At 60.4% G+C, this 56135-nt stretch carries 52 protein-coding genes and 2 pseudogenes (1 of these 54 cut by a window edge); 20 read left to right on the top strand and 34 right to left on the bottom strand.

Annotation, left to right across the window (positions count from 1 at the left end; translation table 11 throughout):
* Positions 1-55: 55 nt before the first annotated feature.
* The 9 genes and pseudogenes from ACX3P0_RS14820 (at position 56) to ACX3P0_RS14780 (ending at position 9816) form a co-directional block, all read left to right on the top strand.
* The gene (locus tag ACX3P0_RS14820; protein ID WP_459082247.1) at positions 56-1102 is read left to right on the top strand and encodes an ABC transporter substrate-binding protein; all 1047 of its coding nucleotides are present in this window, start codon (positions 56-58) and stop codon (positions 1100-1102) included.
* A 104-nt stretch (positions 1103-1206) separates the two neighbouring features.
* Entirely contained in the window at positions 1207-2031 is an 825-nt protein-coding gene (locus ACX3P0_RS14815; protein WP_459082246.1) for an ATP-binding cassette domain-containing protein, read from the top strand.
* The gene (locus ACX3P0_RS14810) at positions 2028-3269 is read left to right on the top strand and encodes a sugar ABC transporter permease (protein ID WP_459089592.1); all 1242 of its coding nucleotides are present in this window, start codon (positions 2028-2030) and stop codon (positions 3267-3269) included. The genes ACX3P0_RS14815 and ACX3P0_RS14810 overlap by 4 nt, the downstream gene beginning before the upstream one ends.
* Positions 3270-3291: 22 nt before the next feature.
* Complete coding sequence (locus tag ACX3P0_RS14805) at positions 3292-4020, top strand: SDR family oxidoreductase (RefSeq protein WP_459089590.1); 729 nt, start codon at positions 3292-3294, stop codon at positions 4018-4020.
* Between the two features lie 19 nt (positions 4021-4039).
* A complete protein-coding gene (locus ACX3P0_RS14800) occupies positions 4040-5647 on the top strand; it encodes an FGGY-family carbohydrate kinase (protein ID WP_459089588.1) in 1608 nt (535 codons plus the stop codon).
* 28 nt (positions 5648-5675) lie between these two features.
* Positions 5676-6569 carry a sugar phosphate isomerase/epimerase family protein gene (locus ACX3P0_RS14795; protein ID WP_459089586.1) on the top strand — a complete coding sequence of 298 codons (894 nt, stop codon included), beginning with the start codon at positions 5676-5678 and terminating at the stop codon, positions 6567-6569.
* A 217-nt stretch (positions 6570-6786) separates the two neighbouring features.
* Positions 6787-8268: an asparagine synthase (glutamine-hydrolyzing) gene (gene asnB / locus ACX3P0_RS14790; protein WP_459089584.1), complete on the top strand. Its 1482-nt coding sequence runs from the start codon at positions 6787-6789 to the stop codon at positions 8266-8268.
* 198 nt (positions 8269-8466) lie between these two features.
* A pseudogene (locus ACX3P0_RS14785) lies at positions 8467-8640 on the top strand (SMC-Scp complex subunit ScpB); the annotation flags it as partial.
* Between the two features lie 393 nt (positions 8641-9033).
* Complete coding sequence (locus ACX3P0_RS14780) at positions 9034-9816, top strand: winged helix-turn-helix domain-containing protein (RefSeq protein WP_459089582.1); 783 nt, start codon at positions 9034-9036, stop codon at positions 9814-9816.
* Positions 9817-9873: 57 nt separating this feature from the next.
* Here the strand turns inward: ACX3P0_RS14780 and ACX3P0_RS14775 are convergent, their stop codons facing one another.
* The 3 genes from ACX3P0_RS14775 to ACX3P0_RS14765 form a co-directional block, all read right to left on the bottom strand.
* On the bottom strand, positions 9874-10827 hold the full coding sequence (locus ACX3P0_RS14775) for a helix-turn-helix domain-containing protein (protein WP_459089580.1): 954 nt from the start codon (positions 10825-10827) through the stop codon (positions 9874-9876).
* Between the two features lie 305 nt (positions 10828-11132).
* Positions 11133-11537: a hypothetical protein gene (locus tag ACX3P0_RS14770; protein WP_459089578.1), complete on the bottom strand. Its 405-nt coding sequence runs from the start codon at positions 11535-11537 to the stop codon at positions 11133-11135.
* Positions 11538-11827: 290 nt separating this feature from the next.
* Complete coding sequence (locus ACX3P0_RS14765) at positions 11828-12595, bottom strand: alpha/beta fold hydrolase (RefSeq protein WP_459089633.1); 768 nt, start codon at positions 12593-12595, stop codon at positions 11828-11830.
* Positions 12596-12948: 353 nt separating this feature from the next.
* Between ACX3P0_RS14765 and ACX3P0_RS14760 the strand changes: the two genes are divergently transcribed.
* Complete coding sequence (locus ACX3P0_RS14760; protein ID WP_459089576.1) at positions 12949-13308, top strand: nuclear transport factor 2 family protein; 360 nt, start codon at positions 12949-12951, stop codon at positions 13306-13308.
* A 131-nt stretch (positions 13309-13439) separates the two neighbouring features.
* Here the strand turns inward: ACX3P0_RS14760 and ACX3P0_RS14755 are convergent, their stop codons facing one another.
* Complete coding sequence (locus tag ACX3P0_RS14755; RefSeq protein ID WP_459089574.1) at positions 13440-14765, bottom strand: acetamidase/formamidase family protein; 1326 nt, start codon at positions 14763-14765, stop codon at positions 13440-13442.
* Between the two features lie 373 nt (positions 14766-15138).
* Here ACX3P0_RS14755 and ACX3P0_RS14750 point away from each other — a divergent pair, with 373 nt between their 5' ends.
* Entirely contained in the window at positions 15139-15897 is a 759-nt protein-coding gene (locus ACX3P0_RS14750) for a helix-turn-helix domain-containing protein (protein ID WP_459089572.1), read from the top strand.
* 170 nt (positions 15898-16067) lie between these two features.
* Here ACX3P0_RS14750 and ACX3P0_RS14745 read toward each other — a convergent pair whose 3' ends face one another.
* The gene (locus ACX3P0_RS14745) at positions 16068-16358 is read right to left on the bottom strand and encodes a hypothetical protein (RefSeq protein ID WP_459089570.1); all 291 of its coding nucleotides are present in this window, start codon (positions 16356-16358) and stop codon (positions 16068-16070) included.
* Between the two features lie 467 nt (positions 16359-16825).
* Between ACX3P0_RS14745 and ACX3P0_RS14740 the strand changes: the two genes are divergently transcribed.
* Complete coding sequence (locus ACX3P0_RS14740; protein ID WP_459081835.1) at positions 16826-17293, top strand: MarR family winged helix-turn-helix transcriptional regulator; 468 nt, start codon at positions 16826-16828, stop codon at positions 17291-17293.
* An 83-nt stretch (positions 17294-17376) separates the two neighbouring features.
* Here ACX3P0_RS14740 and ACX3P0_RS14735 read toward each other — a convergent pair.
* The 9 genes and pseudogenes from ACX3P0_RS14735 to ACX3P0_RS14695 all read right to left on the bottom strand — a co-directional run.
* Positions 17377-18606: pseudogene (locus tag ACX3P0_RS14735) on the bottom strand (cytochrome c biogenesis protein DipZ); the annotation flags it as partial.
* Between the two features lie 228 nt (positions 18607-18834).
* Positions 18835-19308 (bottom strand): cytochrome P460 family protein, encoded by a 474-nt coding sequence (locus ACX3P0_RS14730; RefSeq protein ID WP_459089568.1) that lies wholly within the window; start codon positions 19306-19308, stop codon positions 18835-18837.
* 103 nt (positions 19309-19411) lie between these two features.
* On the bottom strand, positions 19412-20476 hold the full coding sequence (locus ACX3P0_RS14725; protein ID WP_459089566.1) for an alpha/beta fold hydrolase: 1065 nt from the start codon (positions 20474-20476) through the stop codon (positions 19412-19414).
* 84 nt (positions 20477-20560) lie between these two features.
* A complete protein-coding gene (locus ACX3P0_RS14720) occupies positions 20561-21613 on the bottom strand; it encodes an alpha/beta fold hydrolase (protein ID WP_459089564.1) in 1053 nt (350 codons plus the stop codon).
* Between the two features lie 165 nt (positions 21614-21778).
* Positions 21779-22189 carry an organic hydroperoxide resistance protein gene (locus ACX3P0_RS14715; protein ID WP_459089562.1) on the bottom strand — a complete coding sequence of 137 codons (411 nt, stop codon included), beginning with the start codon at positions 22187-22189 and terminating at the stop codon, positions 21779-21781.
* 100 nt (positions 22190-22289) lie between these two features.
* The gene (locus ACX3P0_RS14710) at positions 22290-23582 is read right to left on the bottom strand and encodes an epoxide hydrolase family protein (protein WP_459089560.1); all 1293 of its coding nucleotides are present in this window, start codon (positions 23580-23582) and stop codon (positions 22290-22292) included.
* Between the two features lie 682 nt (positions 23583-24264).
* Positions 24265-25002 (bottom strand): SDR family oxidoreductase, encoded by a 738-nt coding sequence (locus ACX3P0_RS14705; protein ID WP_459089558.1) that lies wholly within the window; start codon positions 25000-25002, stop codon positions 24265-24267.
* A gap of 27 nt (positions 25003-25029) precedes the next feature.
* Complete coding sequence (locus ACX3P0_RS14700) at positions 25030-25599, bottom strand: NADPH-dependent FMN reductase (RefSeq protein WP_459089556.1); 570 nt, start codon at positions 25597-25599, stop codon at positions 25030-25032.
* 461 nt (positions 25600-26060) lie between these two features.
* A complete protein-coding gene (locus ACX3P0_RS14695) occupies positions 26061-26852 on the bottom strand; it encodes an SDR family NAD(P)-dependent oxidoreductase (RefSeq protein ID WP_459089554.1) in 792 nt (263 codons plus the stop codon).
* Between the two features lie 73 nt (positions 26853-26925).
* Between ACX3P0_RS14695 and ACX3P0_RS14690 the strand changes: the two genes are divergently transcribed.
* Positions 26926-27240: a hypothetical protein gene (locus ACX3P0_RS14690; protein ID WP_459089552.1), complete on the top strand. Its 315-nt coding sequence runs from the start codon at positions 26926-26928 to the stop codon at positions 27238-27240.
* A 20-nt stretch (positions 27241-27260) separates the two neighbouring features.
* On the opposite strand, the gene ACX3P0_RS14685 is transcribed toward ACX3P0_RS14690, so the two are convergent.
* From ACX3P0_RS14685 to ACX3P0_RS14645, 9 genes are all read right to left on the bottom strand, one after another.
* Positions 27261-27533 carry a hypothetical protein gene (locus ACX3P0_RS14685; protein WP_459089550.1) on the bottom strand — a complete coding sequence of 91 codons (273 nt, stop codon included), beginning with the start codon at positions 27531-27533 and terminating at the stop codon, positions 27261-27263.
* A 401-nt stretch (positions 27534-27934) separates the two neighbouring features.
* Positions 27935-28141, bottom strand: a complete 207-nt coding sequence (locus ACX3P0_RS14680) for a hypothetical protein (protein WP_459089548.1) — start codon at positions 28139-28141, stop codon at positions 27935-27937.
* Positions 28138-28491 carry a biotin/lipoyl-binding protein gene (locus ACX3P0_RS14675; protein WP_459089546.1) on the bottom strand — a complete coding sequence of 118 codons (354 nt, stop codon included), beginning with the start codon at positions 28489-28491 and terminating at the stop codon, positions 28138-28140. The genes ACX3P0_RS14680 and ACX3P0_RS14675 overlap by 4 nt, the downstream gene beginning before the upstream one ends.
* A gap of 326 nt (positions 28492-28817) precedes the next feature.
* Positions 28818-30188 (bottom strand): FGGY-family carbohydrate kinase, encoded by a 1371-nt coding sequence (locus tag ACX3P0_RS14670; protein ID WP_459089544.1) that lies wholly within the window; start codon positions 30186-30188, stop codon positions 28818-28820.
* Positions 30188-31189, bottom strand: a complete 1002-nt coding sequence (locus ACX3P0_RS14665; RefSeq protein WP_459089542.1) for an ABC transporter permease — start codon at positions 31187-31189, stop codon at positions 30188-30190. The genes ACX3P0_RS14670 and ACX3P0_RS14665 overlap by 1 nt, the downstream gene beginning before the upstream one ends.
* Entirely contained in the window at positions 31186-32163 is a 978-nt protein-coding gene (locus tag ACX3P0_RS14660; protein ID WP_459089540.1) for an ABC transporter permease, read from the bottom strand. The genes ACX3P0_RS14665 and ACX3P0_RS14660 overlap by 4 nt, the downstream gene beginning before the upstream one ends.
* Positions 32160-33707: a sugar ABC transporter ATP-binding protein gene (locus ACX3P0_RS14655; protein ID WP_459089538.1), complete on the bottom strand. Its 1548-nt coding sequence runs from the start codon at positions 33705-33707 to the stop codon at positions 32160-32162. The genes ACX3P0_RS14660 and ACX3P0_RS14655 overlap by 4 nt, the downstream gene beginning before the upstream one ends.
* A gap of 72 nt (positions 33708-33779) precedes the next feature.
* Positions 33780-34775 (bottom strand): rhamnose ABC transporter substrate-binding protein, encoded by a 996-nt coding sequence (gene rhaS, locus ACX3P0_RS14650; protein ID WP_459089536.1) that lies wholly within the window; start codon positions 34773-34775, stop codon positions 33780-33782.
* A gap of 54 nt (positions 34776-34829) precedes the next feature.
* Positions 34830-35639, bottom strand: coding sequence for a DeoR/GlpR family DNA-binding transcription regulator (locus tag ACX3P0_RS14645; RefSeq protein WP_459089534.1), 810 nt, complete (start codon positions 35637-35639; stop codon positions 34830-34832).
* Between the two features lie 186 nt (positions 35640-35825).
* Here ACX3P0_RS14645 and ACX3P0_RS14640 point away from each other — a divergent pair, with 186 nt between their 5' ends.
* Together ACX3P0_RS14640 and rhaI are read left to right on the top strand one after the other, a co-directional pair.
* Complete coding sequence (locus tag ACX3P0_RS14640; RefSeq protein ID WP_459089532.1) at positions 35826-37928, top strand: bifunctional rhamnulose-1-phosphate aldolase/short-chain dehydrogenase; 2103 nt, start codon at positions 35826-35828, stop codon at positions 37926-37928.
* 167 nt (positions 37929-38095) lie between these two features.
* On the top strand, positions 38096-39388 hold the full coding sequence (gene rhaI, locus ACX3P0_RS14635; RefSeq protein ID WP_459089530.1) for an L-rhamnose catabolism isomerase: 1293 nt from the start codon (positions 38096-38098) through the stop codon (positions 39386-39388).
* 88 nt (positions 39389-39476) lie between these two features.
* Here the strand turns inward: rhaI and ACX3P0_RS14630 are convergent, their stop codons facing one another.
* The 6 genes from ACX3P0_RS14630 to ACX3P0_RS14605 all read right to left on the bottom strand — a co-directional run bounded on the left by ACX3P0_RS14630 (position 39477) and on the right by ACX3P0_RS14605 (position 44236).
* Positions 39477-40691, bottom strand: a complete 1215-nt coding sequence (locus tag ACX3P0_RS14630; protein WP_459089528.1) for an aminotransferase class V-fold PLP-dependent enzyme — start codon at positions 40689-40691, stop codon at positions 39477-39479.
* Complete coding sequence (locus ACX3P0_RS14625) at positions 40684-41163, bottom strand: RidA family protein (RefSeq protein ID WP_459080002.1); 480 nt, start codon at positions 41161-41163, stop codon at positions 40684-40686. Before ACX3P0_RS14625 ends, ACX3P0_RS14630 begins: the two co-directional genes overlap by 8 nt.
* A gap of 16 nt (positions 41164-41179) precedes the next feature.
* Positions 41180-41968, bottom strand: coding sequence for an amino acid ABC transporter ATP-binding protein (locus ACX3P0_RS14620; RefSeq protein ID WP_459080001.1), 789 nt, complete (start codon positions 41966-41968; stop codon positions 41180-41182).
* A gap of 4 nt (positions 41969-41972) precedes the next feature.
* Positions 41973-42620, bottom strand: coding sequence for an amino acid ABC transporter permease (locus ACX3P0_RS14615; protein WP_459080000.1), 648 nt, complete (start codon positions 42618-42620; stop codon positions 41973-41975).
* A gap of 3 nt (positions 42621-42623) precedes the next feature.
* A complete protein-coding gene (locus ACX3P0_RS14610; protein WP_459089526.1) occupies positions 42624-43289 on the bottom strand; it encodes an amino acid ABC transporter permease in 666 nt (221 codons plus the stop codon).
* Positions 43290-43357: 68 nt separating this feature from the next.
* Positions 43358-44236: a transporter substrate-binding domain-containing protein gene (locus tag ACX3P0_RS14605; RefSeq protein WP_459089524.1), complete on the bottom strand. Its 879-nt coding sequence runs from the start codon at positions 44234-44236 to the stop codon at positions 43358-43360.
* 145 nt (positions 44237-44381) lie between these two features.
* On the opposite strand from ACX3P0_RS14605, the gene ACX3P0_RS14600 reads away from it, so the two are divergent.
* Together ACX3P0_RS14600 and ACX3P0_RS14595 are read left to right on the top strand one after the other, a co-directional pair.
* Complete coding sequence (locus ACX3P0_RS14600) at positions 44382-45203, top strand: IclR family transcriptional regulator (protein ID WP_459089522.1); 822 nt, start codon at positions 44382-44384, stop codon at positions 45201-45203.
* Positions 45204-45365: 162 nt separating this feature from the next.
* Positions 45366-45569, top strand: coding sequence for a hypothetical protein (locus ACX3P0_RS14595; RefSeq protein ID WP_459079996.1), 204 nt, complete (start codon positions 45366-45368; stop codon positions 45567-45569).
* Between the two features lie 79 nt (positions 45570-45648).
* Here ACX3P0_RS14595 and ACX3P0_RS14590 read toward each other — a convergent pair whose 3' ends face one another.
* From ACX3P0_RS14590 to ACX3P0_RS14580, 3 genes are all read right to left on the bottom strand, one after another.
* Positions 45649-46650 (bottom strand): HAD family hydrolase, encoded by a 1002-nt coding sequence (locus ACX3P0_RS14590; RefSeq protein ID WP_459089631.1) that lies wholly within the window; start codon positions 46648-46650, stop codon positions 45649-45651.
* A 115-nt stretch (positions 46651-46765) separates the two neighbouring features.
* Positions 46766-48583, bottom strand: a complete 1818-nt coding sequence (locus ACX3P0_RS14585) for an arylsulfatase (RefSeq protein ID WP_459089520.1) — start codon at positions 48581-48583, stop codon at positions 46766-46768.
* 6 nt (positions 48584-48589) lie between these two features.
* Positions 48590-49531: a formylglycine-generating enzyme family protein gene (locus ACX3P0_RS14580; protein ID WP_459089629.1), complete on the bottom strand. Its 942-nt coding sequence runs from the start codon at positions 49529-49531 to the stop codon at positions 48590-48592.
* 670 nt (positions 49532-50201) lie between these two features.
* On the opposite strand from ACX3P0_RS14580, the gene ACX3P0_RS14575 reads away from it, so the two are divergent.
* Both ACX3P0_RS14575 and ACX3P0_RS14570 read left to right on the top strand, forming a co-directional pair.
* Positions 50202-50462, top strand: a complete 261-nt coding sequence (locus ACX3P0_RS14575) for a hypothetical protein (RefSeq protein WP_459089518.1) — start codon at positions 50202-50204, stop codon at positions 50460-50462.
* Between the two features lie 230 nt (positions 50463-50692).
* The gene (locus ACX3P0_RS14570) at positions 50693-51640 is read left to right on the top strand and encodes a SphA family protein (protein WP_459089516.1); all 948 of its coding nucleotides are present in this window, start codon (positions 50693-50695) and stop codon (positions 51638-51640) included.
* Between the two features lie 106 nt (positions 51641-51746).
* Here ACX3P0_RS14570 and ACX3P0_RS14565 read toward each other — a convergent pair whose 3' ends face one another.
* Positions 51747-53072, bottom strand: a complete 1326-nt coding sequence (locus ACX3P0_RS14565; RefSeq protein WP_459089514.1) for an alpha/beta hydrolase — start codon at positions 53070-53072, stop codon at positions 51747-51749.
* Between the two features lie 342 nt (positions 53073-53414).
* Positions 53415-55232 (bottom strand): tetratricopeptide repeat protein, encoded by a 1818-nt coding sequence (locus ACX3P0_RS14560; RefSeq protein ID WP_459089512.1) that lies wholly within the window; start codon positions 55230-55232, stop codon positions 53415-53417.
* A 199-nt stretch (positions 55233-55431) separates the two neighbouring features.
* Between ACX3P0_RS14560 and ACX3P0_RS14555 the strand changes: the two genes are divergently transcribed.
* A protein-coding gene (locus ACX3P0_RS14555; protein WP_459089510.1) for a sensor histidine kinase crosses the window boundary here: on the top strand, positions 55432-56135 show its 5' portion. It continues 445 nt past the right edge of the window; 704 of the gene's 1149 nt are visible here — the first part of the coding sequence; its start codon is at positions 55432-55434; its stop codon lies off the right edge, out of view.

Here is a 56135-nt window from a genome sequence, read left to right as displayed (position 1 = left end):
TGTCTCACAGGATGTCGGCATTGAGGCGAACCCGTCCCGATGGAGGAGACATTCAATGAAATACCTAATCATTTCTGCCGCAGTCGGCGCGATGAGCGTCCTGATGAGTAGCACGGCGATGGCCCAGACCAAGGGGACCGTCGCTTTTCTGATGCCGGACCAGGGATCGACCCGTTACGAGGAACATGATTACCCCGGATTCAAGGCCGAGATGAGCAAGCTGTGCCCGGATTGCACAGTTATCTATCAGAACGCCAATGCCGACATGTCGCTGCAGCAGCAGCAGTTCAACTCGGTTATTACACAGGGCGCCAAGGTCATCGTACTCGATCCCGTCGACTCTTCCGCGGCGGCCGCCTTGGTTTCGCTGGCGAATTCGCAGGACGTCAAGATAATCGCCTATGACAGGCCCATTCCGGACGTTCCGGCCAACTTCTATGTTTCCTTCGACAATGAAGGCATCGGTTATGCCATCTCCAAGTCGCTCGTCGACCACTTGAAGGCCTCGGGCGTGCCGGAGGGGTCGGGCGTGCTTGAGATCAACGGATCGCCTACCGACGCGGCGGCCGGCCTGATCCGCGACGGCATCCATCGCGGCCTCAAGGATTCCGGCTACAAGACGCTCGCGGAATTCGATACGCCGGACTGGAAGCCGAGCGAGGCTCAGCAGTGGGCCGCCGGCCAGATCACCCGTTTTGGCGCGGACATCAAGGGTGTCGTCGCCGCCAATGACGGCACCGGCGGCGGCGCTATTGCCGCCTTCAAGGCAGCGGGCGTCAATCCGGTCCCTCCCGTTACCGGCAATGACGCGATCATCGCGGCTCTCCAGCTGATCATCTCGGGCGACCAGTACAACACGATCTCAAAGCCCTCCGAGATCGTTGCGGCAGCCGCCGCGAAAGTTGCCGTGCAGCTTCTGAACGGCGAAACGCCCGAGGCGAAGACCACTCTGTACAATACGCCTTCGGAACTCTTCGTTCCCGCCGTCGTCACCAAGGAAAACATCAAGGCCGAGATATTCGACAAGGGTATCCAGACACCGGAACAGGTCTGCACCGGCGAATACGCCGAGGGCTGCAAGGCGCTTGGCATCACGAACTGAACGAACAGGGGGAGGGCGCATAGACGCCTTCCCCCAGCGTCTTCCGGCCGGTTCATCGACCGGCCGGGTGACGAGCCCAAATCTAACGATTGAAGGCGATAAACATGACCGACGTGACGAACGCAGCCCAGCCGGGCGGCCCGATCCTCAGTCTCAGGGGTATTTCAAAGAACTTTGGCGCGGTTTCCGCGCTCACCGACATCGACCTCGACGTTCACGCTGGCGAAGTCGTGGCGCTGGTCGGCGACAACGGTGCCGGAAAGTCCACCCTCATCAAGATTCTCGCCGGTGTTCACCAGCCCACGTCCGGCTCCGTCGAATTCATGGGACGCCAGGTCTCGCTCGACAGTCCCGCAACGGCGCTGAAGCTCGGCATTGCGACAGTGTTTCAGGATCTGGCGCTTTGTGAAAACCTGGACGTCGTGGCCAATTTGTTTCTCGGCCACGAGTTGAACCCGCTTCGGCTCGATGAAGTGCAGATGGAAGTCCGCGCCTGGACCCTGCTCAGGGAACTTGCCGCGCGCATTCCTTCCGTGCGCGAGCCGGTGGCGTCGCTGTCGGGCGGGCAGCGCCAGACCGTCGCTATCGCGCGCTCGCTGCTCATGGACCCGAAGATCATCATGCTGGATGAGCCAACCGCGGCGCTTGGCGTTGCGCAGACGGCGGAGGTGCTCAACCTCATCGAACGGGTGCGCGAGCGCGGTCTCGGCGTCATCGTCATCAGCCACAACATGGAAGATGTGCGCGCCGTCGCCGACCGGATCGTCGTCTTGCGCCTCGGGCGCAACAACGGCGTCTTTACGCCGGAAACGAGCAATCAGGATCTTGTCGCGTCGATTACCGGCGCGACCGAAAACGCCGTTTCGCGCCGAACCGAGCGCAAAGCGACCGGTTTTGGGGCCACGGAAATCGGGGGAGCATCCACATGAAGCCGGAAAGCACAACCGCGCTCGACCGCTCTGACGAGCGGCTGCGCGACGACAACAGCATCGCCGGCGCGCTCCGCTCCTTTCTGGACCGGGTGCGCTCGGGAGACCTCGGCATGCTGCCGGTCGCGGCCGGCCTCATCTTGATCTCCGTCGTCTTTTCGATCCTGAACCCGTTGTTCCTGGCCCCGAACAATCTGGTGAACCTGCTTTTCGATTGCGCGACGGTGGGCGTTATTTCGCTCGGCATCGTGTGCGTGCTGATGCTCGGCGAAATCGACCTTTCGGTCGGCTCCATGAGCGGCCTGGCCTCCGCGCTGGTCGGCGTCGTGTGGGTCAATCTCGGCCTGCCGCTACCTCTGGCAATCATGCTGGCGCTTGGCGTGGGCGCGCTCATCGGCGTGCTCTATGCGAGCCTGCTCAACTGGATCGGAATGCCAAGCTTCATCTCGACCCTGGCGGGCCTGCTCGCTCTCGTCGGGCTGCAACTCTATCTGCTCGGCCCAAGCGGCTCGATCAATCTTCCCTACGCCTCATGGATGGTGAAGTTCGGGCAGCTTCTGATCATGCCTGCCTGGTTCTCCCATCTGGCGGCTCTCGTGCCGGGGTTGGTCCTGCTGGTGGCGGGCCTGAACGTCGCAGGCCGCCGCAAGGCGGTAGGGCTGACGGCTCAACCCCTGGCCCTGCTGCTTATCAAGGCGGGAGCGCTGACCGGCGCGCTTGAGCTTGCCGTGTGGTATCTCAATCGGGGCCGCGGCGTGCCGTGGATGTTCGGCCTTTTTGTCCTGCTGGTCGTGGTGCTGAATTATGCCCTGACCCGCACCAAATGGGGGCGCTCGATGTTCGCCGTCGGCGGCAACCGCGAGGCGGCCCGCCGTTCGGGCATCAACGTCAAGCGCATCTATCTCTCCGCTTTCGCCTTGTGCTCCACCCTGGCCGCCCTGGGCGGGATGCTGTCGGCGGCGCGCCTGGCGTCGTCGAGCCAGCAGGCCGGCACCGGTGACGTCAATTTGAACGCGATCGCGGCGGCCGTCATCGGCGGCACCAGCCTGTTTGGCGGACGCGGCAGCGCCTATTCGGCGTTGCTGGGGATCATTGTCATCCAGGCCATTTCCAACGGGCTGACGCTTCTCAATCTTTCGTCGAGCCTTCGCTACATGATCACCGGGGGCGTTCTGGCGATAGCGGTGATCGTCGACTCCCTGGCCCGCCGGTCGCGTGCGACGCATGGCCGAGGCTGACCGAGAAATGACGGAGAATAAAATGAACGAATCGATGAAGGGCAAGGTCGTCGCCATCACCGGAGCCGCTTCCGGCATCGGCCTGGCCTGTGCCCGGACCCTGGTTTGCGCCGGCGCGAAAGTCGTGATGATCGACCGCGCCGAAGACCGTCTGCGGTCCCTTTGCAAGGAGATCGGACCCGACGCGCTGCCGCTGGTGGTGGACCTTCTCGACGGTCCGCAGGTTTCGGGCATTCTGCCGCGCATTCTCGAAGCGGCCGGTCGCCTCGATGTCTTCTACGCCAATGCCGGCGCCTATATCGGCGGAGCCGTCGCGGAAGGCGACCCCGACGCCTGGGACAGGATGTTGAACCTGAACATCAATGCCGCCTTCCGTTCCGTTCATGCGGTGCTGCCGCACATGATCGCGCAGCGCTCCGGCGACATTCTTTTCACGTCGTCGGTGGCCGGCGTCATTCCCGTCGTCTGGGAGCCGATCTACACGGCTTCCAAACATGCGGTTCAGGCCTTCGTGCATGCGACCCGTCGCCAGGTCGCGCCGCATGGGGTGCGGGTGGGCGCGGTTCTTCCCGGCCCGGTGGTGACGGCCCTGCTAGACGATTGGCCCAAGGCCAAGATGGAAGAAGCGCTTGCGAACGGAAGCCTGATGCAGCCGCAGGAGGTCGCCGAGGCAGTATTGTTCATGCTTACGCGCCAGCGCAACGTGACCATCCGCGATCTGGTGATCCTTCCGAGCAGTCTCGACCTGTGACCAAGCAAGGCTGGTGGAAATGACATCGCCGGACGATCGCCTCATCCTTGGTGTGGATGTCGGAACGGGGAGCGCGCGCGCGGGTCTCTTCGATCTCGCCGGCAACATGCTGGCGTCAGCCAAGGCCGACATCACAACCTGGCGCGAACCCGCGCCGATGGTGGAGCAATCCTCGACGCAGATATGGTCGGCGGTTTGCGGCACCGTACGCGAGGTCATAGCCAAGGCCGCTGTCGAGCCTGCCCGGATCGCCGGCATAGGCTTCGACGCGACCTGCTCGCTGGTCGTGCTGGGGCAGGGGGGAGCGCCGCTGCCTGTCGGCCCCTCCGAGGTTCCGGCGCGCGACATCGTCGTGTGGATGGATCACCGCGCCACCGATCAGGCAAGCCGCATCAATGCCTTGAACCACGATGTTCTCAAATATGTCGGCGGCCGCATCTCCCCCGAGATGCAGACGCCGAAATTGCTGTGGCTGAAGGAGAACCGGCCGGAAATCTTTGCCGGAGCGTGGCAATTCTTCGACCTAGCCGACTTTCTCACCTGGAAAGCCACCGGCGACCTGGCGCGTTCGACCTGCACGGTCACCTGCAAATGGACTTATCTGGCGCATGAACGCCGCTGGGACCCGAGCTATTTCGAGCAGATCGGGCTGGGCGAGCTGGCTGCCGAAAATTTCCGCCGCATCGGCGACAGGGCGGTCGAACCGGGCACGGCGCTCGGAACGGGGCTTACGGCTTTAGCCGCCGCCGAACTGGGTCTCGCCGAGGGCACCCCGGTTTCGGCCGGGATGATCGACGCGCATGCCGGCGGCATCGGCACCGTGGGGGTGGAGGACAACCCGGCCACCCACATGGCCTATGTCTTCGGCACGTCCTCCTGCACGATGACCTCCACCGAAGCCCCGGTCTTCGTCCCCGGCGTATGGGGTCCGTATTTTTCTGCCATGGTCCCCGGCATGTGGCTCAACGAGGGCGGGCAGTCCGCAGCCGGCGCGGCGATCGACCAGTTGATCGCGAGCCATCCGGCCAGCCACGAGGCCCACGAACAGGCCGACCGGCGCGGCATCTCGGTTCCCGACCTGCTGACAGAACTTTTGACCAGCCGACATTCCGTCTCCGAGACCATCCGCGAAATCGCCGGCCTGCACGTCGTGCCGGAATTCCTCGGCAATCGCGCCCCTTATGCCGACCCGGACGCGCGCGCGGTGATCGTCGGGCTCGACATGGCAAGGGACCTGGAAAGCCTGGCGAAGCTTTATCTCGCCGGCGTCAGCGGTATCGGATACGGGCTGCGCCAGATCATCGAGGCGCAGGCGAAAGCCGGCGCGCCGATCGAAAAAATCGTCATCTCCGGCGGCGCGGGCCAATCCCCGCTGATCCGGCAAATGCTGGCGGATTCGACGGGGTTCCCCGTTCTGGCGACAAGCGCGAGCGAACCCGTCCTGCTGGGCGCTGCGACGCTGGGCGCGGTGGCCGCAAACCTGTTTGCCGACATTGGCGGCGCGATGGCCGCCTTGAGCCATGCGGGCGAGGCCTGCCTGCCCGCCGGTGGCGAAATCGCAGCCATCCACGGCAAGCGCTACGATGCCTTTCAAGGGCTGCAGTCGCTGGCGCGCGATATACGCTGACTTCAACGCTCCCATGGAGAAGCACAGAATGAAAAACCGTCTCGGCTTGCATGCCAATGTCTGGGTCGCCGGCTGGAGCGAGGATGAAGCAAGCCGCGCCATCGACAAGACAGCGGAATTCGGCTTCGACCTGATCGAAATCTCGGCGATGGACCTTCTGACCATCAACGTCGACCACACCCTAAAGAAGCTGGAGCAGGCCGGTATAGGCGTGACGATGTCGCTGGGCCTGGATGCCCAGAAGGATATTTCCTCGACCGATGCCGCGCGGGTCAAGGCCGGCGAACAGCATCTGACCGATGTCGTCGCCATCGCCCGAGACCTCGGCGCCACGCATGTCAGCGGCATCCTCTATTCGGCGTTCCAGAAATACGCGGAACCGGCAACCGCAAAGGGGGTTGCCTCCTCGATCGAGGTGATGGCGCGCGTGGCCGAGAAGGCCGCCGCCAGCGGCATCACGTTGGGGATGGAAGTGGTCAACCGCTACGAAAGCAATATCCTCAACACCGCAGCCCAGGGGGTGGAATACTGTCGCCGCGTCGGCGCCGCGAACGTCAAGGTTCACCTCGACGTCTATCACATGCATATCGAGGAAGCCGATGCTGTCGCGGCGATCCATGCGACCGGTGACTATCTGGGCTACTTCCATACCGGTGAAAGCCATCGCGGCTATATGGGAACAGGGTCGATCGACCTGAAATCCATTTTCCGGGCGCTTGCGCGTGTCGGCTATGAAGGCCCTATCACCTATGAATCGTTCTCGTCGCGGGTCGTGGGCCAACCCCTTACCGGGATACTGGGTATCTGGCGCGAGACATGGGAGGATGGCGATGACCTCGTCCGGCACGCCAAGATGTACACGCAGGCGCAGATGATCGCCGCCGCGAATGCGGTATCGCGGGTCGCGTCTCTGCCGGGATGAAGCAGGTCGTGTCTGGACTTGTCACGCTTTAGGGGAGGGGCAATCATTGCACTGTTTTTAGTTACGGCTCCACCAAGGCGGCAATACCGGGACGGATTTCGCTCCGCCCATCGTTTCTTCGGCATCCTGCATGTCCGCCAGGCGACCGTTGCGACCAAATAAAAAGGAAAACGTTATGTGCGGTCTGGTCTGTTTGTGGAATGTGGGAGACGAGGACATGGCCGCGGGCATGATCGCCAAGATCGCTCATCGCGGCCCCGATGCGACGCAAGTCACCAGTCTTGAAGGTGCGCCGGTCATCATGGCCCATTGTCGGCTATCCATAATCGGACCCCAGGACGGTGCGCAGCCGATCCTTCAGGGCACGGACATGCTGATCGCCAATGGCGAGATCTACAATCATGCCGACCTTCGCGCCGTCCTTGGGGAGGATCTTTTCCAGACTGCCAGTGACAGTGAAACCATCCTGCATCTGTTCCGTACCAAGAACTCCCGCTGGATTGACCGGCTGGATGGGATGTTCGCCTTCGTGCTGGCCACACCCGATCGCATTGTCGCCGCCCGCGATCCTCTCGGTATTAAGCCACTCTACATGGCGCACATTGGCGAGGGGCTCGCATTCGCCTCTGAGCTGAAGGCCTTCGATGGACTGGGCCTGAGTGCGATCGAGGCGGTTCCGCCCGGTACGCTTTATGACAGCCGCGACGGTTGGCGCCAGTGGTATCGCTTGCCGCAAGGCGCGGCACAGGCAGAACCCGGCCTCGATGTCGACGCCACTGCGCGTGAACTGCGTCTGGTGATCGAGGCTGCGGTCGCCAAATGGATGGTTGCCGACGTCGAAGTAGGCTCGTTCCTGTCGGGCGGCCTTGACAGTTCGATCATGGCGGCGCTTGCACAGCGCCAGCTTCAACAGACCGGTAAGGCGCCACTGAAGACTTTCGCCGTTGGTACTGCCGGCTCCCCCGATCTGATCGCAGCCAAAGCGGTCGCCGCTCATATCGGTTCGGACCATAGCGAGTATATTTTTACCGCCGATGATGTGGTGAAAAACCTGCCCCACGTCATTTACCATCTCGAAAGCGCAGATATCGACCTGGTGCGCAGCGCCATTCCAACCTTGTTCGCAGCCAGACTTGCACGACGCCAGGTCAAGGCCGTGCTGACAGGGGAGGGCGCCGATGAGCTTTTCGCGGGCTATACCTATCAACACGCCTATGTCGATGATCCTCGGGCACTAGCCGACGAACTGACGCGCAGTCTTGGAGCTATGCACAACATCAACCTGCAACGTGTCGATCGGATTTCGATGGCGGAATCGCTGGAAGCGCGAACGCCATTCCTGGACCGGAACCTTATCGATTTCGCGCAATCGATCCCGGCAGCGCTGAAGTTGCGCCGAACCGATCCCGATATGACCGAATCTACCGGACCTACCACCGAGAAATGGTTGCTTCGAAAAGCCTGTGCGGACCTGCTGCCCGAGAGCCTGGTTTGGCGCAAAAAGGCGCAATTCGATGAAGGCTCGGGGACCGTGGCGGCATTGCAGGAGGCGTTGCAAATACTCATCGGCAAGACCGGTGAAATAGATCGTGGGCAGGAAGGGGCGCTTTACGAGAAGATCCTGCGAGAGCGATTCATCGATTCCGACCTCATTCTCGCCAACGCCGGACGCTGGGTCGCTGATCGCGTGGCAGCGTAGCAATTTAAGGTTAACCCACAGTTCAGGCAACATTCACCCTATGCCCCGGAACCTCTCGTTTCGGGGCATAGGCAGTCGGACCCCTGTCTGTCTGGTTGTTACTCACCATAGATGAGAAGCATGTATTGCGCATTCGAAACCAGGCCGAAGCAAAGTCTCTGATCCGATCACGTCATTTTGGACACGCTAGGCTCCCAGTATTTTCAGCCGGTCGACCGTGGCGAGCTTTCCAACTTCTTCGGCAAGGAGGTTTCGCGCGACCTGATCGACACGCTGCGTGACCTGCCCGACTTCGAGGCGCTCGAAGATGCCGGATTGTTGTCGAAAGAAACCTTGCTCAAGGGCGATGTCCCGGACGGGTTGATGGGTGGGAGGCAGATGACGAAGATGAACACCCTGATGTCGATGTCGTCCTCGACGAAGCCGCCAATACGCGCCATTACAATCTCCGCTGCCCTAGGCGGCGCAGACCCGCTCGGGACCAGTCATCCCGCCCGTCGAGCGCGTCAAGCCGCTTTCGTCCGCGCAGTGGGAAGCGGTGGTTGACGAGTGGGCAACAAGTTTGCCCGGTTCTGGGCTCGTTGAACGCGCCGGCGGGGCCCACGACAAGCACAACAGCAAGATTCGATGTGCAAGGGCAAGATGCTGGAAAACGCGGGTCTGGGAATATGATTACAGTCTGGTGTCGCGGCATCATACCTGTGCGCCCAGCTAACGAGCAGGCATCTGTCTTATTCGAGCTGCGACTTGGAAGAGAGGCCTCAGATGTTAGAAGCACCCAACAATGATCGCCGCCTGTTTAACGACGCCGCAGTTTCCCGCGCCATCGACGAACAATGCACCGTAGCTGATTTTGCCCCGGGCCGAGCGGACCGGACCTCCTCGAAATCGTCGGCGCGCGCGCGCGACCTGATGTCATTTGGTCCATTTCGCTTGAGTGCAACGGAGCGACTCCTGACGCGGGATGGCGCCCGGATTGATCTGGGTGCAAGGGCACTAGACATACTGATCTGTCTGTTGTCTCGTCCTAACGACGTCTTCAGCAAGCAAGAACTCCTTGCTCGGGTATGGCCAGATGTTATCGTGGAAGAAGGAAGTTTGCGCTTCCAAATAGCCCGTTTGCGTAAGACGCTCGGTGATGGGGTGGACGGCGCGAGGTACATCGCGACGCTCACCGGGCGCGGTTATTGTTTCGTGGCCGCGATTTCTCCCGCACGGCGCAGGGCGAGCACAGACGACCAATCCTCGATAGCTTCAGAAGATGATTTGGGCACTCGTCTCACGCGGATGATCGAGAGCATGACTGAAACCGCTGCTATCGCCGCTAAGCCGATCGGGTCATGCACGGTCACGATCTTTCAATTCAGCGAAGATAGCAAAACGGCGGTGATCGTGGCCGTTGCTAATGCGATGGCGGGAGCGAAAGCGGAACCGCAACCCACCTGTCCGCGCCTCCGACCGAACAGACTGTCGCCGGGTCGCAACTTCCCCTTAGCCGCTGTCGTAGAAGACCGAACCAAGGATGCCGAACGCTCGTCGACAAACTAACCGGCGGCTAACTGGAGGCCCACGTCTCGCTCCCATGTCTGCAGGCCGGTAAGCAACTTATTCGGCCCGATCATTCGGGACATCAAGTTTTGGGTCGCTGCCCAACAACGCGCGGCGCACGCGGCTGGGGGTGTCCTGAACATGTCTCGCGAACGTCGACGTAAGATGCTGCTGGGATGAGAACCCGCATATCAGCGCGATCTGTGAAATCGTCAGGTCGTCTCCCGCAAGGAGTTCCTGTGCCTTGTCGATCCGGCGGCGGATGAGGAATTGGTATGGCGAGCATCCAACGGCGGTCTTGAAGCCTCGAGAGAAGTGAAACGCGGAAAGTCCTGCTGCAGCTGCGATTTCGGCGAGCCCGATGTCTTCTCCTAGATGCGCCTCAATAAAGTCGACGGTGCGTCGCAGCCTGTAAGGCGCAATAACGTGGTCCGTATTTGGTAGCGCGTTGTACGTGGACGAGTAGGCACGAAGTAACCTGACCCCCACGGCGAGCGCGAAACTATCCATCATAGCGTTGATGCCGAGTTGAGTTTGCCGCAACTCCTCGGCGAAACGATGGCCCATGCTCGCAAGCACCCTGTCCGGCGCCAATAAGTTCGGCACAAGCTCTACTGCTCGGCCTTCTATGGTATCACTGCCCAACAGTTGCTCCAGACGGTTGGGGGAAAGATGTAGATGAAGGCAATCCACATCGCCGCTACATGAGTACCAGCGGCTATCGGATTCCGCTGGAACCACTGAGACGTATCCATGTCGCGGACTTAAAGGTCGCGTTGGCCCACCTCCCACCGCCGCACCGAAGCTTTTTGGGCTGTTGAGATAGATGATTACGACGTGATCCAACAACGGAGGAACGTCGAACTCGATGGGCTTGCGTTGAGGAGGCTGGCGCAAAGCCCCGAATCCTTCGTGATCGGAATAGACGTCGGGCAGCGACAGGGGTGTCGAAACGTGCGCACGGTCGTAAGACCTGAGTCCAACGTTGGTTTGGAAAAGTTCCTTGCCCATATTCATATTAGCCTACGCGTTGATTTAGCCGTTTCGACCGTGAGTTGTCTGCAAGGTAGCATAGCGATCGACGCTGGCGCGAAATACCTGAGTGACCGAGCGTCCGCTTGGTGGCGGGCGCAACGGTTGGTGCATAGGCGCAAGGTTTAGCGAGCGGAGTTCGCCCGAGCAGACGCGCCCGCACGGACTAGGTCTTGCTGGGTCGAAACCGCGGGAGGGGTAGACCCAACGATGGTTTCTATCTTCCATCGACCTAGAAAAAGTTCAGCTGGCGTGATCAAGACCCACTGACGATTTGTTCCCGGTCAGCGGATCAGGCTGCCAAATCCGCGAACAGAGGCACGCGTCGCGGAAAACACGAGAACGGCGAAGATTAGCACGCCCAGGCATACAAGGGCGGCGCCGACGCCAACAAGTGGCTCTAGGCCCGGCACGCCCAACCCCTCCAGGAAGAGGCCCGGCATGAACAGCAAGAGACCGGCATTGTAGATGAGGTAGTGGGCTGCCGGCCAACGCCCGGCCGAGCTGGCGGCACCAAGATCATAAAATATGCCAAACAGGGCGCTCGATACCCAACCTAGAAGATTGATGTGAGTGTGCGCGGCAATCAAAGCGTAGTTGCGAGAGATGCCCATGTACATCCCCATCGAGATGCCGATGGCGAACCAGACCACCGCAGTCCGGAAAAAAACTTTAGAAATTTTCAGCATTACCGCCCCTGTTGTTGTCTTTTGGAGTAAAGTTTCAGGTGTGCCTGTTAATTATACTTCATACTTCGATGAACTAAATCTGGCTGATTTAAGCTGCCCTGTCCGACAGGGGTATCTCGGCACCCCGCCTCGCGTATGTTATGCGTTGTGAAATCGTGCGAGCCTTCCATAACGCCGAGCCAGCGCGCTCAGCCTGAGGCCCGTTAGCAGTATCGATCGATCATGTGCTGTGCCGAGTGCAGATAGACGTCGACGGGGTACTCGACGATCTTCTGGTGCAAGCGGTCTCCTCACTGTGCGGCCTCTTCGATCAGATCAGCGACGACCTGTGGCTGTGAGACCATCACAACATGGGACGCCCCCTTTACGACAACGGTGCGCTTGGAGCCTGCCCGCTCGGCCATGAAGCCCAAAGCCTTCGCGGGAATGTTCTTGTCACTATCGCCATAGACGAACCATGAGGGTATTGCCTTCCAGGCAGGCTCACCTGATTTCTCCGCCAACGCGGCCTCGGTGATCGGGCGTTGACCCGCCGCCATCAGCGTTGCCTGGTCCGATGGTACGTCATGAGCGAATTGCTGATGGAATTTCGGTTGATCGATGGAGAGATCCACGCCTCCATCGGCAAGTTTGACGGGAGCCGCAAGCGCCTCGCCCAGCGTGCCGCCGGGAAATTTCCCAGCTAGATCTGCGACAGCCTCTCCTTTGTCCGGTGCAAAGGCCGCCACGTAGACCAAGGATTTCACGTTGCCGTGACCATTGGCGGCCGTTGTGATGACCTGCCCTCCATAGGAATGGCCGACCAGAACGACGGGCCCCTCGACGCTGCCGACCACAGTGGAGACATAAGACGCATCGCTTGTGACGCCACGTAAGGGGTTTGCGGCAGCGACGACATGGTAGCCATCCTGCTGGAGGATTTTGATGACGCCATTCCAGCTGGAGGAGTCGGCAAAGGCACCATGGACGAGAACGACAGTGGGTTTCGCTGGCTGAGCAGCAGCAGTGCCCGAAAGAAGAGCACCGACAATGGCGACGGTAGTAGCAGGCTTTGACATGGTCATTTCCTTTTCTGAGTTACGATATTGCTTGATTTGAGGGTGACGATCAGGCCTGGCTGAAGGCCAGAACGTCGGCATTGATTTCTGCCAGGCCTGAGATGCGCCTTCGTAAATCTTCAGCGGCACGTAATATTGTGACGATACGGCCTATGTATTGGCTGTACTTTTACGTGATTGTCGATTTTGCAGGCGATTGCCGTTTTATATGCCGGCGTCATTTCCTCGCGGTCCAGATCAACGCAACTGCGGAATAGGGCTTCTGCCGCTTCACAAATCTTTGCAACGAATAACCAGCCAGGAACGCCGCGCTGCTGCATGTTTGGGTGCAAACATCACACGGTTGAAGCAAAATGGCCCTTATAAATCTTCCCCACCCAATCGCTGCATTCGTGAATGCTGCCAATGCCTGCAATCTGGACGGCCTGGTTGCTACCTTCGCCGCCGCCGCCCTCGTCAACGACCAACTCAACGAGCATTGGGGGCAGGCCGCCATTAGGGAATGGGCCGAGAGCGAAATGATCGCCTACAAGCTGACCATCTTCGTCGTCCGCGTCGTCGAACATTATGGGCACTCCATCGTGACCGCCAATGTTGATGGCGATTACGACAAGCGCGGCCTGCCCGAACCTCTGGTCCTGACCTTCTATTTTTCCGCTGTGGCTGGGAAAATTGTCCAACTCTTCGTGCTGCGCAACCTGTCGGACATGTAGCGGCGGCGTGAAAGCCGCGGATCGGTTTACGTCGACCAGCGGCACAAGTCCGCCTCGGTCCGAAGTGCGCAAGCGCATTGGGAGACGGGCGAGCGATCCGGCTTTTGCGCCGTGATCGCCCGCCGGATGCATCAGAGGTTGTAAAGGCTTCTTGCGAAGGCGCCGATTCCCTTTGCCTCGAGGAGGCTGATCGGGGCTCGGAACGTGACCCGCACGACGCCGGGGTGTCGGCCGATCTCGATGGCCCCGGCAATCGTTGCCCGGTTTTTCACCTCGGGAACGCTGAGGCCAAGTACATCGGCTGCCCGTTGCAGGCCGTTTTCCGTCGCCTCGTTGAGATTGGCTCCCGTGCCGATGAAGGTCACCGGCGCGTCCTCTTCGATCTCGGCGACGCCATGGCTCTGCGCCAGTGTCTGCGCCCTGCGCCGTTCTTCGTCGCTGAGCGGACGGGCCAGATGCGGCACGTCGTCGACAACCGGGAACAGGATCGGCCCATCGATATTCAGGCCCTTGATGACGCTGACTTCCAGCGTGACGGTTCCGGCCACATCACAGGTATGCCCCGCTATCTCGCCGTCCCCCTGCAGGGCGTGCAAGTCGCCCATATAGATGCCTCCGCCCGGAACCTTGACCGGGCAGATCAGGATGGCACCCTCCCGGACCGTATTTACGTCGAGGTGGCCGTCGGTCTTGTGCAGCGCCAATTCGTCCGGCGTCAGGGAATAGATATGCGGCGCGGCAAGCAGAAACGCGCCGAAATCGCCGGCATTGTGCGAATCCGGCATCGCCTTGGAAGGCGTGGTGCCGAGTTGCCCGAGAAAAGGCCGCAACCGTGTCACGACGCCGACAAGGTCGGCCGGCGCGAATGTCAGGATGGGGTGCTGGATCGAGGCATCCGGCAAGGCCATCAGGCGCTCGGCATCCTGCGCCATGGCTTCCGCCTGCGACTTGCCGACGGTGAGGCCGACCTGCCGGCCTTCGTCGAAGACGATGGTGTAGCCGTTGGCGAAGGTGAAGGGCGTGGCGTCCGCGCCGCACTTTTCGCAGCGGATGGCGGTTTGCCCGATGCCCTCGACGCGTGTCCTCGGCCATTCGGTGCCGCAGCCGGGGCAGACGGCCGCACAGAACGGGTCTCCATTGAAGCGCCCTTCCATGACGGTGTCGTTGCCCGATGCGGTCGCCGCCGAAGTCACGACGAGGGATCGGATGCGGATGGCGATGGCGTCGCCGACCTCCGCCCCTTCGACGGCTACCGGACGCGTGACCTCATGGCCGCCACGGATCTCCGGGGTGATCATCGGTCCCCAGCAGCCGGGCGATGTATTGGCAATAATAATGCCGCCATCCGCGACCGGTCCGAGCATCGGCGCTTCCGGATCAAGAATACCGTTGGTCAATTCATTGACAAAAACCGTCCGCGACGCCCGCCTCGACTGGGTTTTGATCTGGATCGTCATCTGTTTCTCCTTTCGGCGGCATGCGCCTCGACCTGATCGTCAACGCCACATTCTAACGCGGCGCAGAGATCAACGACATCTGGATCGCAGAGTGGGAACAATTCGCGTGAAAATCAAATCCCGCGTCCCAAAGCCGGATCCTCCGGCCTATACGCTTGGTGGCAAGGCGATAATTTTACGCAATTGCGGAATTTGCAGAGAATTGTCGTTTCGACCGATTACGGGGCCAGGCGCGGTACCGAAAACGCACCGCTCGCAGCCGCTAACAACGTTTCACACTGCATAACGAGCGCTTCTGCGCAGCGTCTGTTTGGATACATCCCGGCAAGTGATTTTGGAGTGCAACTTATTGCACGCTTAGGGGATGCATACGATGGATTCGCAGGCTTATCAGTATCGGAACACCGATTTTTCAGCGCTGCAGTTTCCAGACACCAGTCTGGATGATGCGGCCCCCACCATGAACCTGCCCGATACGCAAGGCGGGCCGGCATTGGGCGGCAAGAGAGAGAGTCGGGCTTTTTTCTCTGCGAAAGCGCCAGCGGGATCAAGCGAAGGAAGTCGCTTGGGTAAAGGTCGCCGCGCAGGGCCTCTGTCCCAAGAATCTGCCGCCAGGGCAACGACGCTGCTCGAGGATGTCTACCGGTCGATCCCCCATCACCCTGAAGTGGCGCGAGCAGCCGCAGTCCGCTTGGTCGATCTTCTGACCATGGAGGTAGCCGGATCGGCGAGGATGCAGGGCGGATTGGCTCCGTGGCAAAAGCGCAAGGTCGAGCACTATCTGAAGGAGCATTTGGACAGCCCCCTGCGCCTCGAGACACTGGCCGAGCAGGTTTCACTGAGCGTCAGTCACTTTTGCCGGGCTTTCAAGGAAAGTTTCGGAACAACGCCGCACATGCTGATCATTCGCATGAGGCTGGAACTCGCCCGACGGCTGATGTTGGCCACGCAGGACCCGTTAAGCCAGATCGCGCTGGCCTGCGGTTTGGCGGACCAGGCCCACCTTTCGAAACTGTTTCGCGGTCAAATGGGTGACAGTCCGAGCGCTTGGCGGCGGCGAACCCTGGCGGAAGTCAAAGCGGGGACCAGCAGGCGAGCACCGCCTTCAGAGACGCCTTGGCTAGAGCTATAGGAAGTTTTGCGCCAGCGTGGCGACCAACCGGGCGGCGGCTTTCAGATCGGTTGTGTATGCCTGTCAGTAAAGCAGTCAGGCACCCACTGGAGAAGCATTCGGGCGGCACGCGTTTGGCCGTGGCCATCTTAGATTGCCGCCAAGTCTAGGTGGTTACGCCAAGTGTAGGGTTATCGGCCTGCCGTTGCGTTCGAGTAGTCTTTCGCCTGGATAAAGGCAGAAAGGCCCGAATGAGACGGCGTTCCTTTCAGGCCTGCCATCAATATCCATTTCTCTCTCCAATTGAGTGCGCATCCGACACCGCTATGAGCATCGTCAATAAATTGTCGCGACGAGGCGCTTCGAGGGACGGGCATGCCCGCGAAGCCGTAGGTATGGGCGATCTGGATCGCCGGGAGCGCTCTTCCGCCCTGTGTGGCTTCGACAATTGCTTCCGTTGACAAAAGCGCGGCCTGGCGCATGCCATGCGGTCCGGCCGTGGTGCGCGTTCAGCTCACCCATATCCAAAACGGAATTCGGGGGGTGGCGCCAGTTAGGCTTTGTGAGACGGCGTTAGCAGTCATTAGCAAAAGCAGATCGCCGGGTGGGAGGCGACCTGGCCGCCCAAAAATCTTCAATATTCTTTGGCGGTAGACACTTCCGTTGAAAAAGTATCCTGCGACACATGGAGATCCACTGGGACGCTTGCCGTGGAAATTCTGGCGATGATCGAGGCTGCCGGCGCGATCGAGTGCGGGTCACTGTCCCATGCGCAAGGAAATGCGAACACGGCAGCGCCGACCATGCATATGATGGCCAATCGCGTGTCAAACTCCTGTATGCTTGTCGAAATAATCATTATTACGATAATTATATGGGAGTTTGGCCAACGCTTGCAAGTGCCGAATGATTGGTGTCATAATCATTTCCTGCCTTTGCGGAGCCACCGATGTCATCAAAAAAGCCTGCCCGCGCCGAAACGGCAAAGCTGGCAGATTTCATGTGTTTCGCGATCTATTCGGCCAACCTCGCCTATTCGCGCGTCTACAAGCCCGTGCTGGATGCGCTGGGCCTCACCTACCCGCAATATATAACCATCGTTTCTTTGTGGGAGGAGGACCAGCAGACGGTCAAGGCATTGAGCGAGAAGCTTTTTCTCGAGCCGAGCACGATGACCCCGATGCTCAAGCGGCTGGAGGCCATGGGCTATCTCACGCGCAAAAGAGACAAGGTGGACGAACGCAACGTGCGCATCTCCTTGACCGATACCGGCCGCCAGCTTCGCGAAAAGGGTTTTGGCTTCGGCGAACTGACCATGAAGGCCACCGGGCTCTCGCCTGAGGAATTCCCCCTGCTGCAAAGAGCGATCGTCAACCTTCGCGACAATCTCATCAAGGCCAGCAAGGGGGAACTGTGACGCTTCCGTCAGCCACGCGGCTTGGTCGTTGCTTCCGGCAGCGTCACTCCGTTGGACGTTCGCGCTTCCGCCAATAGGTCCTAGATTACCTTTTCGGACTTGTCGTAGGCGCCTTCGCCGAAATGGTGATAGCGGATCTGCCCCTTCGCATCGATGAAGTAGTGGGCCGGCCAGTAATTGTTGCCGAACGCCCGCCAGATTTTGTAGTCGTTGTCGATGGCCACCGGATAGGTGATCTCGAAGCGCTCGACCGCCTGCTTGACGTTGTCGATTTTCCTTTCGAAGGCGAACTCCGGCGCGTGCACGCCGATGACCACAAGCCCCTGATCCTTATACTTCTCGGCCCAGGCGCGGACATGAGGGACCGTATGAATGCAATTGATACAGGAGTAGGTCCAGAAGTCGATTAGAACCACCTTGCCGCGCAACTGCTCGGTGGTCAGGGGTGAAGAGTTCAACCACTCGACCGCTCCATCCAGAGACGGGAAATGACCCTCGACGGGAAGACCGCTGCGAACGCCCCTTGTGCCATCCACCGCAACCGCCGACAGGCTGCTGGTGATAGGATCTTTAGTTGGCGTCTGCTCGTTCGAATTGAAAACGTCAAGAAGTGTCTGCTCGATGCTGGCTGTACTGGAACTGGAGATGCCGGCGAGGAAACCGGTGTCGGAACCTGTTCCGATTGCGGCCACACCGACAAGAACGGCGATGCCCAGTCCCCGCCTGACCCAGTCGCCGGCACCCAGGGATTGTTTCATGGCTGCGAACACGCGTCCGCCAACCAGGACTGCCAAAGCCAGAGAGGTCGCAGCACCCGCCGAATAGGCAAGGAGAAGAAAAGTGGTTCCCGCAGTTGCGCCTTGAAGGGCGGCGCCGGTCAGCACGAGGCCGAGGATCGGGCCGGCGCAGGGGGCCCACAGAAGTCCCGTTGCCACACCAAGGAGCACGGAACTGCCGACCGTCGCTGATGACCGTGGCCCGCCGGTCGCCTTCAAAAGCCTGTTCCCAAAGGAAACGATCGGCCGTGTCAGCACCTCGGCTAGACGCGGAGAAATGAGCGTCACCCCAAACACGGCCAGAAGGACCAGCGCGGCGGCACGGCCATATATATTGGCATGAACCGCCCAGCTACCGCCGAATGCCGCAAGCGTGGCGACCGCGGCGAAAGTGATCGCCATGCCAGCGAGCATCGGCAGCGTGACCTTGAAGAAAGGTTGTTGCGCGCGAGCAAAGACGAATGGCAGCACCGGCAGGATGCACGGGCTGAGTATCGTCAATACGCCACCGAAATAGGCAATGATCAGAAGGGTCATTAGCGGGGTCCTTTCGATAAATAGTATCGACATAATGGTTATTACAATAATAATTATACGGCATGAAGAAATTTGTCCAGTGCGATGTGCGGGATGATCGCCACCGGCCGACCGCTGCTATTTTTTCAAAAGGCCTCTTCGTGGGGGATTTCGAGGGTGCCTGCCATTAAAACCGCCCGAGATCTCCTGCACAGTGGTTGACCGGCATGAAGGGAGGCGTTTCGTCGTCTATGGCGCCCATCGGGTGAACACGAAATCGTGCATTTTCACCCTGGATTCGTGACAAGCGAAGCATGTTTCATGCTGCTCCGCATCTGCGGGTTTGCCGTCGATAAAACGCCCGAAGCCCCAGCCCCCGGTTGCCGCATATTTCTTCGCGTCCTTGACCATGATCTGGACTGTGGTGGCCGCACCGGGAATAAGGGCTGGCTCGAATTCTGGCGAAGGGACATGCTTCCAGGCAAGCTTGGCAAGAACAGCTCCATCGGGAAAGGGAAGTGTCCCGGCACGATAGGCGTCGGTTGCCACTGAATTTCCCAAAACGACGCGCAACTCGTTCAAGGGCTCGGCTTCAAGCGCCGGCGCGATCAATTCCCACTGTCGATACCCCTCGGGGATCGTGACGCCGAATATGGGCGAGGCTCTTTCTTCGACCGTCGCCTCGGCGACGATTGGTCCAAGAGAAAAGAGAACGATCGCCATGACAATTCCACACAGTCCAACCACAACCGCCCTCATGCTGGCCTCCTTTCGTCTGTGTTGTGTTTATGGCCCGCCGCTTGCCGGCAGGGCTCATGGGCCAGAATTAAACGCCGGCCAGTTCCGCTACGGCGTTGGCAAAGGCTTCGGGCGCCTCCTGCGGCAGGTTGTGCCCGACGCCGGGAACGATCCGGTGATCACGTCTGTTTTTGAAATGGACGGCAGTGGACTTCCCATCCGTCGCCGCAACCACGCCGTCATTGTCTCCGTCCAGAGTGATGGAGGGCACGTTGATTGCAGGCAACACAGCCAACTTGCTTTGAATATCGGCATAGCGCGGATCGCCAGCCACCAGACCGAAGCGATGACGGTAAGAATGAATGACGACGTTGGCATAGTCAGGGTTGTCGAAGGCTATGGCCGCGCGTTCGAATGTAGCGTCGTCGAATTTCCAGTTAGGCGACCACTGCGTCCACAGGATGCGTGCAATTTCGTTCCGGTACTCTTCCAGGCCAGCACGGCCGCGCTCCTGGTGAAAATAGTACTGATACCAGAGTGGGGCTTCGCCTTTTGGCGGGACGGGCTTTTGTGACTTGACGATATCCTGAATGAGATAATTGTTGACGCAGACGAGCCCGATGCATCGCTCCGGATGGAGAGCGGCCGCAACACAGGCGGCGCGGCCACCCCAGTCATAACCGGCGACCACGGCCCGCTCGATATCGAGCGCGTCCATCAGATTGATCAGATCGGCACCGAGTGCCGCCTGCTCCCCGGAACGGAGCGTCGATCCATCGAGAAATTCCGTCGGCGCGTAACCACGCAAATAGGGAACGATGACGCGCATGCCGCGCGCCATCAAAAGCGGGGCAACGTCGGCATAGCTGTGAATGTCATAGGGAAAGCCATGCATCAGCATCGCGACCGGCCCATCGGTGGGGCCACCGGCATAATAAGCGATACTGAGCACCCCGGCATCGATTTTCATCAGCGGTTCAAGGCGTTTCAACGGCGAGAACGCACCGGGAGCGGATGCTGTACCCATGGTGTTGCTCGCTCCGGCAGCGTGGACACACGCGGGTTCTGCCGCTCTCGCGAACTGGGAAGCTGCTAGCCCAATAGTGGCGGCTCCGAGAAAGAGCCGCCGATTGTGACTGATTTTTTCCAGCATGGAAAAGATTCCTTTCTGAAAGATAGAAAACCAAGGCGTAGCGCATGGCGGTCTACCCGCGCCGTCTACGTCACCGGGATGGGGTCAGTATCCATCGACTTCGATGACGGCCTCGGCGAAAGCCTTGGGGGCCTCTTGAGGTAGATTGTGGCCGGTGTTCTTGATGATCCGATGCGTCCGCTTTCCGGAGAACTTTTTGGCGTAGGCGGTGCCGTCCGACGCGGGAGCGACACCGTCCGAATCGCCGTCTAGGGTGATCGTGGGAACCGCGATGACCGGACCAGCCGCCAGTCGCTTTTCCAACGCGTCATAGCGCGGGTCGCCGGCTGCGATGCTCAACCGCCAGCGGTAATTGTGCATCACGATGCTGACATAGTCAGGATTGTCGAAGGAAGCCGCGCTACGATCGAACGTGGCGTCGTCAAAGTCCCATTTCGGGGAATTGACCTTCCAGATCAGGTTCGCAAATTCACGCCGGTTCGCGTCGTAGCCGGCCTTGCCGCGTTCGGTGGCGAAATAATACTGATACCACCAGCCATGCTCGACATGCGGCGGCAGGGGCAACTTGTTGCGCTCGAGATTGTTGATCAGATAACCATTGACCGACACCATCGCCTTGCAGCGCTCGGGCCACAGCGCGGCAATGATATTGGCCGTGCGCGCGCCCCAGTCGTAACCGGCAAGGATCGCCTTTTCGATCTTGAGTGCATCCATCAAGGCGATGATGTCGAGCGCGACCACCGACTGCTGGGCATTGCGAAATGTTTCAGTCGACAGAAAACGTGTCGTGCCATGACCGCGCAGATGCGGCACGATCACCCGGTAGCCCGCCGACGCCAGCAAGGGGGCGACGTCGACGAAGCTGTGAATGTCGTAGGGCCAGCCATGCAGAAGAATGACCGGCGGACCGTCCGCAGGGCCATCCTCAGCATATCCGACATCGAGATCGCCGGCGGATATCTGCTTTAGCAAGCCGAATGCCGTATGGCCGCCTGCACCAGATGGCAGTGCATGAACGGAGTTTTCCTCGGAAGCTTGCGCGCCAGCTCGTCCTGTGGCGAGTAGCTGTGCACCCGCCATCGTCATGGCCGCGAGGCCGAGAAAATGGCGCCGGTTGTCATCGACGGGGTCAGTCATTGCATCGTTCCAATCATTATCTACGGGGGTTGGTATTCGGCCGGCGGTCTGGCGTCAGAGGGAGGTGCTTAGCCAAAGCTTCGGCGCCGGGGGGAGGCGCTCTGCCGGCCGAATTTCGGGTGCGCCGCCTGCTCGTCTCGCGGCAGGCTTTGCCGTAGGTCCGGCTCAGATCAGATTGATCGTGACGCCAATATTTCCGCGCGTGGCCTTGGAGTATGGGCAGGTCTCGTGCGCCGCATCGACCAGGCTCTGGGCAACGCCACGCTCCAGACCAGGCAGGCTGACATTAAGGCGGGCCTGCAGGAAATAGCCGCTATCGTCCTTCGCCAGATCCACCTCGGCATCAATCGCGGTGTCGGCAGGCAGCGCGATCTTCAGCTTGCCGGCTGCTAGGCCCATCGCCCCGATGAAGCAGGCGGACCAGCCGGCCGCGAACAGCTGCTCCGGATTGGTGCCGCTGCCGGCGGTGCCGGGAGACGAAAGCTTGATGTCGAGGCGGCCGTCGGAACTGCGCGACTGGCCATCCCGGCCTCCCGAGGTGTGGGCCTTGCCGGTGTAAAGGACTTTCTCGGACATCGTATGTTCCTTGTTGAATTACTGTTTGGTATCGGCCGGAGCGCCGTGCACCCAGCGGCGCACGGATGGTGCTCCAGCTTTTTTGGCTGAAAGTTGAGAGCTACCGCAGCGACCTGAACGCGGTGCGGATTTCCGAGCTGAACAGCTCGGGTTCTTCCCACGCTGCGAAGTGGCCGCCCTTGTCGACCTGGTTGAAATAGATGAGGTTGTGGTAGCTTTTTTCCACCCAGCTGCGCGGCGCCTGATAGATCTCGCCCGGAAACACCGTCACCGCGGCCGGGATATCGATATCGACGGCGTTGAAGTTGTTGGCGTTGTTTTCCCAGTAGAGCTGGGCCGACGAGATCGCGCTGTTGGTGAGCCAGTAGAGCGAGATATCGTCGAGCATTTCGTCCTTGGTCAGGGAGCGCTCGGCATCGCCGACGCTGTAGGTCCACTGGTTGAACTTGTCGTACATCCAGGCAGCGAGACCGGCAGGCGAATCCGACAGCCCATAGCCGACGGTCTGCGGACGGGTGGTCATCATGGCACCATAGGCGCCGTTCTTGCTGAAGAAGGTGCTCAGTTGATCGTAAGCCGCCTTCTCCTCGTCGGTGAGCCCATCCGGCGCCGGATCTCCCGCGCTCATCGCCCTGGCGGCATCGGCGGGCACGGTGGCCGGCATGTTGACGTGAATGCCGAGCAATCCCGGCAACGACTGCTTCGCCATCCGGTCGCAAACGACGGAGCCCCAGTCGCCGCCCTGCGCCACATAGCGCTCATAGCCGAGGCGCCGCATCAGTACGTCCCAAGCCAGCCCCATGCGGTCGGGGCCCCAACCGGCTTCCGTGGGCTGCTCGGAAAAGCCGTAGCCGGGCATCGAGGGGATGATGACGTCGAAGGCGTCCTCGGCTTTGCCGCCATGCGCCGTCGGGTCGGTCAGTGGATCGATGACCTTCAGCAGTTCCAGCACCGAGCCCGGCCAGCCATGGGTGATGAGCAGCGGAAGCGCATCCGGATGCTTCGAACGGACATGAATGAAGTGGATGTCGAGCCCGTCGATCTCGGTGAAGAACTGCGGCAGCGCGTTCAGTTTTGCCTCTGCCTTGCGCCAGTCGTAGTCGGTCCCCCAGTAGCGTACGAGATCCTGGAGCTTCTCCAACTGGACGCCCTGCGATTGATCCGCGACAGTCTCCTTGGCCGGCCAACGGGTTGCCAGCACGCGACGGCGCAGGTCAGCCAGGTCTTCGTCGGGAATATGCACGCTGAACGGCCGGATTGCGGGCTCCGTGGAGGCAGCGGCCTGTGCGGGACCCGCACCGATTGAGTTTACAATCGCCGAAGTGACGAGGGCTGCAGTTGCCGAATTGACAAGAAAACGACGCCGATTGGTCGTTAGAAATTGTTCTGTCATAGTGGCCTCTCTTATGATGATTGGTCGATTTCATAGGCGTTTACATGAGATTCGCTCGGGTAATATCCAAAAGTACGGTAGACATCCGCATCTTTCTTTTACGTGATTGTCAGATTTGCAGATGATCGCTTCTTTATATTTCAGCTGTCGTTTCTCTGCGGACATCCGAATTGAGGCTCTTGCGAGGACGCTGCCAACATTCGGTCCACGATGAACAGCGCCCAGTGGGGCGCCGTTCATCGTCATTTTATGCTGTCAGCGACCCCAAATACCCCGCCCGTGTGAGTCCGCCGGGTTGTAGGGCGATCCTGTCGAAACGACACTCTGGGCCATCGTCTTCGGGGCCTTCTTGATGGATGCCGTCTGGGACGCGTCCGTGCCCGAAGTCGCGTACAGTTCAGAGGGGGGCATAAAGTTGTCACTCCCGGCGGAAGCGCTACCTGCGGAAAGGATGATCGCCGTGAGGGCGAAAGCAATTGTCTTCATTTCGGTTCTCCAGTTTAAGGTGGTGTCCATCAGACGACGTGCTCGGGAGGATGCGTCGTTCGGACAGCTCCGATCTGGGGTTCCGGTGCGATCCTTTCCAGCGAAATACACGATGCTTAACGTCACTTAACGCTGCTAAACGCTAAGCGTGGGACTTGGCTGTCCAGACCCAAGCCGCCTTGTTTGACTGCGGCTCTCAGAACATTCCGCCGCCGGCGCCGATGACCTGACCGGTGACCCAGCGAGCATCATCGGAAACCAGCAGCGCAACGATGTCGGCAATATCCTCGGGCAGACCGACACGGCCGAGTGGCGTGTTCGCCACTTCCGCTGCGATGATCGCCTCGCCTGCGTTCTTCAATGCCTGCGTCAGCACAGCGCCGGGCATGACGCTGTTGACGGTGATGCCGCGATGTCCGATCTCGTGCGCGAGCACGCGGACGAGATGATCCACGGCAATCTTGCTGGCCGCATAGACGCCTGTGCCTGTTCTGGGCGTCACCGTAAGCCCGGCCGAGATCGAAACAATTCGCCCCCCGTTGCGCAGGCGTAAAGCGGCCTCCCGCAGGGCGATGAACCCGGCGCGCGTATTGGTGGTGAACTGGGCATCGAACATTGCGTCCGTGGTGTCGATGATCGTGCCATGGCGCACGTCGGCCGCGTTGTTGACGAAGATGTCGAGCCCGCCGAAATGGGCGATCCCCTGGTCGAACAGGCCGCGTAGCTCGCCTGCATTGGCCACATCGGCGCCGAGCGCGATTGCCGTTCCGCCGTTGGCCTCGATGCCCTGAACGACCGCTTCGGCATCGGCCCGTTCGGGCGGATAATAGGCGACGACCACGCCGGCCCCATCACGGGCCAGCCGTTCTACGATGGTCCTGCCGATCTGACGTGAGGCACCGGTCACCAGCGCATTCTTACCGTTGACAGACATAGCTCATACTCCAGAACTGCGCGTGGATCAGGCCGCGGTGTTGCGGCGAAGGGGGGCGAACGCATTCGACCAGGCGATGAGCTGGTCAAGCAGCGACTGCAACGCCGGCTGCTGATATTCGCCGGGCTTGAAGACACTGAAATTTTCAAACTCCGTGATCAGTGAAAGTGTGACCTGACTACGGACATCAGCAAGCTGCAACTCCCCAGCGATCAGTCGCAAATGCTCCACAGCGCGAGCTCCACCCACGCCGCCATAGGAGACGAACCCGACGGCCTTGTTGTTCCACTCGACGTAGAGATAGTCGATCGCGTTCTTGAGAACGCCGGAGATGGAGTGATTGTACTCTGGAGTGACGAACACATAGCCGTCGAAGGATGCGATCTTGGCAGACCACTGCTTGGTATGCTCATTCTGATACTTCTGCATCGTAGGAGGATAAGGCTCGTCCAGATGCGGCAGCGGGTAGTCGAGTAGGTCGACCAGTTCAAATGTCGCGTCATCACGCTGTGAGGCGAGTTGATAAACCCAGTCGGCGACCGCTTTGCCGTTGCGGCCTGGGCGCGTCGAGCCGAGGATGATTCCGATCTTTGTCATGGATTAGACTCCTTGCGTATTGGGTTAAGAACGGACTGATAGCGAAACCTGTTTCGCGCCGCCTCTTTGAGAAGAGCGGTACTAAATCGCGCCGCTCCATGGCCGGTTTCGCTTTATGAAGGCTGGTCTGCTCTCGAAGCGATCCAAAGTTCCAATGAACGTGTCTGGTAATCCGTCAGTTCATTAGAGAGCTACTGCGTAATCACATCATTAGACGGTCGGATGCGGTGGAAGCTTTTGCGCAGTTATCGAGATGACCACTAATTTCGATCTGCTAGCCGTTCCAAATACAGAGCTAGCTCGGGAAGATTGGACAGCGGGTTAAGTGGATTTTCTGCCTGGCGACGGCCGATATTGTTCGACAGGAGAGACCATGACGAGACCACCGCGCCGCAATCACACACCGGTTTTCAAGGCCAAGGTGGCTCTTGTGGCAAAATTTGATTGCGTCGCGTGCCGGCTCAACGGATATAACGTGGAGCGGACCGGCTGCGAGACAGGTTCGGTATGAGTTTCTGCCGAGCGACTTCATACGCTTGCCAGTCGGCCGCATTCGGCAGTGCCGGAATGGTGACCAATTCGCCCTGATCAAGCCCAGCCAGAGCGGCGTCGACCATGTCCTCAGCGCTCATGACAATCTGGCTCGGAAGGTGGTCCACCGGCGTCCCTGCAATACCCCAGAACTCTGTGGCGGTCGCCCCTGGCAAGACCACCTGTACCCGGACACCTTTGCCCTTGAGTTCGTGATCGAGGGATTGGCTGAAAGCCAGCACGAAGGCCTTGGCGCCTCCATAGACGCCATTCAACAATTCGGGATGGATGGCAACGATCGATGAGATGTTGATGATCGTGCCGCCGCCCCGCGCAACAAAACCTGGCACTGCCGCATAGGTCAGGCGGGTAAGCGCACTTACATTGAGTTCGATCAACGCCTGCATCTTGTCGACATCCGATCCGAGCAGCGGCGCCGTCGCGCCGATCCCGGCATTGTTCACAAGCATGGTGACGCTGTGGTCGCGGCGCAGGGCTTCTTCGACACGCTCAAGGTCGGCTCTGTCGCCGAGATCTGCGGCGATCACTTTCGCCGCCCGCCCGGTGTCTTCGCCTATGCGCCTTGCCAGCGCATCCAGACGATCACGGTTGCGGGCGACGAGGATCAGATCGTAGCCACGACGCGACAGGCGATCCGCGTAAACCGCGCCGATGCCCAACGACGCTCCAGTGATTAAGGCAACGCCCTTGTTCGAGTTCATATCCGTCTCCTTCTACGCGGCATGACCGCAGTTCACTGATGGCGCAGGAAGGTGCCGTCACGAGTGACTTGATGTGGCTGTCCAAGGTGCGATGCGCCCGATCAAGGCGTATTTCCAATATCAGGCTGATTACCGGTCGGTGATCAGCGGCACCGTATTCGCCGCAGGTATGGGGTGGCGCGATGCGCCGAAAGATTCCCCAAAGTTGATTACAACCTCTGAGGATCTGCCGCCGACTTTAGATATTCAACAATATATCTGTGGGCCTGGCATCCAAAGTCGCAAGCGCTGTTATGAATGCCCACACATCTCAATTTCAATCGTTCCTGATGATGGCGGGCACGTTAACCGCCATCATTCACGCGCGGGCAGGCCAATGTTAAGCTAGCCCTGATGGGAAGAGCAGGGCTATTGCATGCCGCGTAGCGCATTTACGTTTGCGCAGAATTCGGCATAAGGCTTGCTCTGAGCCGCGTCTTGGCATTCTCTCATCATCATCTCGCGATCAGATTGGGGCCTGGCCATGAAGGCAGTTTTGAATTCCGGCATAGGCTTCAGCACTTTCATGCTGCTATCGGTGTAGAAAGATTCCAGGAAGTCGGCAGCATCAAGTGCGCCAGCTGACGCTACGCCGCTGGAGAGGGCAAGTGCCGCACCTAGACAAATAGCTTTAATACGCATGGTATGATCCTTTAGGTTGTCCGATCGCCCTACCGACGATCGAGTTGATGAGAAATTGTCGCCTGAGATTTCCCATATAGAAGTGCAGTTTCGGGGCGGCCGGAATAAACCAGTAATAATTCCGCTGCCGACATGATTATAAAACTCAGTCCCGCTTTAGATCGGCATGTATTGGCAATTGATCCGTTCGTGTATCTCTCTGTCGAAATTCCTACGGATCAGAATTGCAAATATAAGCGCCACAAGATGACATTATCACATACAGGTCGTCTTTCTTTTACATGATCGTCGAATTTGTACATGATCGCCATCGTAGCTCTACTACACACGATTTTCTCTTATCCGGATCGGATCGGACCGCCACAGACCTCCGTGAGGCTTTTGATGCGGCAGAGCGGATACTACGCAATGTCGGGCTTAAGGCCGGCACCGTGGGCTTCGAGGAAGGCGAGCGTCGTCTCGGTCGCCAGAGCCTGGTCGTAGGCCTGCTGGGTGCCCGCCTGTTTGCCGGCGAGGTCCCTGGCGCGCGCCAGGTCGGCCTGATTGCTCACCAGTGTCGCCTGGTCCTTGTCGATCATCGCCTTGTCGCGGGCCACCTGCGCCTTCAAGGCGCGATCGTCGAGCGGAAAAGGAGGTCGCCGGCCTTGACCATCTGGCCGTCCTTGACCGCGATCCTGTCGATCTGGCTGGATATCCGCGCACTGATGGCGACCACCGCCGGCGAGGCGACGAAGCCGATGGCATAGCGCCGGATCGGGAAGTCCGCTGTCGACGCGGCGGCGGAAACCACGGCTGCGCCCTTCGCCCGGCCACCGGTGGTACCGGAACTGTCGGCGGCTCGCGGCGCCGGCGCGGACACCATCTGCCGGATTTTTCCCACGGTCGATGGTGAGAAATAAAGTCCGCCCGCGACGAGACATACGGCTGCAACGACAGAGATCGTGATTTGCCTGCGCATCGCCAAGTGGCCTCACCAACGACGTCGTGATCCGACGTCGGACTATGCGGCAATCCCCGAGCCAACCCGCAAATCCCCACGAAGAGATAGGCTTCGTGCTCGGCTAAACAGGGGCCAAACACGGCATTACGAAGATTTTAATAAGCGAAACGCAGACGGAATCGCGCGCAAGGTTCCGTCGCAATCCTGCTGGTGGTCACGAGAGAGCTATGCGCGCACAGCCAAGGCGGTGAGGACATTGAATTGCCCGGTGATCGACGGACGTGGAGTGCAGGCAAACCTCGCCCGGCGCTTGCGCATCCAGCGGTGAACGACCTGTGCTATTATTAGCCGGCGTTAACGGCCGCGCGCCAGTCGTGCGCATATCGGCCCCAATCTGGAAAGACATCCCTGTGGCCGGCACTTCCTGCTGATGGCATCCGGGTCATGTCTGCCAACAGTGCGGCGCCGACGCTCGTTCCGGTGCTTTGGCCGGTTTGAGCCAGAACGGGCCGGCCGGTTGCCGCCTGCAGCATATCGCAATAATGCCGGTTGGCGGCGAACGGACCCTCCACGACGATGTCACCTTCCGCGCCGATGAGACCGAGGCAGGTCGTGGTCATCATGGCAAGGTAAAACGCAATCGCGATAGGGCGTTCACTGGGCGATGGCGTACCGATCCAGCGTGCCTGCGCTGTGGGAAACGGGCCGGAGCCTTGCTGCACCGAAGGCAGCAGCATGATGCCGCCCTCGATCACGCGAGACAAGGCGTCGTCGTCATCCTCGCCTGCTTCGACGCCGGCCTCCAGCAACTCGAATTCGCGGCCACCCATGAATCGGGCGGACCGCACCGGATCGCCCAGCGCATTGACGTTGACGAGCGTATCGCGTGCCGGGTCCAGCACTACCGCGTCGCCGCCGACCGCCATCGAGACCACCCAGGTGCCGGTCGAGACGACCGAAAACGGGGCCTGCCTTGCCAGCAGATGCGGCAGCAGCGAGGCGTTGGAATCGTGAATGCCGCAATGGACGGGCGTTGAGGGATCAAGGCCGGTGCGTGCCGCAAGTTCGGGCAGCAAGGCGCCCAGCCGGGCGGATGCGGGTTGCAACGGGGGAAAGAGTTTTCGCCATGCAAGGCGGTCGACGAGCGTGGAGAAATCGCCGCGATACGGGTTCCAGAGGTCAGTGTGGCAGCCGAGCGACGTCACTTCGCTTGCCGCGACACCCGTCAGCCGCCATGCCCAATATTGCGGATAGGTCAGGATTGTCGCGACACGGCCAAGCGCTTGCGGGTATGTCCGGCTCTGCCAGAAAAGCTGCGCGCCGAGGTTGAGGCCGTTCTGCAAGGGCGGCGAACCGGTTTCCTCGAATTTCGGCCGCAGGGCATCATAGGAGCCGCGCAGCGTCTGCGGGCCTTCGTCCTCATAGTCGAGAACCGGTAGAGCCAGCAAACCGCCGGCGTCGAGCAACGCGGCTGTCGCTCCATGCGTGGTGACGGAGACGGCGTCGATTTTTTGCTCGCCGCCCAATGCCGTCAGGCTTTCGAGGATAAAAGCCCAGAGCATCTCTATGGCGTGGTGACGATAAAGGCCTTCGGTAACCGGGCGGTTGGCGATCTTGCGTACCGCAACCTCCGACAGCGTTTCCAGATCGACCAGTGCTACCTTGGCATTGGTCTTGCCGATATCTATGACGGCGACGTGGCGGACAGCAGCCATCAGGCAAGCCGATTTCTTCGCAGCCGCCGCCACAGGATCGGCAGGGCGATGACGACGATAAGCAGCAGGCCGACGAAGATCGACATGACGATGCCCGGCACATTGAGCAGGCCGAGACCGAAGGTGACCAGCCCCATAATCAAGGCGGCCAGCACGACGCCGACAATGCCGCCCGCGCCGCCCAATATGTTGACACCGCCCAGCACGACCATAGTGATGACCTCCAGCTCATAGCCTTGCGCGATCGACGGGCGCGTCGAGCCGAGTCGCGAGGTGATCAGGATGCCGGCGATGCCCGACATCAGCCCGGTCAGGCAAAACAGCACGAACTTCGTGCGCTCGACCCGCACGCCCGAAAACTTCGCCGCAACCGGATTGTTGCCGATGGCAAAGATGCGCCGGCCGAAGCTGGTGCGATGCAGCAGGGCCCAATAGAGGATCGCAGCAACCAGAAACACTGTCAGTTCGAACGAGATCACCCATCCGACATAGCCTTGGCCGAAGAAGGCGAAGCTTGCCGGGTAGCCCTTATAGGCCTGGTCGCCGAGAATGATGAAGGCGATGCCCCGGTAGAGGCTCATCGTGCCGATGGTGACCACGATGGAAGGCAGGCCGAAGCGCGTTACCAGAATGCCGTTGAAGGCACCGCAGGCGAGGCCGACCACGATACCGATCAGCACGAGGCCGGGCGTGCCGACACCCATCTGCACTGCCATGCCCATCAGCGTGGATGCCAGCGCGATGATGGCAGCGACGGAAAGGTCGATCTCGCCCGAAATGATCAGCAGCGCCATGGCCAGCGCGATCAGGCCTTTTTCGGTGAAGTTGAAGGTAAGGTCGGACAGCGACCACGGATCGAGGAAATAGGGCGAGGCGAAACTGTTGGCGACGAATATGGCCAGCGCCACGACCACCAGCAGCGCCTCCCAGGAAAAGACGGCGGCCTTGAGCGGCTTGTCGAGCCGGTCGGGAATATGGCGGGCGATGGATGCGTCGGTCATGCCGCTTCCGCCTTCTTCAGGATGATGCGGCCCTGCCGGCGCTCGCCGCGCGCGTTCAGCGCGACCGCGAGGATGATGGCCGAGCCGGAAATAGCCATCTGCCAGAACGGCGATATGTTGATGACCGGCAGCGCATTGGCGATGATGCCGAGGAAGAGCGCGCCGAGCACCGCGCCGCCGACCGAGCCGATGCCGCCGGCAATCGAGACGCCGCCGATGACGCAGGCCGCGATGATGTTGAGTTCGTAGCCATTGGCGACCTCGACCGAGGCGATGACGTAGCGCGAAATCCACAAATAGCCCGCGAGACCCGAAACCATGCCGGAGATGCAGAAGGCCACGAATTGCGTGCGGCCGACGTCGATGCCGGCATAGACCGAAGCAGTCGGATTGACGCCGGCCGCATAGATGGACCGGCCAAGCGCCGTGCGCGTCATCAGGATGAAGAACAGCGCGATGACGAGAATGGCGATCCACGACAGCACCGGGATGCCGAAAAGCGCGGCGCGCTGGAAGCCGATGAAGGATTGGCTCATCTGATCGGCGTTGACCCATGCGCCGCCCGAAATGACGAAGGTCGCGCCACGATAGATGGTCAGCGTGCCAAGCGTCACCACGATGGAAGGGATGTCGAGACGCCAGACCAGCAGGCCGTTGATGGCGCCCAGCACCATACCGACCAGCAGTGCGACGACGATCAGCGCCGGGATGGGAACGGCCGGGTAAGCCGCATTCAGCATCGCCACGACCATGCCGGTAAAGCACAGGTTCGCAGCCATCGACAGGTCGATGCCGCGGGTGAGGATCACCACCATCTGGCCCAGCGCCAGGATCATCAGGATCGAGGTGTCATTGAAAACCTGGCCGAGATTGCGCGGCTGGGCAAATGCGGGAAATCGCGTCGAGATCAGCCCGATCAGGACGGCAATCGCCGCCAGCAGCCAGATTTCGCGAACTTTGAGCAGGCCCTTCATGCCGCGATCCCCGCTGCCGCCCGAACCAGCGTTTCGGCGGTAAGGTCCGTGTTGGCGTGTACGGCAGCGATGCGCCCTTCGCGCATGACCACGACGCGGTCGGCCATGCCGAGGATTTCAGGCAGTTCGGACGAGACCATGATGACCGACAGCCCCTGCTCGACCAGTTCGGCCATGAAGCCGTGCACCGCCGCCTTCGAGCCGATGTCGATACCCTTGGTCGGCTCGTCGAGAATGATGACTTTCGGCGCGGTCGCCAGCCATTTGGCGATGACGACCTTCTGCTGGTTGCCGCCGGACAGCGTGCCGACATCCTGGCTGAGCGAGGAGGCGCGCAAGTCGAGCCGTTCGGTGTAGGTGCGCGCCAGCGCGAACTCTTCCGCCAATTGCAGTACGCCCGATTTGGAGGTGCGTTTCAGCGACGGAAGCGAAACGTTCTGGAAGATCGGCAGGCCGATGACGACGCCCTGCTTGCCGCGTTCTTCCGGCACGTAGACGATGCCCGCGTCGATCGAATCCGCCGCCGATTTCGGCGTGATGGCATTGCCATCGAGCGTGATCGTGCCGCCACTTGTATGCGTTATGCCGGCAATCGCCTGCATGACCTCGCTGCGGCCAGCCCCGACCAGTCCGTAGAAGCCGAGGATTTCGCCCTTGTGCAATTCGAAGCCGATATCGTCGAATTCCGTTGGATGCGAAAGCCCGCTGACCGACAGAACCGGCGCACCGATGGCACCCTTGCGATGCGGAAATATCTGATCGACCGGGCGACCGACCATGAGCTTTACGATTTCGCCCTGGCTGGCGTCCTTCAAAAACCCTTCGCCGACCATCTCGCCATCGCGAAACACGGTGTAGCGGTCGGCGATGCGGAAAATCTCATCGAATTTGTGGCTGATGAACAGCACCGCCTTACCCGCGCTCTTGAGGAACTCGATGAGCAGGAAAAGCTCCTCGATCTCCTTCATCGAAAGCGCTGCTGTCGGCTCGTCCATGATGACGATCTGCGCATCGATCGACATGGCGCGCGCCACGGCTACGAGATGCTTGTTGGCGATGCCAAGGTCCCTCAGGCGCGTATCCGGATCGATATGGCCGGCCTGCATGGTGGTCAGCACCTCGCGTGCGTTGGCGCGCATGGTCGGCCAGTCTATCAGGCCGAGACGCGTGCGTGGCGCGTGACCGAGAAAGATGTTTTCCGCCACCGACAGATCGTCGAACAGCACCGTTTCCTGATGAATGGCGGTGATGCCGTGGGCGAAGGCGGTGTGCGCGGAAGTCAGCGTGACGGCCTTGCCGTCGACGGCGATAGTGCCGGCGTCCGGCTGGTAGATACCGGTCATGATTTTTACCAGCGTCGACTTGCCGGCGCCGTTCTCGCCGATCAGCGCGGTCACTTCGCCGGGGTAGAGCGACAGGCCGACATCGTGCAGAGCGCGTACGCCGGGAAAACTCTTGCCGATGCCGGTCAAGGTGAGGCTGGGTGCGGGGGACCGTTCCGCTCCCTTATCCTCGCTGCCGTTGCTTCGGGCTGTCGTGTCCATGTGCGTATCAAGCCCTGAAAGCGGCAGGTGGAAAAGGGGCGAGGCCTGCGCCCCGCCCCCTGTCTCTCCCGATCAATAAATCTTGGAGAACTCTTCGATGTTCGTCTTGTCGAACTGGAAGGGCGGAGCCATCGCAGCCGAATTGGTGTCGTCAAGCGTCACCTTACCGACGCGGCCGATGGAAAGCGTCGCACCGGGCTTCGCCTCCTCCTTCTTCACGGCAAGGTCATGCGCCAGATAGATCGCCGAATAGCCGAGGTCGATCGGGTTCCACAGCGCGACCGCCTGGGAAGCGCCATTGTCGATGAACTTCTTGAACTCCGAAGGCAGCGCGAGGCCGGTCACGTTGACCTTGCCGATCAGGCCTTCATCCGTCACCACCTGAGCGGCGGCGACGACGCCCACCGTGGTCGGCGCGATGATCGCCTTGAGGTTCGGATAGGATTTCAGCAGGCCCTTGGCCTCGTCCGTGCTCTTGGCCGAGTCGTCATCGCCATAGACGGTGGCGACGAGATTTATCTTCGGAAATTTCTCCGGCAGCACCTTCTTGGCGGCATCGATCCAGGCATTCTGGTTGGTGGCAGTCGAGGCCGCCGACAAGATGGCGACATCGCCGCCGTCCGGCAGGTAGTCGGCGGCGAGCTTGATGATCGTTTCGCCGATCAGGCTGGTTTCCGACGGGTTGAGGTGAAGCTGGCGGCCTTCGGGCGCGACGCCGGAATCCCAGGAGATCACGGTGATGCCGCGCTGCATCGCCTTCTTCAGCACCGGAACCAGCGCATCGGCATCGTTTGCCGAGATGGCGATGGCGTCGACCTTCTGGGCGATCAGCGAATTGATCACTTCGATCTGGGCCTCGGCTGTCGCCTTGGTCGGGCCGGTATAGATCAAGTCAACGTCACCCAGTTCCTTCGCGGCTTCCTGCGCGCCCTTGTTGGCGGCATCGAAGAAGCCGTTGCCGAGCGACTTCACCACCAGCGCGATCTTGGCGTTGTCGGCATAGGCGGCATTCGCCATCATGGCGGCGGAGAATGCCACTGTAACCAGCAATTTCTTCCAGATACTCATAAACTTACCTCCCTTTAGCGTTATATTCCCATCGGCACTGCAGCGCGGACCGGTTCATGCCTGCAGCGAAGATTCTTGCCGTTCGTTTGCGGCCTTGCCGGCGACGATCAGTGTCACGCCCGCGCTTTCCAGCATCTTGGCTTCCCTGTCTTCTATTCCGTCGTCGGTGATGACGGTCGCGATGCGCGAAAGCCCGCACAAGATCAGGCTGGAGCGGCGACGGAACTTCGAGGAGTCGACGAGCACGACGAGTTCATCCGCCTGATCGATCAGTTTCTGTTCGGCCTGGATCAGCAGCGGGTCGCCTTCCATCAGGCCGAGCGGCCCCAACCCCTGCGCGCCCATGAACATGCGGCGCGCATAGAAATTGCGGGTCACGTCGTTCTCGAACGGCGACAGGATGATGTTCTGCTCGCGGTAGATAGTGCCGCCCGAAAGCATCACCGTGTTTTTCGAATGCTTGAGCAGATGCTCGGCGATCGGAAACGAATTGGTGAAGATCGGCATGCGGCGACCGGTCAGGAAATGCACCATCTGGAAGGTGGTGGTGCCGCCATTGATGATGATCGGTTCGCCATCCTTGCAAAGCTCCGCCGCCTCGCGGGCAATCGCGCGCTTCTGCGCCGCGTTGATGGTTTCGTTGACCGAAAAGGGTCGCCCGGCCAGCCCGACGAAAGACGGCGGAGACAGCGCCTCGGCGCCGCCGCGCACCCGGCGCAAGCGTTTCTGTACGTGAAGGGCAGCGATATCGCGCCGGATCGTCGCTTCCGAGGAATCGGTCAGGTCGACCATCTCCTGCACCGTCACGACAGGCTTTTCCTGGACGGCGGACAGAATGATCCTGTGGCGCTCTTTCTCGTGCATGGTTCCTCCCCTGCGCTCACATCTAGCCACGGCAACCGCGCAGTGTCAATCAATTCCAATCAAAATAATCCATTGTGCAGCGCAATATGATTGCTCTTGATCGTTTTTGATTGACGAGACCCGGCATTCGTGAAAACTTGGCGGGTATAGTGCAGGCATCCGCGCGTTCCCTTGGGAGGATCAATCATGCTCGAAAAGCGCTCCGGCTCGCGCCTCGCCAATCTGTGGGACGATGCCAAGGCGGCCGCGATGAACGAGCCGGAACGGCTGGTCTACCGCTCCAATATCCTCGGTTCCGACAAGCGCGTGACCAATTATGGCGGCGGCAACACCTCCTCCAAGATATGGCAGGCCGATCCGCTGACCGGCGAACAGATCGAGGTTTTGTGGGTCAAGGGTTCCGGCGGCGACAGCGCCTCCATCAAGCTGGACGGCTTCGCCACGCTCTACATGGACAAGCTGCGCGCGTTGAAGAGCCTTTATCGCGGGCTGGAACATGAAGACGAGATGGTCGGCTTTCTGCCGCACTGCACCTTCAACCTCAATCCGCGCGCGGCCTCCATCGACACGCCGCTGCATGCCTATGTGCCACACGCCTATGTCGATCATATGCATCCGGACGCCATCATCGCGATCGCGGCGTCGAAGGACTCAAGGGCCATCACCAACGAAGTTTTCGGTGGCGAGATCGGCTGGCTGCCGTGGAAAAGGCCGGGTTTCGAGCTTGGCCTTTGGCTGGAAAAATTCTGTCTGGAAAACCCTGCCGCCAAGGGCGCCATCCTTGAAAGCCATGGGCTGTTCACCTGGGGCGACACACCCAAGGCCTGCTATGAGACGACGATTGCGGTAATCAATCGGGCGATCGAGTGGCTTGAACAGCAAGCGCAAGGCAAGCCGGTGTTTGGCGGGCAGGCCGTGAACGCGCTCGATCCTGCCGCGCGGCGCGCCGTTGCCGCAAGACTGATGCCGGCGATCCGCGGCCTGATCTCGGAAAAATCGCACAAGCTCGGTCATTTCGACGATTCCGACGCGGTGCTGGAATTCGTCAATTCAAAGGAGTTGCGCGCACTGGCGGCCCTTGGCACGTCGTGCCCCGACCATTTCCTGCGCACGAAAATCCGGCCGCTGGTCATCGATTTCGATCCGGCCAAGCCCGATGTCGATGCCGCCGTGGCGAGGCTGGCCGACGATGTCGCGGCCTATCGCGCCGGCTACCTCGCCTATTACGACCGCTGCAAGCACGCGGATTCGCCCGCGATGCGCGACCCCAACGCCGTCGTCTATTTGATGCCCTGCATCGGCATGTTCACCTTCGCCGGCGACAAGGCGACCGCACGCATTTCGGGCGAATTCTACGTCAACGCCATCAACGTCATGCGCGGGGCTTCCACGGTCTCGACCTATGTCGGCCTGCCGGAACAGGAGGCTTTCGACATCGAATACTGGCTGCTCGAGGAAGCGAAGTTGCAGCGCATGCCAAAGCCGAAGTCGCTTGCCGGCAAGATCGCGCTGGTCACCGGCGGCGCGGGCGGCATTGGCAGGGCGATCGCCGCGCGGCTGCTGCGCGAGGGCGCCTGCGTGGTGCTGGCCGATATCGATGAGACGGCGTTGGCCAAGGCAAACGCCGAACTTTCGGCAGAGCACGGCAAGGATTTCGTGCGGCCGGCGCGCATCGACGTGACCGTGGAAGGCGAGGTGCTGGCCGGTTTCGCCGACACGGCGGTGGAATTCGGCGGTATCGACATTCTGGTGTCGAATGCCGGCCTCGCCTCGTCGGCTCCAATCGAGGAGACGACGCTCGCCCTATGGAACAGGAACATCGACATTCTGGCGACCGGCTATTTCCTGGTCAGCCGCGAGGCTTTCAAGCTGTTCCGTGCCCAGAAGATCGGTGGCAATATCGTCTTCGTCGCCTCCAAGAACGGGCTTGCCGCCTCGCCCAACGCGTCGGCCTACTGCACGGCCAAGGCAGCCGAGATTCACCTCGCCCGCTGCCTGGCGCTTGAAGGCGCTGAAGCGCAGATCAGGGTCAACACCGTCAACCCCGATGCGGTGTTGCGCGGCTCCAAGATCTGGACCGGCGAGTGGAAAGAGCAGCGCGCCGCCGCCTACAAGATGTCGGCGGACGATCTCGAGGCGCATTACCGCTCCCGCTCCCTGCTGAAGCGTTCGGTGTTTCCCGAGGACATCGCCGAAGCGGTCTATTTCTTCGCGTCGGACATGTCCGAGAAATCGACCGGCAATATCATCAACGTCGATGCCGGCAACGCACAAAGCTTTACGCGGTAAATAGTTGTGCGTCCTTCGAGGCTCGCCCGCGAAGAACGGAGCTATTGGTTTTCGATGCATTGCGGGCTCGCACCTCAGGATGAGGAGCGCCTGAGCCGACCCTCCCTCATCCTGAGGTGCGAGCGAAGCGAGCCTCGAAGGACGCACGACAAAGAAGGGGAGGAAACATGACCGAGACCATCATATCCGCTGATGTGGTTGAAAAGGACAATGCCGCGCGAGAAGCCGATCTGCGCCGCGACTACGAAAGCCTCGGCGAGCGGCTGGACCGGCGCGGCATCGCCATCGACGCCATTCGCGACAAGGTGGCGGCTTTCCACATAGCCGTCCCCTCTTGGGGCGTCGGCACCGGCGGCACGCGCTTTGCCCGGTTTCCGGGGGCGGGCGAGCCGCGCGACATTTTCGACAAGATCGAGGACTGCGCCGTCATCCAGCAGCTGACGCGCGCGACCCCGAACGTGTCGCTGCACATTCCCTGGGATAAGGCGGACCCACGCCGGCTGAAGCAGGCGGCTTCCCGGTTCGGCCTCGGCTTCGACGCCATGAATTCCAACACCTTCGCCGATGCGGAAAGCCAGAAGCTGTCGTACAAGTTCGGTTCGCTCTCCCATGCCGACGCCGGCACGCGCCAGCAGGCTGTCGAGCACAATCTGGAGTGCATAGAGATCGGCCGGGCCGTCGGCTCCAAGGCGCTGACGGTGTGGATCGGCGACGGTTCCAATTTTCCGGGCCAGGTCAATTTCGCCAAAAGCTTCGAGCGCTACCTCGATGCCATGCGCGATATCTATGCGGGATTGCCCGACGACTGGCGGCTTTATTCCGAGCACAAGATGTACGAGCCCGCCTTCTATTCGACGGTCGTGCAGGACTGGGGAACCAATTACATCATCGCGAAGGAACTGGGCGAAAAGGCCTTTTGCCTGGTCGATCTCGGCCATCACGCGCCCAACGTGAACATTGAGATGATCGTGTCGCGGCTGATACAGTTCGGCAAGCTCGGCGGTTTCCATTTCAATGATTCAAAATATGGCGACGACGACCTCGACGCCGGTTCGATCGATCCCTACCGCCTGTTCCTCGTTTTCAACGAACTGGTCGATGCCGAACTGAATGGCGTCAAAGGCTTCGACCCGGCCCATATGCTGGACCAGAGCCACAACGTCACCGATCCTATCGAAAGCCTGATGCTCTCGGCAGTCGAGGTGCAGCGGGCCTATGCGCAGGCGCTTCTGGTCGATCGCAAGGCGCTTGAAGGGTTTCAGGAAACCAACGACGCGCTGATGGCGACGCAGGCCTTGAAGACCGCCTATCGCACCGACGTCGAACCCATCCTTGCAATGGCCCGGCTGGAAGCCGGCGGCGCCATCGACCCGGTCGCCGCCTATCGCAAAGCCGGCTACCGCGCCAAGGTAGCCGAGGAGCGTCCTGCCGTTGCCGGTGGCAGCGGAGGAATCGTCTAGAGCATCGGACCGAAAAGTGGCTGCCGGTTTTCGGGGTACTCAGATGCTCAATCAAAAGTGTTAGAGAGACACCCCCAAGAAAATCTGACTAGTCAGGCCAGGAGAGCACAGTCCGACTGTTTTTTCGCGGGGTCATGAGCGCATAGTCCGGCTTGGGGTTCGCCGTCAGCACGCTCTTCAGGGCGTTGGCAACGACCTCCGCTTCCCCCTCGTGCAAATTGCAAGGGTCCAGGTAGAAATGGCCGCGTTCGACCTCATGGTTGCGCACGATGATCGGCGGCTCCGCCAGCGACATTGCCTTGGCGAAGCCGGCGGCGGTGTAGCCTGACTCCGGCGTGACGGTGACGAGCAGCCGGTCCAGCGGATTATCTGTCGGGTCCGGCAGGATTTCGGCCTTGATCCCGGGCAGGCCCGAAAGCGTCTTTTGCCACAGCGTCAGCGCCGCGCTCTCGCGCTTCCTGATGCCTTCATGATCGCGGTTCTCCCATGCCTCAAGGGCGGCGATCACGCCGGCGATGCTTTCCTTGCCGACCTTCATGCCGCGCCCGATGCCACGGTTCTGCAAAAATGCGGCCCTGACGAGATCTTTGCGGCCCGCGACGATACCGGTGGTCGGGCCACCGAGGAATTTGTGCCCGCTGTAAATTACAATGTCGGCACCCTGTTTCAGGAAGCGCTGCAAATCATATTCCGACGCGGCGTCGACGATAACCGGGACACCGGCGGCGTGGCAGATTTCGGCGAATTCCGGCAGCGAGAGCATCCCGTATTGAACGGTATGATGCGAGACGACGTAGAGGCCGGCCGCCGTTTTCTCGTTGATCGCTTCCGCGACATGATAGTCGTTGGAGACGCTGACCGTGCCGGCTTGCACAACCGTGGCGCCACAAAGCCTGATCGCCTGGTCGATATTGCCGCCGAAATTGACCATATGGCCGAATTGAACGATCACCTCATGCTTGAGACCCGGTGCGAAGTCGGGCAGGCGCTCAACGGCAAGCAGGCTGTTTCCGGTCATGGCGCCGGCGATGGCCAGCGTGATACCGCCGGCACAAGAGGCCGTGATGAAGCCGGCCTCACCGCCTGTCAGCCGCGCAACGACCTTGCTTGCGGCACGATGCAGATCGTCCATCTCGACGAATTGCGGCGCGATCTCGGCCATGGCACGAATAGCCTCGGGAACGATGATCGAGGCTCCCAGCGCCGTCATGGTACCCGACACGTTGACGATCGGACGCAAGCCCAGGCGCTCGCGGATCGTTTGGTTGCGTCCGGCTTCGGGGATGTCCGCACGACTATTCATGGTTTTCTCCTTCCGAGAGAATTTCGACGATGGCTTCGATCTCGACGGTGATGTTGTTTGGCAGCGAGGCAACGCCGATTGAAGAGCGCGCATGCACCCCACCTTCGCCGAATACCTCGACCAGTACGTCGGAGCAGCCATTGATGACGCGGGAATGGTCGGCGAAGTCTTCTGTCGCATTCACGAATCCCAGAAGCTTCACGAACCTCTTCACCCGGGCGAGGTCGCCTAAATGCGTGGACAAAACCGCCAGGATGTTCAGGCCCGTCAGCCTTGCATGCCCGTAAGCCACTTCAATGCTGATGTCGCGTCCGACCTTGCCCTTGTGAAGGATGCCGTTGCGGTCGAGTGGCCCCTGTCCCGATACATAGAGGATGTTGCCCACCTGCAGGACGTTGCGGAACGTGCCTATCGGAGCCGGAGCCGTCGGAAGTTCGAGGGCGAGAGCGGTGATCTGGTCGTAGGGAGACATGATGGTTCTGATTTCTTCAATGCAGATGGCTGGTCTTGAAACGCGAAAGGAAGGCATCCAGCCGTTCGTTGGACCCGGCTTGCGCCATCAGGTCGCTGGGTGCGCCCTCGGCGGATACCCTGCCGTCATCCATGAAGACGATGCGGTTGCTCGCATCGCGGGCAAAGGCGATCTCATGGGTGACCATGAGCATGGTCATACCTTCCTCGGCCAGTTGCCGCACGACATCGAGAACCTCACCGACCAGCTCCGGATCGAGCGCCGAGGTGATTTCGTCCAGCAGCAAGATCTTCGGGTCCATCGCAACGGCCCTGGCTATCCCGACCCGCTGCTGCTGGCCGCCTGAAAGCTCCGCCGGCAGATTGTCGATGCGGTGGCCAAGGCCTACCCTCTTGAGCCAGTCCTCGGCGATTGCACGGGCTTCCTGTTTTGGCTTCTTGCGTACCTTGACCAGCCCAAGCATGACATTTTGGGCGGCAGTCAGATGTGGGAACAGGTTGAAGCTCTGAAATACCATACCGGTTTCGGCCCGCATGCGGGCGAGGTCGGTTTCGCCACGTCGCCGGCGGCTTCCGTCGTCGCGGAATCCCACTTCGTGACCGTCGATCTTGATCGAGCCCCGCTCGTAGGTCTCGAGGAAATTCACGCAGCGCAACAGCGTTGTCTTGCCGCTACCCGAAGGGCCGATGACCGAAACCACCTCTCCCTTGCGCACGGCCATGTCGATGCCCTTCAGGACATCCACCTGCCCGAATGATTTTTCCAGGCTCTCGATCTTGAGAAGAGGCCGCTCGTTTTCTGCCATGATTTCAGTCCCGAATATATGCGTAGCGCTGCTCCACGAACCGGCTGGTCAGCGACAGGGAATAGTTGATCGCGAAATAGATGAAGGCACCGAGCAGATAGAGCGGCATCGCTTCATACGTACGCCCGATCACCTCGTTGATCGACTGCATCAGGTCGACGACGCCCAAAAGGGAAATCAGTGCGCTTCCCTTGACCGCATCGGTCACGCCGTTGATCCAGGGTGGAAGGAAGCGGCGGATTGCCTGGGGGAAAATGACGGATTGCAAGCGCTGGACAAAGGTCAGTCCGATTGCCTTGCCAGCCTCCATCTGCCCTTTGGGGATCGAGGAAATCGCGCCTCGGACATACTCGATCACCTGGGCCGCCTTGAACAGCGTCAGGGCGAGCACGCCGGCCCAGAACGAGTCGATGGCGATGCCCAGCGGCGGGAAGCCGTAATAGACCACGAATAGCAACACCAGGATCGGAATACCCCGGATGCAGTCGCTGAACAGCCTGATGATCCATTGGATCGGGCGCGGGCCATAGACCAGCCCCACGCCCAGGACCAAACCGCTGGCCAGCGAGAAGATCACGACGAGGACGGAGATCCACAGGGTGATCAGGAGTCCCTGCATCAGGAATGGAAGGGCGTAGAGCATGGCGGCCATCGGTCAGCGCTCCACCCGGAACCGGCGTTCCACGAGGCGTAGCCCGAACAGGATACTGTAGCCGGTAATGAGGTACATGACGGTCGTGACGATGTAGACTTCTACGATCCGGAAGGTGTTGAAGTTGATCCATTGCGCGCCATAGGCCAGTTCTGGAACGGCGATAACGGATGCAACGGACGTGTCCTTGAACAGCGAGATAAAGGTGTTCGAAAGCGCCGGCAGCGTTATGCGCGCCATGGTCGGCAGCCTTACATGGAGCAGCCGTTGCAGCGGGTTCAGGCCGATTGCCTTGCCTGCGTCGACCTGTCCGCGCGGAACGGCCTCCAGACCCGACCGGAACACTTCGACAAGGTACGCTCCCGCATAAAGCGACAAGGTGCCAACGAACGATACCGTTGGACTGTAGGCAAAATCGACGACCGTAGGGACGCCGTAGAAGACGATATAGACCAGCAGGATCAGCGGCACGTTGCGGATGAATTCGACATAGGCCGAGATCATCGCTCTGACGAGCTTGCCAGCCGAGACGTACCAGATCGCCAGGACCAGCCCGATGATGGCGCCGATCAGGATCGACAGAACGGCCAGTTCGAGGCTCAGAATGAGACCGTGCCACAGCTTGTCGAAATGTCGCCAGATGAGGTTAAAATTGAGGTGGTAATTCATTCAAGCTTCATTCGGCTGTCACCCGGCAGGAAGTGTACCCGACCACCATGGTGGTCGGGTACATGAGGTCAGATGGACGGGAAGCCCACCTTGCGTTCCGGCGGTTCGAGGCCGAAGAAATCCATGAAGGCCTTATCGTAAAGTTCGTTGTTGTGGCCGAACATCGCGATGTTGAAAGCGGTGTTGACGAATTGCAGCCAGTCGAGGTCGCCTTGCCGGACACCGCCGCCGTAAAGCTGGCTGTTCCACTGCTTGCCGGCGTCGAAATAGCGGTCCGGATTCTTCGAGACTAGCCAGCGCACGTTGGAGAGATCGACCGCGGAAGCGTCGGCACGGTTCGACTCGAGAGCCTGGAACACGTTGGCTTGCGTATCGATCTGCATCACCTGCGCCTCCGGCAGCACCTTGTGCACGGTCTTTTCGGAATCGACGTTCTGCAAGATCGCGATGCGCGCGGCGCTGCCTTTCGCCTTCAACTCGTCATAGGTCTTGGTTGCGGAGTCCGGCTTCGTCATCAGCGCGACGCCCTCGACATAGTAGGGACGCGTGAAATTGACGATCTGCGAACGGGCGCCCGAAATCGTCATGAACTGCAAGGTGATGTCGACCTTGCCGGTGACGATGTTGGGAATGCGTTGCTGCGCGTCCTGCTTGACGAACTCGACCTTTGTCGGGTCGTCGAACAGTGCCTGTGCTATGATGCGTCCCATGGTGATGTCCATGCCGACCAACTCACCGGCGTCGTTCTCGAAATGCCATGGGGCATTCGTGCTGCCGGTGCCGACGATGAGGTGCCCCCTGTCGAGCGCGGTTCGCAACAGGCTGTCGCTCGCGGCCTGTGCCGCCGCCTCTTTCGGACTCATCGCAACCGAGGCAGCGGCTGCGCCAAGCGCCATTCCGCCGAGTCCTAGTTTCAGAAAATCGCGACGCTCACTTCCTGCTGTCATTGATGCCTCCGCATTTTAGATGCCAAACATTATTTCCAGAATTGGGCTTGTCAGTCTTATATATTGGACTGTATTCTTATATCTAAGACGGTAACGCAGTCTGGATGCGGTGGCAACCGAATTTGGCAAAAAGGGACGAGCGGGCATGGCTGGTGTCGGGGAGGCTACGAGGACCCGTGTTGCACGAGGACCGCGCGAGCGCGGTGTCGACCGGGTTCTGAAACTGCTTGATTTCTTGCAGACGAATGGTGGCCCGGTTCGTCTGGCAGAACTGCCGAAGGCATTGGATGCTCCGAAATCGACGATCTATGGTCTTGTCAGCATCCTGTCGGAAGCAGGGCTCCTCGAGGTAAAAGGCAAGGAGAGCACGGTCTATTTCGGCAAGCTCATTTATCTCTATGGAGACAGCTATCTTCGAGCCAACAACATCCTGGCTCGCGGAAAGGAGATGGTCGATACCCTGGCAAGAGAGATGGGTGAAACGAGCGAACTATGCACCCGGCTGCGCGGAAAGCAGGTGATCGTGCATGCCTGCCCAGGGTCACGGCCGCTGCGGATCAGTTCGGAAATCGGCTCGCAGATTCCGATAACCTGGACAGCCTCCGGTCGTCTGCTTTTGTCCAGTATGTCGAGGATGGAGATAGATGAGATCCTGGAGCAGGAAGATCGCGCGATGCCGAATGGCGAACCAGTCGACATCCCGGCATTTGCCGCCGAATGCCATGCATCGAGAGGTCGCCCTCTGGCAATGACGGTGGGCATGATAAACAGCTTTACGCAATGTCTGGCGGCCCCGATCACCAGCAACCATGGTTTGGTGGAGGCGACGATATGCTTCGTCATACCAATCGATATTTCGGGTGAAAAAAAATCCGCCCTGGAAGCGAGATTGATAGAGGCGTCGAAAGCGATTTCCCTGACGAATTCAGCGATATCGGCGGCCCGAGTGCCAGTCGTCATGGTTTAAACGACCCAAACAGAGCCGATATGGTCCGACGTTTCGGGTTCACTGCGAGATTCGTGCCTTCATAGGCGGGAAATTCGATGGCCGGATACCTATATGAAGTCAGCGGCGTGATTTCGCCGTGATTCACTTTTTACCGTGCCATTCATCTCTGAAGGATTCCGCATGCAGCTTCGCGGTCGCGAACCCACACTCTTTGAACTCTTGAACGACCCAATTGTCCACCTCGTCATGAAAGCTGACGGCGTGGCGAAATCTGACATCCTTTCTCTCTACGACGCCAATTCCGATGATTTGCGGGAAGAAGAGGATATCCCTGCGTTTATGTGCAGCCGTCTGCTCGAGGCGTGTTGCCTGGGCCGTATTTAACGAGCGTAACGGGGATGCCGCTGATGCCCGTACGCCAGGTATCAGCGTACGCAAAGCAGGATGACGGACTGGTCGCCATCTATTGCTTTGCCGCTGGATAAACCGTCTTCCAGTCGGATTTCATGTCGACCACGGTCCAGCCGCGACTGGGCGCCTCATCCAATGCCTTGTCGAGTTTGCCGACATGCGACTCGCGATCATAGGCAAATTCCCGCTCGGCATCGGTGTGGTGGACGATCAGCGCGAAGCGGGGACCGTCATTGAGCGTCGTCCACTGCAGCATCTGCAGATCGCCATCCGAATTCCCCGCTGCGAAGATGGGCCGCCGGCCGATGAAGCGGTTGATGCCGACGGGCTTGCCCGGGCCATCGTCTACGAACTCAATCTTCGCTTCTTTCTTCAGGACTGGCTTGTCGCCGTCCAGTACGTAGGACACGACCCCGGACGTGCCCACCACCTGCTCGGGTGGAATGCCGTAGGCTTGCTCCACCCAGGGCCGCATGAATTCGACGCCGCCCCCCGAGACTATGAAGGTCTTGAAGTCGTTGGCGCGCAGGTAGGCCAACAGTTCCACCATAGGCTGGTAGATCAGTTCATTGTAGGGACGGTCGAACTTCGGATGACGGGCGGTCGCGATCCAGTCCCTAACTGTGCCAGCAAACTCGTCGGTGGTCATGCCGGCATGGGTGACCGCCATGATTTGGCCGAGGCCCTTTTTTCCCGACGCGCTAACGCCTTTGATGTTGCCGGCGAGTATCGACGCGAACGGTTCGGCATCCTTCCATTCGGGATGCTCGGAAGCCATGACCTTTACACGGTCGATGGCGAAGGCGAACTGGAAATAAACAGGCTGTTCGGACCACAGCGTGCCATCATTGTCGAAGACGGCGATGCGCTCGGCCGGCGCAACATAATTTGAACCGCCTTCGGTCGTCACCTTGGTGACGAACTCGGTGATAGCCGATTTCGCCGACCCGTCATTCCACGATGGTAATGGGTCGACCTGCGCGAACGCTCGGGACCCCAGGCAGAACGAACTGACAAAGACAAATGCCAGGATAGCGAAACGGCGGTTCAACATCGGGCTCTCCTCAAATCTCTGCCGTATGGAGGCGCCTCCAGGAGAGCCAATTCCCACAGGCATATCTAACGAAACGGCTCCGCTCGTCGGAGCGAGCGGAGCCAATGGAGCGCTGCTACTTGGCGACGCGATGCTCGAGTGCTTCGTTGATCATATTGTCGAGCCCGTTTCGAACCCTCCCAAGGTCGAGATTCTGCTTGAATGCTTCCCTTCGCTTGATGGTGTCCAGCGTGCTTTCCATGATGTTCGCGGGGTTGAAGCTCGGCGGGAAGGACCGAGGCGGAAAGTCCTTGAACGTGGCTATAAACTCAAAGACGTCGTTCGTTGATCCGTAGACGCCGCCGAGATGATCGATCTGCCAGTCCCAGAAAGTGTTGGACGTAATGTCGGCGCGCTCGAAGGGGTCCTGGAACAGGTTGAAGATCTTCTGCAGGCGAAGCGTCGTGAACGGCTCCGCCCACAATTCCAGTGTGCCGGGCGAGCGCTGCTCCGAGTACACGTATTTGTAGTCGCCCTTCCGGAAGCCGACTAGTTGGCCATCGTCGTCGGCGTAGAAGAAGTTGTCGCGGGCGCTCTTTACCCCGTTGTTGCCGCCCGCAGCGCCGCTCACTGTGCGCAGGAATTCGGACTGGTCGTACCCATCGAGGTGCACCTTGTAGTCGAGGCCGTTGGCCGTGTAGCCAGCCTTCAGCTTCTCGATGATGTCCGGTTCGCCGGCGAACGAACAGAGTGTCGGGAGCCAGTCGTTATGGCTCATCATCTCATTGGTGACCGTGTTGGGTTTTATGACGCCCGGCCAGCGGACGAAACAGGGTGCGCGGAAGGCACCCTCCCAGTTGGTGTTCTTCTCCGAGCGGAACCAGGTCATGGCCCCATCCGGCCAGGTGTTCATGTGCGGGCCGTTGTCGCTCGTATAGACAACGATCGTGTTGTCCGCGATGCCCATGTCTTCGAGCGCCTTGAGCACGACGCCGATGGTATCGTCGTGCTCCATCATGCCGTCGACATATTCGCTGTCACCATGCTGGTATCGGCCGCGATGGCTGTCGCGGACATGCGTGCGCAGATGCATACGGGTCGAGTTGAACCAGCAGAAAAAAGGCTTTCCCTCAGTTTGCTGACGCTGCATGAAATCGATGGCCGCAGTCGAGGTCTCGTCGTCGATCGTCTCCATGCGCTTCTTGGTGAGCGCGCCGGTGTCTTCGATCGTCTGCTTGCCGACCCTGCCGAAACGCGGATCCTCGGTGGGGTCGTCCACGTCGGTCGCCTTGCATTTGAGAACGCCGCGCGGGCCGTACCTGGCGCGATATTCGGGATCCTTCGGATAGTCCGGCAGTTCCGGCTCTTCCTCTGCGTTGAGGTGGTAGAGATTGCCAAAGAATTCGTCGAAACCGTTCACGGTGGGCAGCGATGGGTTGCGGTCGCCGACATGGTTCTTGCCGAACTGGCCGGTGGCGTAGCCGAGGTTCTTCAGCAATCCGCCGACGGTGGGATCCAACTGGCTCATGCCCATCGGCGCGCCGGGGAAGCCCACCTTGGTCAGTCCGGTGCGTATGCCGTGCTGGCCGGTGAGAAACGCCGCGCGGCCAGCCGTGCATGACTGCTCCGAATAGTAGTGAAGGAGCATGACGCCGTCGCGGGCGATGCTGTCGATGTTCGGCGTCTGGTAACCCATCAGGCCGTGCGAATAGGCGCTGATGTTAGAGATGCCGATGTCGTCGCCGAAGATGACCAGGATGTTCGGCTTGTTGCCTGCCGGCGCAGACTGCTCCTGTGCCTGCGCGGTGCGCACGCTGGTTGTCTGGGCCAGCGCGGCGGCGGCGGCAAGTGTCGTCCCGCCAAGCAGGATGCTGCGACGGCTGACGCCGCCCGTGGCAGAGCCCTGCCGCGCGTCCGGAGCCGAACCCCGCTCATCTCTGGATTTATCGCTCATAGCTGTTCACCTTTCTCTTTCTAATGATGAATCGGATGTCGTCCTGACGATGCAGCGGAAGCCGACATGGCTCATCGACGTGTCGACGGGCTGCGCGTGGCGCGCGGCCGGGCGGTAGCGGCGGCAGTAGTTCGGCGCGCAGAGATGCGAGCCGCCCTTGACGACTTTTCTAGGAATCAGGATCGTCGGCTGGCGCACGTCGAAGCTCGCGGCTTTGGGTCCGCCGCGTGGATTCTGCGGGATGCAGCAGCTCTTTTCTTCCTTGTCCGGATGCCGGCTCGACCACCAGTCCGTCGTCCACTCCCAGACATTGCCGATCATGTCGCGGAGGTCGTACCCGTTCGCCGGAAAAGTGCCGACCGGCGATGTCCGCTCAAAACCGTCGTCGAGGAGGTTCTGGTGTGGGAACTCGCCCTGCCAGGTATTGGCCATCTGCTTGCCGCTCGGCGCAAATTCATTGCCCCATGCGAATTCGGCATCCTCGACGCCGCCCCATGCCGCATATTCCCACTCGGCTTCGGTCGGCAGTTCCTTGCCCACCCACCGCGCATAGGCCAGCGCGTCCTCGTAGGCGATATGAACCACCGGGTGGTTCTCCTTCTTGAAGAGACCGCTCTTCGGGCCGAGTGGGCTTTTCCAATTCGCTCCCTCGACGAAGTCCCACCACTCCGTCGGATTGCGAAGATCGACAGGACCCGCCGTCTTCTGGAACACCAAGGATCCGGCGAAGAGCATGTGCGGGAGCGCGCCTGGGTAGTCCTTTGGATCCGGCACCCGCTCGGCAACCGTAACGTGGCCGGTCTCCTTGACGAATTCCTTGAACTGGCGGTTCGTGACGGGTGTCCTGTCAATGAAGAACCCGTCGACCGTCACCTGGTGGGCGGGAGCCTCCTCCCGGTAATGGGCATCCGAGCCCATCTGGAAGGTTCCGCCGGGCACGAAAACCATGCCGGGCGGGCAGGCAGCCGCGCCTTGCACGGCGCGGGCGGCCGTGTCCGGTCCGCCTTCCTTGATGGCATGCGCGACAAAATCGAGGGTCGTGGATTTTGCCGCACCATCGTTGCCAAGGGAGAGATTGTCCGCTTTCATTGGTCCGTCCCGTAATCGCAACATATGTCTCGGTCCGAGTTTTGCCGGCGGCCGCTGCCGTCGGCATCAACGTGCGGTCAGCACTTATGCGGGTGCGCTGGAACGACATGCTCGTTCACTCATTGGCGTTGTCCGTCCGCGTCAGACAGACTCGTCCGGTCGCCGACACCCTCGGAAGAACGCATGTCCTATTGAAGTACGTTACCGTAACAGGCCCACCTAGCGGGGATGTCGCCGAACATCAGGTTCGGGAACCCTGCTCAGCTCGTATGGCGCGAGGCCCTTCAGCGTCTTGAGGCGGCGGCCGAAGCTGTAGGCGTCGATGAGGTCCTTGCGCCCGTTGTTACTGTAACGTGCTCATGCATTCCAACAAACTGAGTCACAGTTTTGTTGATGGGATACCGCGTTGTCCCAAGCAGACCTTGTTCCAAGCAACGGGGATGACAAAGGACTGACAGGCGCTCTGGCGAAACTCGGGCATGGGTTGCCTGCGTTATGCAGAGGCTGTTTTCGCTGGGGAGGCACGACAATGCCGACGGAAGTCGACTATAGCCACCAAGGACTCGTCAAGCTGATGCTGAAGATGCCGGCCTTGCGTGGCCGATTGCAAATCCTCAGCAGAAGGGACCCTGATGTCCTGGGCCTTTGCGCTGCCTTCGGAGAGGCCAGCATCACGCTGGAACGGCTCCTCAAGGAAAACAGCCCTTCGAACCGGGAGAAAATCGAAGATTACCGGAACATATGCGACGAGATCGAGAACGATATCATTTCTCTTTGCGCGACCGAATGAGTGGCAACGGTCGCCTGGACCAGCAGGATGCGATCCGCACCTTCGGCGATGACGGCACATCGCCGTGACTACAAGGCGAGCGACACGAAACGCGCTGCCTGAAGACCACAGCCGTGCGAAACGGCGAAGGAAGAGACGACTTGTTACAGTTACGTACTTCGCTTGATCGCGCGATGCGGCAAGGTGTGGCTTCGGCTTCGTTGGGCTGAGGCAACGTGAGGGGACTGTCCGTGAAAACCAGCTTATTCAAATTGGCAGGCGCATCTGCCGTCGCGATCTGTGCGTTGGCATCGACGAAAGCCTTGGCCACCGAGTCGGCTTTCGGGCGTTACACTCCCGGTGTCTTTGCCGCACCAGGCGTCGGGTACGTACCTCCTGTGCCGGGCGTGTATTGGCAGAGTTCCACATTCTATTATCATGGTTCCGCATCGAAGGACGTTCGGATCCCCATCGGCGGGTCTACTCAGCTCGGCTTGAAGAGCGATTATTTCAGCCAGACTTTCACTGGCATATGGGTGCCGGAGTTAAAGCTCGACCATAATTTGACGCTGGCTTTCAGCATGTCGCTGCCCCTGCAGTACATGCGTGCCTCAGTCGACGTGGGAAGATTCGGCACATCCGATACTGACGGCGGGTTGGGTGATATCATATTCGGTCCCATGCTCGGATGGCATTCGGATGCGGGAACAACTTTTGCATCCGCCAGCCTGCGTGTTTTCGCGCCGACCGGCAATTACGATCAAGACGCGATCGCCAACATAGGCACCAACTACTGGACCTTTTCGCCGAACCTGTCCTTCACCACCGTCAATCCGACGACTGGCCTCGAATTCGATGTGACAGGCGGTATCGACTTCAACACCCGGAACCCGGCCACTGGCTACACGAGCGGTGCGTTGGCGCATGTCGACGCGGCTGTCATCCAGAACTTCAACAAGCAATTCGGTGCGGGGATATTTGGCTCGATCCTTTATCAACTCGCGGACGACAAAGGTGCTACGGCAGACCGCCTTGATGGCTTCAAGGGGAGATCCTTCGCCATCGGCCCGATGCTGAAATATACGGGCGGATCGGAGACAAACCCCATCAATGCTTCCCTCAGCTGGGCACCGGAGTTCGGCGTCAAGAACAGGATGAGGGGAAACGCTTTCTATCTAAACGTGTCCGGCAAGTTCTGAGGCATGTCGCCCGAAAGTGGGAACCGGTTTCGGGGCAAAAAAAGAGCTTGAAGCGCACCGCATGAATCCATTCAGGTGCAATGCGCTTGCAAGGCCGCCAGGCGGATCATTCGAGTGAGCCGCCCCGTGGCGAAACCAGCAACTCTTCCGCGGCCTTCCCGGCTTTTTTGTCGGCGCCTTCGGCACGACCGCTGACCTGTCTGATCAAATTGCCGGTATGGCCTGAGAGGTTGCGCCGCGTGGCCGGATCAACGACGGAAAGCGGAGCGCTGACCGCAAGGCCCACTCCGGTTCCCACAGCCTTGGCGGTGCCGGCCGCCAGCATCGTGACGCTGTCTCCGAGCCCGATGCTGGATTCCGTGAGTGTCTGTCCCGCCACCAGCCGCGTCCCGATCGCCTGGACGATCTCGGGACTTTCGGCAAACTTGGCGTGGTGGGAGTTGCCTTCGGTCTCGAGCTTCGTCAGGTCGATCATGGTTATGCCGGCCTTTTGCGCAGCGCTGCGGTAGGGTTCGGCGTTGGGATCGATCTGACCCAGCCGATTGACGTTGCCTGCCACGATCCGCGAAACCGCAAGCGCGCGGTCGTCCTGGGAGACGAAGACCGTGAAATTGGGATGATGGTCGCCCAGATCCCGAAACTGCCTGGCGAATACGTCGACGTCGATGTCGGGCGAGGCCAGGATCACATTGTGGATCTTTGGCGCGACGCGGCCTTCCCTGATCGCCATCTGGCGAAGCGACTCCATCGCCAGCCATGTGCCCATCGAATGGGCCATGACGGTCACTTCGTGGACGCGCGGATCGCGTGCGAGAAGATGCAGCAGCGTCTCGAGCCCGTCACGGGAGTAGATCGTACTTTCGCGGTCGTAGTTGTAATCGAAGACACTGCCGCCGGAAGGCCAGGTGAACAGGATCGGCGCGACCGCAGCCTTGGAATCGTGGAAGATCTGGGCGAAGCGATAGACGGCGTCCTCGTACTGGTTGTTGAACCCATGGACGAAGACCAGCACGTCCCGGCTTTCCGGCAGGTTTTGCGCCAGCCATTCAGACCCGGCCTTCTGCGTCGGGGGCAGATGGTTGACGGCCATTGTGGCGAAGTCCGTTTCGGGGTTCGGTGGAAGCCGCTTCGGCCATTGTACCTCGCCGACCTTCCTGGCCGAATCCGGCGGGATGGAAACCTTGATCGCATCGATCGAAAAGCCACTGTCGCGTTGGCCGCTGTAAAGCGTGCCCGGATCGCCGGACGGACGACGCGTCGTGACGACCAGAAGTTCCGCGACTGACGCGTTGGGGACGGTCGCGGCAACGGGAGCCAGCACGCCCACAGGGTGGCCGCAGCCCGACAGCACGGTCACCAAACAGGACAGGGCGACGAGGCTGGCCCCACAACCCAGTTTGGCGCGATGACCGGGCCGTCGGGCGCAGCTCAATTCAAATAACTCCGCTCGGGCCGAACCGGTTCAAGGGGTAGGGCGGTGAGCCAGCCGCCATGACCGTACCGGCAAGGAGGCTTGACGCCAGGATTGCAATAGCCAGGCTCGATCGTGGCATGACGTCCTTGTTCCCCCAAAAGCCGCACGCTTCGTTATCCCATCTTGCCTCCAAAGAAGAGCGCATGACGGGCAGGCGACGATAGCGGAGGGTGCTGTGATGAAACGCCGAACCTGAAGTACGTTACTGTAACAAGCCGGGGGGCTCGGCAGGCGCTTCGGGCGGGCTTCACAGTCACTATAGCCTTGCCGGGCAGCGAGGCGCGGCTTTGGTCTTGATCGCTATTGGATGGGCAATCCGGCTTTGGAAATACCGTCCTGCAGCAGCGAAACAAAGGTGGGATCGAAGTGGCGTCCCGTCATGTAGCTGCGAAACGAAGCCTCCGACCCCAAGCCCGCCCTCTGCAGCGAGGCCGCTGCTACCTGTGCGGCCGGTTGTGCTTCAAGCTGCCCTAGTGTCGCGAGATGCAGGATGCCGACTACGCAGCAAGACGCCGGATTGCTTTGTACAAGATGGGCGAGCGCCTCCTCATAGGCTCCGCGCCGATAGGCATCCATGGCCAATACGGCATGAATTTCGGGGCCCGCCGTTTCCGCGAGATCGCGCGCTTTCTCGACAAGCGGTATCGCGTCGTCCCAACGCCCGGTAAGCGCCAGCACACCGGCAAAGGCGGCCGCGGCGTCGTGGTCGTACGGATTCAACGCCATTGCGCGGCGGCCAGCCCTGATCGCGGCGTCGGTATGGCCGAGACGGAATAGCGCTTCCATTTGCGCTAGGGCGCCACCGGCCGAACTGGGTGCGAGAACGGTCGCCGTGTTGGCCAGGTTGAGGGCACGCCTGGCCAGATCACCGGAAGGCTGCACGGGATCGAGCATCGGCAGCACCCGGGAAAGGGCGGCATGGGCGGCGGCGTTGCCCGGCTGAATCTTGATGGTTTGCTCGAGGCAGGCTTTCGCCGTTCGCAGCGTTGCCGGATCGGGTGAATGCAGCGCCCGATAGGCACGCAGGACGCACCCATTGCCCAAGGTCGGCGCGGCATAATCCCTGCGCAACTCGGAATTGCTGATCGTTCCCCGCAGGCCGGCAATGCGATTCGCCAGCCGCGCCACCATCCGGTCCCGGTCTTCCGCCTGCTGCGGTATCGGTTCGACACGCGATAGGAGGACCCCGCCGCCGTGGCGGTCGCCGACCTGCCACCAGAGCGACTGCTGCGGCGACTGCGAGCGATAGTCCACAGCGATCTGGTAGGCGGCCTCGAACGCCCGGGTTGAAGGTGCCATTGGCGCATTGTCAAGCTGGACCTGAGCATCGGTCCCGTCCACAATCGTGACGGTCTGGAACCGGGACATAGCAACAAGCAAGGCCTCTTTGAGATCTCGCGCGGCTTCGGCGGTTTCGTCGCCGCTTGCCGTGACAGTCAGGATGGTTCGGGGTCTTTCCGATAGTGCGCCCCCCCGTGGCGTCAGAAATTGCCACAAGGCAACCCCGGCCAGTGCAACCCCGCCTGCGATCAGTGCAGCCGCAAGTCCTCGAAACAGTTTTGCCGCATGCGCAGAGTGCCCTTGCCCGGATACGGCATCCGAAATGCCGGCAACAGTGACCACCTTGTCGACGGCCGGGGTCACAGGCACCGGCGAAGGGTGCCGCCTGCTGATCGTGGGCACATACCCGCCCTTGGGCAGATCAATGCGAAGCAAGCTCTGCTGCCCGTGAACTTCGTAATAATGAGAGAGTGAGGAGCGGAGCCGCATCGCTTCTATCCGCACGATGGGGTCGATTATCGGATCGAAATCCGTTGGTCGGCCGAAAACGTCCACGGCGACCGAATAGGCTTTGATCTTGTCGGTAGCGCCCTCGAGCACCTTTTCCGTGACGTAGCGCAAAAAGCGTTTGTTCCGTTCGGATGAGCGAAACCTGGGATCGGTCAGCACCCGCTCCAGTTCCGCCAACGTCTCCTCTGCGGAAACCGGCGAATCCCTCGGCTTACCGTCGAAGAACGACTGCACCCCTTCGGCGGCTATCCGCTCGCGTGGCGGTCCCCTTCCCATTTTGACCAGGCGCAAATGAAGCCGGCCAGGCGTTTCCTGCTCCCAAAACATTTGCTAATTAAGCTTTCTCTTCAATACCTTACCCTGCTCTGCGATTTGGTCATTCGGCTGGTCCATGCTAGGCGTTGCCGTGCAGTCGCGTCCACAAGGTGGCACGGCGGACGGTGTGCCGACATATCCTGTTCGACCAGAGGGTCGATTAAGTCGATGAAGTGGCGGTTGGAGCGGCTGCCGCGCCAGGGGGGGTACAATGAGCGTCGTTGCCGATCCCGAACAGCAAGGGTCGCATCCGGTCACTGTCCGCAACACACGTGCCCAGATTTCAACGCGCGAACCTGTGGCCCTCCCCAATATGAGCCTGGAACGAACATTGGGTTCGTTCTGGCGGGCGCAAACCGCCGGCTGGCTTTTCGGTGCGGTGTTCGGCTTCGTCAGCCGAATCATCGCCTTCGAAGATCTGCCGCTTGCCCTGATGCTGACGGCTGTTCTCGAACCCATCGGGTTTTCGTTGACCGCCATGGCCCACTCGGTCTTCCGGAACCGCATCAGGCGCGGTGTAACCCTGATGGTCGTCGCGGTTGCGCTGGTGTTGTCGGTTCTTGCCGGCCTGGGCCAGATGCTGGTTGCCGATGCTATCAAGACGACGATGCTGCCGCAGAACGATCCCAACCTGGTTTCCAGCAAGCTTGTCGTCCCTGCCGTCTATTATGCGCTGGTGTTCATGGGATGGTCGCTTGCCTATCTATGGATCAACGCCGAAGGCGATGCGCGCACGGCGCGGTTCCAACGCGGCAAGGCACGAGAAGCTGCCCTCAACGCCGAATTGAACCGGCTGCGTTCGCAGCTGGATTCGCATTTCCTGTTCAACGCCCTGAATATCGTGGCGATGGAGATTCCGGAATCACCCGATATAGCGCTTGAGATGACAAAGCGCGTGGCAGCCTATTTGCGCTA

Source organism: Mesorhizobium sp. A556 (assembly GCF_054489545.1).
Note: the sequence above shows the minus strand (reverse complement) of the source record. Positions and strands in the feature narration are given on the sequence as shown.

What these genes read in the sequence shown, in the direction of transcription:
- ACX3P0_RS14820 (WP_459082247.1), top strand. Translation starts at nt 56, where the DNA reads ATGAAATACCTAATCATTTCTGCCGCAGTCGGCGCGATGAGCGTCCTG.
- ACX3P0_RS14815 (WP_459082246.1), top strand. Translation starts at nt 1,207, where the DNA reads ATGACCGACGTGACGAACGCAGCCCAGCCGGGCGGCCCGATCCTCAGT.
- ACX3P0_RS14810 (WP_459089592.1), top strand. Translation starts at nt 2,028, where the DNA reads ATGAAGCCGGAAAGCACAACCGCGCTCGACCGCTCTGACGAGCGGCTG.
- ACX3P0_RS14805 (WP_459089590.1), top strand. Translation starts at nt 3,292, where the DNA reads ATGAACGAATCGATGAAGGGCAAGGTCGTCGCCATCACCGGAGCCGCT.
- ACX3P0_RS14800 (WP_459089588.1), top strand. Translation starts at nt 4,040, where the DNA reads ATGACATCGCCGGACGATCGCCTCATCCTTGGTGTGGATGTCGGAACG.
- ACX3P0_RS14795 (WP_459089586.1), top strand. Translation starts at nt 5,676, where the DNA reads ATGAAAAACCGTCTCGGCTTGCATGCCAATGTCTGGGTCGCCGGCTGG.
- asnB (WP_459089584.1), top strand. Translation starts at nt 6,787, where the DNA reads ATGGCCGCGGGCATGATCGCCAAGATCGCTCATCGCGGCCCCGATGCG.
- ACX3P0_RS14780 (WP_459089582.1), top strand. Translation starts at nt 9,034, where the DNA reads ATGTTAGAAGCACCCAACAATGATCGCCGCCTGTTTAACGACGCCGCA.
- ACX3P0_RS14775 (WP_459089580.1), bottom strand. Translation starts at nt 10,827, where the DNA reads ATGGGCAAGGAACTTTTCCAAACCAACGTTGGACTCAGGTCTTACGAC.
- ACX3P0_RS14770 (WP_459089578.1), bottom strand. Translation starts at nt 11,537, where the DNA reads ATGCTGAAAATTTCTAAAGTTTTTTTCCGGACTGCGGTGGTCTGGTTC.
- ACX3P0_RS14765 (WP_459089633.1), bottom strand. Translation starts at nt 12,595, where the DNA reads ATGTCAAAGCCTGCTACTACCGTCGCCATTGTCGGTGCTCTTCTTTCG.
- ACX3P0_RS14760 (WP_459089576.1), top strand. Translation starts at nt 12,949, where the DNA reads ATGGCCCTTATAAATCTTCCCCACCCAATCGCTGCATTCGTGAATGCT.
- ACX3P0_RS14755 (WP_459089574.1), bottom strand. Translation starts at nt 14,765, where the DNA reads ATGACGATCCAGATCAAAACCCAGTCGAGGCGGGCGTCGCGGACGGTT.
- ACX3P0_RS14750 (WP_459089572.1), top strand. Translation starts at nt 15,139, where the DNA reads ATGGATTCGCAGGCTTATCAGTATCGGAACACCGATTTTTCAGCGCTG.
- ACX3P0_RS14745 (WP_459089570.1), bottom strand. Translation starts at nt 16,358, where the DNA reads ATGCGCCAGGCCGCGCTTTTGTCAACGGAAGCAATTGTCGAAGCCACA.
- ACX3P0_RS14740 (WP_459081835.1), top strand. Translation starts at nt 16,826, where the DNA reads ATGTCATCAAAAAAGCCTGCCCGCGCCGAAACGGCAAAGCTGGCAGAT.
- ACX3P0_RS14730 (WP_459089568.1), bottom strand. Translation starts at nt 19,308, where the DNA reads ATGGCGATCGTTCTCTTTTCTCTTGGACCAATCGTCGCCGAGGCGACG.
- ACX3P0_RS14725 (WP_459089566.1), bottom strand. Translation starts at nt 20,476, where the DNA reads ATGCTGGAAAAAATCAGTCACAATCGGCGGCTCTTTCTCGGAGCCGCC.
- ACX3P0_RS14720 (WP_459089564.1), bottom strand. Translation starts at nt 21,613, where the DNA reads ATGACTGACCCCGTCGATGACAACCGGCGCCATTTTCTCGGCCTCGCG.
- ACX3P0_RS14715 (WP_459089562.1), bottom strand. Translation starts at nt 22,189, where the DNA reads ATGTCCGAGAAAGTCCTTTACACCGGCAAGGCCCACACCTCGGGAGGC.
- ACX3P0_RS14710 (WP_459089560.1), bottom strand. Translation starts at nt 23,582, where the DNA reads ATGACAGAACAATTTCTAACGACCAATCGGCGTCGTTTTCTTGTCAAT.
- ACX3P0_RS14705 (WP_459089558.1), bottom strand. Translation starts at nt 25,002, where the DNA reads ATGTCTGTCAACGGTAAGAATGCGCTGGTGACCGGTGCCTCACGTCAG.
- ACX3P0_RS14700 (WP_459089556.1), bottom strand. Translation starts at nt 25,599, where the DNA reads ATGACAAAGATCGGAATCATCCTCGGCTCGACGCGCCCAGGCCGCAAC.
- ACX3P0_RS14695 (WP_459089554.1), bottom strand. Translation starts at nt 26,852, where the DNA reads ATGAACTCGAACAAGGGCGTTGCCTTAATCACTGGAGCGTCGTTGGGC.
- ACX3P0_RS14685 (WP_459089550.1), bottom strand. Translation starts at nt 27,533, where the DNA reads ATGCGTATTAAAGCTATTTGTCTAGGTGCGGCACTTGCCCTCTCCAGC.
- ACX3P0_RS14675 (WP_459089546.1), bottom strand. Translation starts at nt 28,491, where the DNA reads ATGCGCAGGCAAATCACGATCTCTGTCGTTGCAGCCGTATGTCTCGTC.
- ACX3P0_RS14670 (WP_459089544.1), bottom strand. Translation starts at nt 30,188, where the DNA reads ATGGCTGCTGTCCGCCACGTCGCCGTCATAGATATCGGCAAGACCAAT.
- ACX3P0_RS14665 (WP_459089542.1), bottom strand. Translation starts at nt 31,189, where the DNA reads ATGACCGACGCATCCATCGCCCGCCATATTCCCGACCGGCTCGACAAG.
- ACX3P0_RS14660 (WP_459089540.1), bottom strand. Translation starts at nt 32,163, where the DNA reads ATGAAGGGCCTGCTCAAAGTTCGCGAAATCTGGCTGCTGGCGGCGATT.
- ACX3P0_RS14655 (WP_459089538.1), bottom strand. Translation starts at nt 33,707, where the DNA reads ATGGACACGACAGCCCGAAGCAACGGCAGCGAGGATAAGGGAGCGGAA.
- rhaS (WP_459089536.1), bottom strand. Translation starts at nt 34,775, where the DNA reads ATGAGTATCTGGAAGAAATTGCTGGTTACAGTGGCATTCTCCGCCGCC.
- ACX3P0_RS14645 (WP_459089534.1), bottom strand. Translation starts at nt 35,639, where the DNA reads ATGCACGAGAAAGAGCGCCACAGGATCATTCTGTCCGCCGTCCAGGAA.
- ACX3P0_RS14640 (WP_459089532.1), top strand. Translation starts at nt 35,826, where the DNA reads ATGCTCGAAAAGCGCTCCGGCTCGCGCCTCGCCAATCTGTGGGACGAT.
- rhaI (WP_459089530.1), top strand. Translation starts at nt 38,096, where the DNA reads ATGACCGAGACCATCATATCCGCTGATGTGGTTGAAAAGGACAATGCC.
- ACX3P0_RS14630 (WP_459089528.1), bottom strand. Translation starts at nt 40,691, where the DNA reads ATGAATAGTCGTGCGGACATCCCCGAAGCCGGACGCAACCAAACGATC.
- ACX3P0_RS14625 (WP_459080002.1), bottom strand. Translation starts at nt 41,163, where the DNA reads ATGTCTCCCTACGACCAGATCACCGCTCTCGCCCTCGAACTTCCGACG.
- ACX3P0_RS14620 (WP_459080001.1), bottom strand. Translation starts at nt 41,968, where the DNA reads ATGGCAGAAAACGAGCGGCCTCTTCTCAAGATCGAGAGCCTGGAAAAA.
- ACX3P0_RS14615 (WP_459080000.1), bottom strand. Translation starts at nt 42,620, where the DNA reads ATGGCCGCCATGCTCTACGCCCTTCCATTCCTGATGCAGGGACTCCTG.
- ACX3P0_RS14610 (WP_459089526.1), bottom strand. Translation starts at nt 43,289, where the DNA reads ATGAATTACCACCTCAATTTTAACCTCATCTGGCGACATTTCGACAAG.
- ACX3P0_RS14605 (WP_459089524.1), bottom strand. Translation starts at nt 44,236, where the DNA reads ATGACAGCAGGAAGTGAGCGTCGCGATTTTCTGAAACTAGGACTCGGC.
- ACX3P0_RS14600 (WP_459089522.1), top strand. Translation starts at nt 44,382, where the DNA reads ATGGCTGGTGTCGGGGAGGCTACGAGGACCCGTGTTGCACGAGGACCG.
- ACX3P0_RS14595 (WP_459079996.1), top strand. Translation starts at nt 45,366, where the DNA reads ATGCAGCTTCGCGGTCGCGAACCCACACTCTTTGAACTCTTGAACGAC.
- ACX3P0_RS14590 (WP_459089631.1), bottom strand. Translation starts at nt 46,650, where the DNA reads ATGTTGAACCGCCGTTTCGCTATCCTGGCATTTGTCTTTGTCAGTTCG.
- ACX3P0_RS14585 (WP_459089520.1), bottom strand. Translation starts at nt 48,583, where the DNA reads ATGAGCGATAAATCCAGAGATGAGCGGGGTTCGGCTCCGGACGCGCGG.
- ACX3P0_RS14580 (WP_459089629.1), bottom strand. Translation starts at nt 49,531, where the DNA reads ATGGTTTTCGTGCCCGGCGGAACCTTCCAGATGGGCTCGGATGCCCAT.
- ACX3P0_RS14575 (WP_459089518.1), top strand. Translation starts at nt 50,202, where the DNA reads ATGCCGACGGAAGTCGACTATAGCCACCAAGGACTCGTCAAGCTGATG.
- ACX3P0_RS14560 (WP_459089512.1), bottom strand. Translation starts at nt 55,232, where the DNA reads ATGTTTTGGGAGCAGGAAACGCCTGGCCGGCTTCATTTGCGCCTGGTC.